Here is a 55,841-nt window from a genome sequence, read left to right on the forward strand (position 1 = left end):
GTCGGCGTCCACGTCCACGCCCTCCCGCTCGGCGATCACCCGGGCGATCCGCTCCTCCAGCTGCGTGGCCCGGTGCAGATGGGCGGCGAGCAGCGCGGGCGTCGACTCGATCACCTGGTAGAAGCGCAGGTGCACATCGAGCGGGACGAGCTGCTCGATGGCCTCGCCGATCCCGTCCCAGCTGTCCGTCAGCGCCCCGCGCAGCGCGTCCAGCGGCGCCTCGCCGGCCGGGCGGGCGCGCACCGCCTCCACGAACCGCGACTCGGCGAGCCGGGCCACGAAGAAGGCCGCGTCCTGCTTGCCGGCGAAGTAACGGAAGAAGGTGCGCTGCGAGACGTCGACGGCCGCGACGATGTCGTCGACGGTCGTCTCCTCGTAGCCCCGCTCGGTGAACAGGTCCAGGGCGGCCCGCAGCAGGGCGTCCCGGGTGCGCTGCTTCTTCCGTTCGCGCAGCGTTCTCAAATGGGCTCTCCTTCGGCACTCCCCCCAGCTCAGGCTATACGGAGGTGCCCTGTCAGTTACCGACTTGTGAATTGGTTCGTCAATTGTCAGTGGCTGTCACTAAGCTCGAAAGCATGACTAGTCAGACCATCGAGACGACGGGACCGGGGGACCGGGGACCGACGGACGCCGGGCCGGCCAAGGGGCTGCGCGGCCATCCCTGGGCCACGCTCATAACCGTCGCCGTCGGGGTCATGATGGTGGCCCTCGACGGCACCATCGTGGCCATCGCCAACCCGGCCATCGGCAAGGACCTCGGCGCGAGCTGGTCCGAGCTGCAATGGATCACCAACGCGTACTTCCTCGCCCTCGCGGTCACCCTGATCACCGCGGGCAAGCTCGGTGACCGCTTCGGCCACCGGCAGACCTTCCTCATCGGCGTGGCGGGCTTCGCCGTGTCCTCCGGCGCCATCGGGCTCTCCGGCAGCATCGGGGCGGTCGTCGTCTTCCGGGTCTTCCAGGGCCTGTTCGGCGCGCTGCTGATGCCGGCCGCGCTGGGCCTGCTGCGCGCCACCTTCCCGGCCGAGAAGCTCAACATGGCGATCGGCATCTGGGGCATGGTCATCGGCGCCTCCACGGCCGGCGGCCCGATCCTCGGCGGCGTGCTGGTCGAGCACGTCAACTGGCAGTCGGTGTTCTTCATCAACGTGCCGGTCGGGGTCGTGGCCCTGGTGCTCGGCGTGCTGATCCTGCTGGACCACCGCGCGGAGAACGCGCCGCGCTCCTTCGACATCGTCGGCATCGTGCTGCTGTCGGCCTCGATGTTCTGCCTGGTCTGGGCGCTCATCAAGGCGCCCGAGTGGGGCTGGGGCGACGGCAAGACCTGGCTGTTCATCGTGGTGTCGGTGGTGGGCTTCGCCCTCTTCGCCCTCTGGGAGACGAAGGTCAAGGAGCCGCTGATCCCGCTGGCGATGTTCCGCTCGGTGCCGCTGTCGGCGGGTGTCGTGCTGATGGTCCTGATGGCCATCGCCTTCATGGGCGGCCTGTTCTTCGTCACCTTCTACCTCCAGAACGTGCACGGGATGAGCCCGGTCGACGCCGGCCTGCACCTGCTGCCGCTCACCGCGATGATGATCGTCGGTTCCCCGGCGGCCGGCGCGATGATCACCAGGTTCGGGCCGCGCCTGCCGCTGGCCGGCGGCATGGCCCTCACCGCGATCGCGATGTACGGCATGTCGACGCTGGAGACGGACACCGGCAGCCTGGCCATGTCCATCTGGTTCGCCCTGCTGGGGCTCGGCCTCGCCCCCGTCATGGTCGGCGCCACCGAAGTCATCGTCGGCAACGCGCCGTTGGAGCTGTCCGGTGTGGCCGGCGGCCTCCAGCAGGCGGCCATGCAGATCGGCGGCAGCCTCGGTACGGCCGTGCTGGGCGCGGTGATGGCCTCCAAGGTCGACAACGACCTCGCGGGCAACTGGGCCGACGCGGGACTGCCGCAGGCGAGCCCGGCCCAGCTCGACGCCGCCGCGGAGGCGGTGCAGCAGGGCATCGCGCCGGTGCCGCCGGGCACCCCGGCGCCGGTCGCCGAGAAGATCGCGGACGTCGCCCACGACACGTTCATCTCCGGGATGAGCCTGGCCTCGCTCACCGCGGCCGGGGTGGCCGTGGTGGCCGTGTTCGTCGCGTTCCTGACCAAGAAGGGCGAGAACGCGGAGGCGGGCGCGGGCGTCGGCCACATCTGACGCCGGGTCAGACCGCCCCGTCGCACGGGCAGGGGGGATTGACCGGCTCCTCGGGGGTACCCGGCCGTCGAACCCGAAAGAACCCGACAACAAGAAGGCGGGTTCAGGGAGTTGATGATGGCGAGCTACGGCAAGGGAACGCGCGGGTACCCCCGCTCACGTGGCCGGACGTGGTCACGGACCGGGCCGGATCGCGCGACGCTCGGGATCATCGGCGTCGTCTGCGCGGTCGCCGGTTTTTTCACGCTGGGGATCGTCCTCGGTCCCGCGGCGATCGTCTGCGGATGGCTGTCCATGGGCCGGACCTGGGCGGGCGACCGCCCCCTCCCGGCCGTCGTGGCCGTGGCCCTGGGCGCGATCGACACCCTCGTCGCCCTGCTGGCCCTCATCGGCCACGGCACGATGTAGCACCACCTGGCACGATCCGAGAAACGGGCACCCCGGCCGCGAAGACGACCGGGGGCCGTTTTTCGTGCGGGCGCTCGCGCGGGCGTCGGAGTGACCGGGCGCGCGGGTCCGCTCGGGCGTCGGGGCGGCGGAACGCGCCCACGCCGACGGCGGTCCGGCGGGACGCCCGGGCCCGCACGCGCCTGGGTCGGCGGGACGCACGGCCCGCGCCGGCGTCCGGGCGGAGGGGAGCACGGGTTCGCGCCGGCGCAGGCGGGGCCGGCGGGACGCGGGGCCGGTGGGACGCACGGTCCGCGCCGGCGTCGGGGTGGCGAGGAACCACGGTCCTGCCCGGGCGTAGGCCGGCGGGACGCGCACCCCCGCGCAAGCGCCGGGGTGGCGAGGCCCCAGGCCCCGCCACCCTTACGTCACCGGCGTCACCGGCGTCACCGGCGTCACCGGCGTCACCGGCGTCACCGGCGTCACCCGCGCGGCAGCGCTACGCGTCGCCGCCCGCCGTGCCCGGGTCCGCCGCCGTCACGTCCAGGAGCCGGTAGCGGTCCACCGCCTGCTTCAGCGCCGACCGGTCGACCTTGCCCTCCCGGGCCAGCTCGCTCAGCACCGCCACCACCACCGACTCCGCGTCGATGTGGAAGAAGCGCCGGGCTGCCCCCCGGGTGTCCGCGAAGCCGAACCCGTCCGCGCCCAGCGACTGCCAGGTCCCCGGCACCCACCGCGCGATCTGGTCCGGCACCGACCGCATCCAGTCGGACACCGCCACGAACGGCCCCTGCGCTCCCGACAGCTTCCGCGTCACGTACGGCACCCGCTGCTCCTCCTCCGGGTGCAGCAGATTGTGCTCCTCGCACTCCACCGCCTCGCGCCGCAGCTCGTTCCAGGAGGTCGCCGACCAGACGTCCGCCCGGACGTCCCACTCCTCGGCGAGGATGCGCTGCGCCTCGACCGCCCACGGCAGCGCGACCCCGGAGGCCAGGATCTGCGCCGGGACCGAGCCGCCCGTGCCCTCGCTGAACCGGTAGACCCCCTTGAGGATGCCCTCGACGTCCACGTCCGCCGGCTCGGCGGGGTGCCGGATCGGCTCGTTGTAGACGGTCAGGTAATAGAAGACGTCCTCGCTGTCCGGGCCGTACATCCGGCGCAGCCCGTCCTTCACGATGTACGCGATCTCGTACCCGAAGGCCGGGTCGTACGCCACGCACGCCGGGTTGGTCGAGGCGAGCAGCTGCGAATGGCCGTCCGCGTGCTGGAGCCCCTCACCGGTCAGGGTCGTACGGCCGGCGGTCGCGCCCAGCACGAAACCGCGCGCGAGCTGGTCGCCCATCTGCCAGAACTGGTCGCCGGTGCGCTGGAAACCGAACATCGAGTAGAAGACGTAGACCGGGATCAGCGGTTCGCCGTGCGTCGCGTACGCCGAGCCGGCCGCGATCAGCGAGGCCGTGCAGCCGGCCTCGGAGATGCCGTCGTGCAGCATCTGCCCGGTCGGCGCCTCCTTGTAGGCGAGCAGCAGGTCCCGGTCGACCGACTCGTACTGCTGGCCGAGCGGGTTGTAGATCTTCGCGCTCGGGAAGAACGAGTCCATGCCGAACGTGCGGTACTCGTCCGGGGCGATCAGCACGAACCGCTTGCCGATCTCCTTGTCCCGCATGAGGTCCTTCAGCAGCCGCACGAAGGCCATGGTCGTCGCGATGGACTGGTTCCCCGACCCCTTCTTCACGGTCGCGTACGTCGAGTCCACCGGCAGCGGCAGCGGCTTCGCCCGCACCACCCGGGTCGGCACGTACCCGCCGAGCGCCTTGCGGCGGTCGTGCATGTACTGCATCTCCTCGGTGTCCCGGCCGGGGTGGTAGTACGGCGGCGGGCCGGACTCCAGCTCCTGGTCGGAGATCGGCAGGTGCAGCCGGTCGCGGAACCGCTTCAGGTCGTCGACCGTCAGCTTCTTCATCTGGTGCGTGGCGTTGCGGCCCTCGAAGTTCGGGCCGAGCGTCCAGCCCTTGACCGTCTTGGCGAGGATGACCGTCGGCTGGCCCTTGTGCTCCAGCGCCGCCTTGTACGCCGCGTAGATCTTCCGGTGGTCGTGGCCGCCGCGCCCCAGGTGCAGGATCTGGTCGTCGCTCATGTTCTCGACCATCGCCCGCAGCCGGTGGTCGTCACCGAAGAAGTGGTCGCGGATGTACGCGCCGGACTCGGTGGCGTACGTCTGGAACTGGCCGTCCGGCGTCGTGTTCATCTTGTTGACCAGCACGCCGTCGCGGTCCTGGGCGAGCAGCGGGTCCCAGGTGCGGTCCCAGACCAGCTTGATCACGTTCCACCCGGCGCCCCGGAAGACCGACTCCAGCTCCTGGATGATCTTCCCGTTGCCGCGCACCGGACCGTCGAGCCGCTGGAGGTTGCAGTTGACGACGAAGGTCAGGTTGTCCAGGCCCTCCCGCGCGGCGATCGAGAGCTGGCCCAGCGACTCCGGTTCGTCCATCTCGCCGTCGCCGAGGAACGCCCAGACGTGGCTGCGCGAGGTGTCCGCGATGCCGCGCGCGTGCATGTACCGGTTCATCCGGGCCTGGTAGATGGCGCCGATCGGGCCGAGGCCCATCGAGACCGTCGGGAACTCCCAGAAGTCCGGCATCGACCTCGGGTGGGGGTACGAGGAGAGCGCGTGCGGCGCCTTCGACTTCTCCTGGCGGAAGCCGTCCAGGTGCCGCTCGGTCAGCCGGTCCAGCAGGTAGGCGCGGGCGTAGATGCCCGGCGAGGCGTGCCCCTGGAAGAAGACCTGGTCGCCGCCGTCGCCCTCGTCCTTGCCGCGGAAGAAGTGGTTGAACCCGACGTCGTACAGGGAGGCCGAGGAGGCGAACGTGGCGATGTGGCCGCCGACGCCGATGCCGGGCCGCTGGGCCCGGGAGACCATCACCGCGGCGTTCCAGCGCGTCGCGTTGAGGATCTTGCGCTCGATCTCCTCGTTGCCGGGGAAGAACGGCTCGCTCTTGGTCGGGATCGTGTTGACGTAGTCCGTGCTGCGCATCTCGGGCACGGCCACGCGCTTCTCACGGGCCCGCTCGATCAGCCGCAGCATCAGGTAGCGGGCTCGCTCCCGGCCGCGCTGGTCGACGGCGGCGTCCAGGGAGTCGAGCCACTCCTGGGTCTCCTCGGGGTCGAAGTCGGGGACCTGACTCGGAAGGCCGCCAATGATGATCGGGTTGCGATCGGATGCGGAAGCCACGCTGTTCCTTCGCTGTCGCAGGGCGTATTCGGAGAGTGCCGGAACCGTCTCCCATCGTGTACCTACCAGCGGCTTACGTCACCTCTACCGCGAGGTAACCGCTTCCTCCGCCGACGCTGGGGGCGCGTTCTTCCGGATCTCGTACCCCTGTATGGTTCCCAATTACGCAAACGGGGCAGAAAGGTGTGGTGTACGTCACCTTCGATCCCGGGTGGCGGGCGCGAAGTTGCGGTGACACGGTCGGGATCGTCACCGTTTCGGCGGTCCCCGTGGCCGGGTACTTGCGCGATCGGTCCCGCCCGTGTGGACTACGGCCAATGCTTCGCGCACGCGCGTGGCTGAGTTATTCCCAAAACATGATCAGGAGGCAACCCGTGAGCGCGACCGCGGACCACGCGGAGGAGCGGACGAACCCTGCCGCCAGGCTGGGGTTCCAGCCCGGACAGGTGGTCCAGGAGATCGGCTACGACGACGACGTCGACCAGGAGCTCCGCGAGGCCATTGAAGGTGTCATCGAGGGCGACCTGATGGACGAGGACTACGACGACGTGGCCGATGCCGTCGTGCTGTGGTTCCGCGACGATGACGGCGACCTGACGGATGCGCTGGTGGATGCCACCACGTACATCGAGGAAGGCGGGGCGATCCTGCTCCTCACGCCGAAGACCGGCCGCGACGGTTACGTCGAGCCCAGTGACATCTCGGAAGCCGCTACGACGGCCGGGCTGACGGCGGCCAAGAGCGTCAGCGTCGGCAAGGACTGGAGCGGCAGCCGGCTGGCCACGCCCAAGGCGGCGAAGGCCAAGCGGTAGCCCCGTAGGCAGGGCGACGACCCCGCGACACCGGACGGACCGGCCACGACCGGCCCGTCCGGTGTGCCGTACCCGTCCCTGCGTAGGGTGTGCCCAAAGACGCTGAGCGACCCTCCGAAGGGACGGACCACACGATGGCGATCCAGGTCGGCGACAAGGCCCCCGACTTCGAGCTGAAGGACAACCACGGCGCGACCGTGCGGCTGTCCGACTTCCGGGGCGGCAGGAACGTGGTGCTGCTCTTCTACCCCTTCGCCTTCACCGGCGTGTGCACCGGCGAGCTGTGCGAGATCCGCGACAACCTGCCGAAGTTCGCCGACCGCGACACCCAGGTGCTCGCCGTCTCCAACGACTCCATCCACACCCTGCGCGTCTTCGCCGAGCAGGAGGGCCTGGAGTACCCGCTGCTCTCCGACTTCTGGCCGCACGGCGAGGTCTCGCGCGCCTACGGCGTCTTCGACGAGGACAAGGGCTGCGCGGTCCGCGGCACCTTCGTCATCGACCGCGAGGGCGTCGTCCGCTGGACGGTCGTCAACGGCCTGCCCGACGCCCGGGACCTCGGCGAGTACGTGAAGGCGCTCGACACCCTGTGACGGGACGGCCCCAGGGACTGCGGGGAGCGGGAACCCGTCACTAGGATCGGATCGTTGATCCGACATCCGACGCACTTCGGGGCTTCCCGCCCCCGGACACCAATGGAGGACTCGTGGGAGTCAGCCTCAGCAAGGGCGGCAACGTATCGCTGACCAAGGAGGCCCCCGGCCTGACCGCGGTCATCGTCGGTCTGGGGTGGGACGTGCGGACCACGACCGGTACCGACTTCGACCTCGACGCCAGCGCCCTGCTGCTGAACAGCTCCGGCAAGGTCGGCAACGACCAGCACTTCATCTTCTTCAACAACCTCAAGACCCCGGACGGCTCCGTCGAGCACACCGGCGACAACCTCACCGGTGAGGGCGAGGGCGACGACGAGCAGATCAAGGTCGACCTCGCCACCGTCCCCGCCGACGTCGAGAAGATCGTCTTCCCGGTCTCGATCTACGACGCGGAGAACCGCCAGCAGTCCTTCGGCCAGGTGCGCAACGCGTTCATCCGCGTCGTCAACCAGGCCGGCGGCGCCGAGATCGCCCGCTACGACCTGAGCGAGGACGCCTCCACCGAGACCGCCATGGTCTTCGGCGAGCTGTACCGGCACGGCGCCGAGTGGAAGTTCCGCGCCATCGGCCAGGGGTACGCGTCGGGCCTGCGCGGCATCGCGCAGGACTTCGGTGTGAACGTCTGAGACGGCAGGCCCGATCGTCCGGCGCCGCACGGTCCGCGTGCGGCGCCGGACGCGCATCACCCGCAGGCAGGGCAGAACCACCACCCGGGGAGGGACCAGCACATGGGCGTCACGCTCGCCAAGGGAGGCAACGTCTCCCTGTCCAAGGCCGCGCCGAACCTCACGCAGGTGATGATCGGACTCGGCTGGGACGCGCGTTCCACCACCGGCGCACCCTTCGACCTCGACGCCAGCGCGCTGCTGTGCGGCGGCGGCCGGGTGCTCGGTGACGAGTACTTCGTCTTCTACAACCAGCTCAGCAGTCCCGAGGGCTCCGTCGAGCACACCGGCGACAACCTCACCGGCGAGGGCGACGGCGACGACGAGTCGCTGCTCGTCGACCTCACCAAGGTCCCCGCGCGCTGCGACAAGATCGTCTTCCCGGTCTCGATCCACCTGGCCGACGAGCGCGGCCAGACCTTCGGCCAGGTGAGCAACGCCTTCATCCGGGTCGTCAACCAGGCCGACGGCCAGGAACTCGCCCGTTACGACCTGAGCGAGGACGCCTCCACCGAAACCGCGATGATCTTCGGCGAGGTCTACCGGCACCAGGGCGAGTGGAAGTTCCGTGCGGTGGGACAGGGGTACGCGTCGGGCCTGCGCGGCATCGCTCTAGACTTCGGAGTCAACGTTTCGTAAAGCCGGGTACGGCGCGGGGGAGCCCCGTACAAAGAGGATTGGGTAGCCAGTGCTTCTGAAAACCTTCGGCTGGTCGTTCGCGGTCACCGCGCTCGGCCTGGTCGCGGCGGTCTTCTACGGGGGGTGGACCGCTTTCGGTGTCGTGGCGATCCTCACCGTCCTGGAAATCTCGCTGTCCTTCGACAACGCGGTGGTCAACGCCGGAATCCTGAAGAAGATGAATGCCTTCTGGCAGAAGATCTTCCTCACCGTCGGCATCCTGATCGCCGTCTTCGGCATGCGGCTGGTCTTCCCGGTCGTCATCGTCGCCATCAGCGCCCAGCTCGGCCCGATCGAGGCCGTCGACCTCGCGCTCACCGACAAGGACCGCTACCAGCAGCTCGTCACCGACGCCCACCCGTCGATCGCGGCCTTCGGCGGCATGTTCCTGCTGATGATCTTCCTGGACTTCATCTTCGAGGACCGGGACATCAAGTGGCTCACCTGGATCGAGCGCCCGCTGGCCAAGCTCGGCAAGGTCGACATGCTGTCGGTCTGCATCGCCCTCATCGTGCTGCTCATCGCCTCCATGACCGTCGCCACCCACGCCCACCAGCACGGCGGCGCCCACGTCGACAAGGCCGAGACCGTCCTGCTCGCCGGCATCGCGGGCCTGATCACCTATCTCGTCGTCGGCGGACTCTCCAGCTACTTCGAGAACAAACTCGAAGAGGAGGAGGAACGCGAGCACGAGGAGGAGGAGAAGGCCGCCCGCGCGGGCAAGTCGCCGGTGAAGCTGGCCGGCCAGGCCGCGTTCTTCATGTTCCTCTACCTGGAGGTCCTGGACGCCTCCTTCTCCTTCGACGGCGTGATCGGCGCGTTCGCCATCACCAACGACATCGTCCTGATGGCCCTCGGCCTCGGCATCGGCGCCATGTACGTCCGGTCCCTGACCGTCTACCTGGTCCGCCAGGGCACCCTCGACGACTACGTCTACCTGGAGCACGGCGCCCACTACGCCATCGGCGCCCTCGCCGCGCTTCTGCTCATCACCATCCAGTACGAGATCAACGAGATCATCACCGGCCTCATCGGCGTGATCCTGATCGGCGCGTCCTTCTGGTCCTCCGTCCGCCGCAACAAGCGGATCGCCCAGGCCGGGGGGCCGGGCGCGGGCGAGAAGGCGGAGGTCTCCTCCGGCGTGTGAGGAGACCCCGACGGCGGGCCGTGTCCGCCCCCGGCGCACCGGCGCCGGGGGTGTGAACCAGGTCCGGGCGAGGAACGCTCTGAGCGGGGCGCCCACCGAGGACGACTCCTCGGTGCCGCCCCGCGGGCGTGGGCCGGGCGGCGTGGGACGAAAGACAGGTGTGGGGGCGGGAATGGGCTTCTTCGACGGGCTGTGGCGCGGGCGCGAGACCGACTTCGACTCGGGCAACGCGGCGACCAACGCCATCGAACTGACCAAACGGCACAGCCGGGTCTCCCTGACCAAACAGGGCGCGGCCACCGGCAATCTCCGCATCAACCTGGCCTGGCGGATGCGGACCTCCGACTTCGGCGGCCCCCAGCGCGAGAGCCTGCTGCGGCACCCCCTCAAGGCGCTGAAACCGCCCGAGGTGATGGGCCACAGCCAGAGCATGGTCAACGTCGACCTCGACCTGGGCTGCCTCTACGAACTCCAGGACGGCAGCAGAGGCGTCGTCCAGCCCCTCGGCGGCTTCTTCGGGGACGTCAACGCGGCGCCGTACGTCAAGCTCAGCGGCGACGACCGGTTCGGCTCGGGGTCCGGGGAGACGATCTACGTCAACCTCGACCACCGGGAGAACATCAAACGGCTGCTGGTGTTCGCGTACATCTACGACCAGACGCCCGCCTTCGACCGTACGCACGCCATCGTCACCCTCTACCCGAGCAACGGTCCCCGGATCGAGATATCCCTCGACGAACGCCACCCGCAGGCCCGGTCCTGTGCCGTCGTGATGATCGAGAACGTCAAGGGCGAGATCTTCGTCCGCCGCGAGGTCAAGTTCGTCTACGGCTTCCAGGGCGAACTGGACCGGCTGTACGGCTGGGGCCTGCAATGGGGCCGGGGCTACAAGGCGAAGACCTGACGCCGGCCGCCGCGACCGCTACCGCCCGATGAACTGCGGGCCCTGCGGCGGCAGCCGGAAGTCCGGGTCCGGCACCACGGCGGGCGGCGGCGGATACCCGTACCCGACCGCGGTCGCCGGGGCGGGGGCCTGCGGATAGCCGTAGGCCGCCTGGGCGGGGACGGCGGGCTGCGGATAGCCGTACGCCGGCTGGGTCGCGGCGGTGGGCTGGGCCTGGGCCGGCTGGGGATAGCCGTACGCGGGCTGGGTGGGCACGCCGGGCGGCTGCTCGGGGGGCAGCGGCTGGGCGGGCGCGGTCGGCGCCGAGGGTGAGTGCACCGGGGCGGGCGGAGCGGCCGGGGGGAACGGCGGCGACGGGGCCGGTGCCGTGACGGTCGGCGCCGTGGCGCCCGGGGCCGGCGTGACCGGCGGCGTACCGGCCTCCTGGCCGCCGTCGTCCGCCTCGTCGTCCGTGTCGTCCACCGAGATGCCGAAGTCGGCCGCCAGGCCCTCCAGGCCGTTGGAGTAACCCTCGCCCAGCGCCCGGAACTTCCAGCTCTCCCCGCGCCGGTACAGCTCCCCGCAGATCAGCGCGGTCTCCTCACCCGTCTCCGGGGTGACGTCGAAGGAGGCCAGCGGCTCGGCGCCGTCGCCGCCCGCCGCGTCGTACAGCAGGACGCGCAGGTCCCGCACCCGGTCGAAGGCGACCCCGTCGGCCGAGGCGACCAGCAGGACGCGGCCGACGCGGGACTCGACACCGGACAGGTCGGCCTGGACCGTGTCGGCCAGCCCGTCGGCGTCCCGCTTCTTGCCGAGCCGCCAGACCGTCCCCGACGGGTGCCGGGGCTGGTTGTAGAAGACGAAGTCCTCGTCGGAACGCACACGGTCGTCGGGCCCCAGCAGCAGCGCGGAGACGTCGACGTCCGGAATGCCCTGCCCGGGCGTCCAGCGCAGCACGGCCCGCACCGTGGTGGCCTCCAGCGGGATGTTCGACCCTTTCAGCATCGCGTGCGTCATGCCGTCATCCTGCCTGCTCGGTCCTGGTCACGACAATGCGGGGGAGGGTACGGGGGAGGGTACCCGGAGGGGGCGCGGCACCCGGCCGCGCGCCGCCGACATGACCGGGTTACCTGGAATTCATGCCCGGCGGGAACTACGGACATGGGTTCCTACGTACTATTACCGGCCACCTTCCGATGTTTCACAGGTCGCCCAGACACCACGGGGGAGTTCTTATGCGTCATTTCGGGCACATCGCCCCTGAGGTGCGGAAGCGTCTGTTCCACCGGGAGCCGGAGCCGTTCACCGCCGACGCCCCGGCCCGGCTGCTCGCCGCCGCCCTCGGCGCCACGCTGTACAGCCCCGCCACCCGGCCCCGGCTCGCCGACGACATCCTCAAGCAGGCCGCGGGCGGCGTGGTCTCGATGGTCCTCTGCCTGGAGGACTCCATCGACGACGCCGACGTACCGGCCGGCGAGGAGAACCTGGTCCGCCAGCTCACCGACCTCGCGGAACGCCCCGAGACCCGCGGCGGAAACGTTCCGCTGCTGTTCGTCCGGGTCCGCGCCCCCGAGCAGATACCGGACCTGGTGCGCCGCCTCGGCCCCGCCGCGCGGACCCTGTCCGGATTCGTCCTGCCGAAGTTCACCGAGGAACGCGGCATGCCCTTCCTGGAGGCGCTCTCCGACGCGGAGGCCGCCACCGGCCGCCGCCTGTTCGCCATGCCGGTCCTGGAATCCCCTGAGCTGCTCTACCGCGAGTCGCGGGTGCACACCCTGGAGGGCATCTACCGCGCGGTCGACAAGTACCGCGACCGCGTCCTCGCCCTGCGCCTCGGCGTGACCGACTTCTGCTCCTCCTACGGCCTGCGCCGCGGCCCCGACATGACCGCCTACGACGTCCAGGTCGTCGCCTCCGTCATCGCCGACGTGGTGAACATGCTGGGGCGGGCCGACGGCACCGGCTTCACGGTCACCGGGCCGGTGTGGGAGTACTTCCGGGTCCAGGAGCGGATGTTCAAACCGCAGCTGCGGCAGAGCCCCTTCCTCCAGGTGCAGGCCGCCGACCTGCGCGCCCGGCTGATCGACAACGCCATGGACGGGCTGCTGCGGGAGATCTCCCTGGACCAGGCCAACGGCCTGCTGGGCAAGACCTGCATCCACCCCTCCCACGTCCTGCCCGTGCACGCGCTCTCCGTGGTGAGCCACGAGGAGTACAGCGACGCCCAGGACATCCTGCGGCCCGAGCGCGGCGGCGGGGGCGTGCTGCGGTCGGCGTACACGAACAAGATGAACGAGGTGAAGCCGCACCGGGCGTGGGCCGAGCGCACCCTGCTGCGGGCCGAGGCCTTCGGTGTGGCGGGCGAGGACATCGGCTTCGTCGAACTGCTCGCGGCCTGCCTGACGGACTGAACACGCGAGAGCGCGAGAGACACGGACACGAGCGGGACATGGACAACGGGAGGCGTACGCGCATGAACGACCGGGCCGGGATCTGGACCGGCACCTGGGTCGCCGAGCGGCTCGGTGTCGGCCTCGTCGGCGACGACGACCTGACCGGCCTGCTGGGCCTCGCCCTGCGCCGCAACCCCAAGCGGGCGCACCTGCTCGTCTCCCACGTGCTCGGCAAGCACGTCCCGCAGTCCCCGTCCGTGATCTACGGCCACGGCCTGGCCCTCGGCCGCCGGGTGCGCGAGCTGCTCGGCGCCGAGGAGGCCGCCGCCGCGGTCGTCCTCGGGTACGCGGAGACCGCCACCGGCCTCGGCCACTCGGTCGCCGACGGCCTCGGACCCCTTGCCTACCTGCACTCCACGCGCCGCCCGGTCGCGGGCGTCGCCCCGGCGGGCGGCTTCGAGGAGTCCCACTCGCACGCCACGTCCCACCTGCTGCTCCCCGAGGACCCCGGGCTGCTCGCCGGGGACGGGCCGCTGGTCCTGGTCGACGACGAGTTCTCCACCGGCAACACGGTCCTCAACACCGTCCGCGCCCTGCACGAGCGCTATCCGCGCCGCCGGTACGTGGTGGTCGCCCTGGTCGACATGCGCTCCCCGGCGGACGCGGGCCGCCTGGAGGAGTTCGCCCGCGCGATCGGCGCGCGGGTCGACCTGGTCGCGGCCGCGTCGGGGACGGTACGGCTGCCCGACGGCGTCCTGGAGAAGGGGCGGGAACTGGTGGCGCGGTACGAGTCCGGGGGTGCCGGCGGAAGTGATCGGTCGCACCCGGCGGACCCCCGCACCCGGCCGGCGCGACCCCCCGTCACCCGGGTGGACCTCCGCTGGCCCCGGGGACTGCCGGACGGCGCCCGGCACGGGTTCACCCCGGCCCACCGCGCCCGCCTGGAGGCCGCCCTGCCGGGCATGGCCGCCCGCCTCGCGGAGGCCCTCCCCGCCGACGCGCGCCGCGTCCTCGTCCTCGGCTGCGAGGAACTGATGTACGCCCCGCTCCGCCTCGCCCGCGAACTGGAGCAGATCGTCCCCGCCGAGGTCCGCTCCTCCACCACCACCCGCTCACCCGTCCTCGCCGTCGACGACCCCGGCTACGCGATACGCAGCCGCCTCGTCTTCCCCGCCCACGACGACCCGGCCGACGGCCCCGGCGAGCGCTACGCCTACAACGTGGCCGGCGCCGGCTTCGACGCCGTCGTCGCCGTCGTCGACTCGCCCGCCGACACCCCGGCGCTGCACGCCCCCGACGGCCTGCTGGCCCGGCTCGCCGAGCACGTCCCGCACGTCCTCCTCGCCGTCGTCCCCTCCTACGTCCCCGGCGCCCGTTCCGAAAGGCCCGTCATGCTGCCCGAGCCGCTGCGCGGCCCCGCCTTCTCCTCCTACGCCCCCGACGAGGTCGGCTGGCTGCTCCAGGACCTCTCCGACGTGACCCTGGAGGCGCCCACCGAGGAGCGCGAGGAGGCGATCCAGCAGGGCGGCGCGCACTACGCGGAGTCGCTGCCGGTGGAGTACCAGCCCAGCGAGCAGTACCAGGAGCTGTTCCACGCGGCGCTCGACGCCTCCGCGGCCCGCCTCGCGCAGGCCGTCGGCGCCGTCACCGAGGTCGTGCTCCGGGAGCGCTCGCCCCGGCCGGTGCTGGTCTCCCTCGCCCGCGCGGGCACCCCCGTCGGCATCCTGATGCGCCGCTGGGCCAGGTTCCGCCACGGCCTCGACCTCCCGCACTACGCCGTGTCGATCGTCCGGGGCCGCGGCATCGACGCCAACGCGCTGCGCTGGCTGGCCGCCCACCACGACCCCGCCGACGTCGTCTTCGTCGACGGCTGGACCGGCAAGGGCGCCATCAGCCGCGAACTCGCCGCCGCCATAGCCGGCTTCGAGGCGTCCGACGGCGTCACCGGCTTCGACCCGGAGATCGCCGTCCTCGCCGACCCCGGCTCCTGCGTGCGCACCTACGGCACCCGCGACGACTTCCTCATCCCCTCCGCCTGCCTCAACTCCACCGTCTCCGGCCTGATCTCCCGTACCGTCCTCCGTGCCGACCTGGTCGGCCCGCACGACTTCCACGGCGCGAAGTTCTACCGCGAACTCGCCGGCGCCGACCTCTCCCCGGCCTTCCTCGACGCCGTCGCCGCCCGCTTCCCCGAGGTCACGGACGCCGTCGACCTCCAGGCCAAGGAACTCCTCGCCGCCGACCGCACCCCCACCTGGGCGGGCTGGGCGGCCGTCGAGCGGATCAGCGAGGAGTACGGCATCCACGACGTCAACCTGGTCAAGCCCGGCGTCGGCGAGACCACCCGCGTCATGCTGCGCCGGGTGCCGTGGAAGGTGCTGGCCCGCGCCGGTGCCGGCGCCGACCTGGACCACGTACGCCTGCTGGCCGAGCAGCGCGGCGTGCCCGTGGAGGAGGTCGAGGGCCTGCCGTACACCTGCGTCGGCCTGATCCACCCCCGCTACACGCGCGGCGCGACCGGCGCGGACGGCCGGGCGGTGACCGTCTGATGCCCACCCCGCCCCCGGCGCCGGTACTGGTCGCCAGCGACCTCGACCGCACGCTCATCTACTCCGCGGCCGCGCTGCACCTGACCGGCCCGGACGAGGACGCCCCCCGGCTGCTCTGCGTGGAGGTCTACGAGGGCAAGCCCCTGTCGTACATGACGGAGACCGCCGCCGGGCTGCTCGCCGAACTCGCCGCGACCACCCTCTTCGTCCCCACCACGACCCGCACCCGCGCCCAGTACCGGCGGATCAGCCTGCCCGGCCCCCCGCCGCGGTACGCGATCTGCGCCAACGGCGGCCACCTGCTGGTCGACGGCGAGACCGACACCGACTGGCACACCCGGGTGACGGCCCGGCTGGCCGACGAGTGCGCGCCGCTCGCCGAGGTCCGAGAACACCTGCTGCGCACCGCCGACCCGGTCTGGGTGCGCAAGCACCGCACCGCGGAGGACCTCTTCGCCTACCTCGTCCTCGACCGCGACCTGCTCCCCGGCCAGTGGGTGAAGGAACTCGCCGGGTGGGCCGGGGATCGCGGCTGGACCGTCTCCCTCCAGGGCCGCAAGCTCTACGCCGTCCCCGCGCCGCTCACCAAGAGCGCCGCCGTCCGCGAGGTCGCCCGCCGCACCGGCGCCGCTCCGACCCTCGCCGCCGGCGACTCGCTCCTCGACACCGACCTGCTGCTCGCCGCCGACCGGGGCTGGCGCCCGGGGCACGGCGAACTGGCCGACGCGGGGTGGTCGGGCCCGGCGGTCGAGGCGCTGCCCGAGCGGGGCGTGCTGGCCGGGGAACGGATCACGCGGGAGTTCCTGCGGGCGGCTAGCTGACCGGCTCCCGTTCCTCGCCGTCCCGCCTGCGCCGGCCGCCGCCCGGCCGCAGCAGCCGTACGGCGACGAAGCACAGCACCGCCAGCGCGGCGGCGGCCAGGACGACCTTGCTGTACGCGGAGACGATGTCCGTGACCCGCGACCAGTTGTCGCCCAGGGCGTAGCCCGCGAGGACGAACAGGGTGTTCCACAGGGCGCTGCCGAGGGTGGTCAGCAACAGGAACACCGGCAGCCGCATCCGCTCCACGCCGGCCGGTACGGAGATCAGGCTGCGGAAGACCGGGATCATCCGGCCGAAGAAGACCGCCTTGGTGCCGTGCCGCTCGAACCACGCCTCGGTCTTCTCGATGTCGGAGACCTTCAGCAGCGGCAGCCGGGCCGCCAGCGCCACCGTGCGGTCCCGGCCGAGCAGCGCGCCCACCCCGTACAGGGCGAGCGCGCCCACCACCGAACCGGCCGTGGTCCACAGCAGCACCGCGATCAGGCCCATCCGCCCGGACGCCGCCGCGAACCCCGCGAACGGCAGGATCACCTCGCTGGGCAGGGGCGGGAAGAGGTTCTCCAGCGCGATGGCGATCCCGGCGCCGGGCGCGCCGAGCGCGTCCATGAGGTCGTTGATCCACTGCGGTCCGGTCGTCATGCGACGACGCTAGGGAACCGTCCCTGAAGGCAACCTGAAGGCCCTGGCCCGCGCGGGGTCAGCCGCAGCATCCCCCGCCGCAGCAGCCGCCCCCGCCGCCGGAGGACGGGGCCGGGGCGGGCGACGACGCGGCGGAGCCGCCGACCGCGACCGTCGACAGCAGCTTCACGGTGTCCTCGTGGCCCGCCGGGCAGGTGGCGGGGGCGGCGGACTCGGCCATGGGACGGCTCAGTTCGAACGTGTCGCCGCAGGAGCGGCAGCGGTACTCGTAGCGAGGCATGGGCCCAGATTAGACCGGCTCGGCGCGCGGCGGGCAGGGCGCCTAGAGGGCTTGTCGTTCGGATCAGGTCGCGGGGAATCGGCTGTGCCTTCCCCGCGCCGGTGCGCGTGCCAGGCCCCGCGTCTGCGGCGTGATCCGAACGACAGGCCCTAATGGCCGGCGCCGCGCTCCTCCCGTATCCGGGTCACCACGCCGGCCACCGCGCGGCGGACCGCGTCGGTCTCGGTGAGGAAGTGCCAGTAGTCGGGGTGGCGGCCCGCCAGGCCGTCGACGGCGCGGTCCAGGCGGGCCACGGCGTCGTCCAGCGGGCGGGCGTCGCGGGGGTCGGGGGTGGTGCGGCCGGCCATCGCCAGGCGCTGGGCGTCGCGGATCGCGAACCGGGTCCGCTCGATCTCGGCCCGCGGGTCCTTCTGCACGGCGTTCAGCCGGCGGAGGCGGTCGCCGGCGGCGGAGACGGCCTCGTCGGTCTCGTTGAGCAGCGCCCGTGCCGTCGAGAGCAGGGCGGTGGCGTCCGGCCAGCGCTGCGCGTCGCGGGCGGCCCGCGCCTCGGCCAGCTTCGCCTCGGCCCGCCGGACGGTCTCGCGGGCCTGCTCGGGGACGTGCTGGAGGTCCTGCCAGCAGGCGGCGGTGAAGCGGCGCCGCAGCTCGCTGAGGACGGGCTCGACCTGCTCGGCGCGGGTGGTGAGGGCCTGGGCGCGGGTGCGCAGGGAGACCAGGCGCTTGTCGGTCTCGGCCGCCCGCTCGGGCAGCCGCTCGGCCTCCGCGCGGACCGCCTCGGCCTCCCGGGTGACCCGCTCGGCGCGCTCCAGGGTGCCGGGGACGCCGTGCCGGCCGGCGCCCTGGTTGAGCTTGGTCAGCTCCGGGGCGAGGGCGGCCAGCCGGGCCGCGAGGTCGTCGGCGGCGAGCCCCGAGGCGCGTACGGCGTCCAGGGCGTCGGAGGCGGCCTGGAGGGACTGCCGGGCGCGCTCGACGGCGGGGGCGAGCCGGGCGAGCTGGGTCTCCGCCTTGCCGAGCAGCGGGCCGAGGCCCTCGGCGAAACGGTCCAGCTCCTGCTTGACCCGGCCCAGTTCCTCCGTGGCGGCGGTCAGTTCGGCGCGGGCGCGGGCGGCGGCCGACGCCTCCAGGTCGTCGCGGTCGAGGTCGTGGGCGTCGACGGCGCCGATGTAGCGCAGGCTGGCCTCGTCGACGCGCCGGCCCAGGCCCTCGAAGCCGTCGACCGCGCGCCGGGCGGCGGGGGAGTCGTCGACGGCCGTGATCGTCTCTATGGAGATCCGCAGGTCCCGCTGGGCGGTGTCCAGTTCGTAGAACGCGGCGGCGGCGTCGTCCTTGGCGGCCTGGGCCTGGGCGCGCTGGCCCTCGGCCCGGCCGCCGAACCAGCGCCGGGTGCCGCCGCCGGCGAACGCGGCGAGCAGCAGCGGCGCGGCGGCCAGCGGCAGGCCCAGCAGGGTCAGGGGGTCCCGCAGCGCGCGGGGGAGGGCCCGGTGGCGCGGACGCGGCGCGCACGGCACCATCGGCGGCGTCTTCGGCTGCGATGGTGTCGCCGTCACATCCTTCTCCCGTGTCGTCCGCCCTGCCCGGATTCATTCTCCCACCCGTTGAGGACGAACACACGGGCCGGTCAGTTCGCCGTACGGACCGTTACTTCGCCGTCGGCGGTACGGGCGTTCACCACATGGGCGCTGGAGTCGTCCCGGGGCACGGAGACGCGCACCGAGCCGTCCCCGGTCCGGGCCGTCACCTTGTACGCGGCCCGGGGCAGCCCGACGGCGACCGAGCCGTCGTCGCTGCGGGAGTCGACCAGGTCGGGCACGGCGCCGAGCGTCAGGCGCACCGAGCCGTCCCCGGTCCGGGCCGTCACCCGGCGCGAGGCGACCTCCGCGCGGACCGGGCCGTCGTCGCTGCGCAGCTCCAGCGGGCCGGTGGTGTCGGTGACGCGGACGGACCCGTCGGCGGTGCGGACGCCGAGCGCGTCCCGGAACCCGCGCGCCCGGACGCCGCGGTCGTCGCTCTCGACCCGCGCGGCCACCCCGTGCGGCACCTCGACGCGGTGCCCGGCCGCGCAGTCGGCGACGAGGCCGGTGCACTTCACCCGCAGCACCAGGCGGTCGCCGTCCATCGCCCACGTCACCTCCGGCTCCCTGCCGACGGTCACCGGGCCCGGGAACCAGCGGGTGACCTCGATCCGGCCGGACGCGGCGCCGTCCACGGCGACGACCTCCAGGGCGGAGTCGTCGGAGTGGACGGTGAGGGTGCGGCCCGGCAGGGCGAAGGGCCGGGTCTCGGGCTCCTTGTCGTCCTCCGGCGAGGAACAGGGCGTGAGGCCCGGCGCCGCGCGCCCCGCGGGAGGCGGGGGCACCGTGCGCCGGGACTCCTCGACCGTAGGGTCCGGAGGCGGCCCTGCTCGATCCGGGACGCTCCCTGACCGGGGGTGGGGTCAACCCCCGGGGTGCCCCGGGAGCGGCCCGGGCCACGGGTTTGCGGGGCGGTGCCCACGGCCATGTAGGCTGTCGACTCGTCGCGGGTGCGTAGCTCAGGGGTAGAGCGCCTGCCTTACAAGCAGGATGTCGGCGGTTCGAAACCGTCCGCGCCCACCGCGACCGGCGTACGCCGGTGCCAGGGGCCCTCGGAGATCATCCGGGGGCCCCTTCTCATGCCCCCGTGTCCCCGGCGCCGCCCTCGCGGGCGTGCTTCAGGCAGGAGCGGGCGGCGACCCGGTCGGGGCCGGTGAACTGGGACCAGTAGCGGTGTGTGGTGACGAACACCGCCAGTTCGCGCTCGCGCTGCCGGAGCTTCTCCACCTCGGCCTGTTCGTCCTCCGACCAGCCGGGGGAGGCCGGGCGCTCGACCTTGCGCCAGCCTGCGTCGTCGCTGAAGCCGTCCACCGGTTCCACGGACCAGGGCAGCCGCTTCAACAGGGCCGTGAGGTCGGCCCGGACCTGATGGAGTTCCTCCTGACCGGCGAGGAGGTCACTCGGAAAGTCATAGGTCGTAGCCACGCTCCAATGATACTCCTGTTCGATTTTGAGGCGCGCGTTCTCCCCGGGGGTTCACACGGACGAGCGGGGGCCCGGCGGGGAGGGACGGGAGGACACTGAGGACATGTGCCGAAGTATCAAGACGCTACGACCGCCCGCGCTGGCCGAGCAGGCCACTGGGGAGGAGATCCGGGCCGCGGCCCTGCAGTACGTGCGCAAGGTCTCCGGCTTCCGGGCACCGGCCGCGCACAATCAGGAGGTGTTCGACCGGGCCGTGGCGGCGATCGCCGAGGCCACCGCCGAACTGCTGGACGGACTGGAGGTGCGGGGCGCGGGCGCGGCCACGGGGGAGCGCCGTACGGGCTGACCGGGGCCGGCGCGCGCGCCGGCGGCTCAGGGGGCCGGCGGGGTCTCCGTCGCCGCGCGCGGGCGGCGCATCAGCAGGGCCGCCCCGGCGCCCGCCCCGAACAGGGCGACGAGGGAGACCCCCGTCGCCAGCCAGGTCGCGCCCAGCCACTGGCCGCCGAAGTAGCCCAGGGCGACGCTGTACGCGGCCCAGGAGAGGCCGGCCAGCGCGGACCAGGGCAGGAACTCCCGCGCCTTGCGGTGCGCGGCGCCCGCGCCGAGGGAGACGACGGACCGCCCGGCCGGGGCGAACCGGGCCAGCACCACCAGCGCGCCGCCGCCGCGGGCCAGGGCGGCACCGAGGCGTTCCTGCGCCTTGGAGAGCTTGCGGGAGCGGGCGATCGCACGGTCCAGACGCGGGCCGCCCCGCCAGGCGAGGCGGTAGGCGACCAGGTCACCGAGGACGGACGCGGTGGTGGCGCAGAGGATCAGCACCAGGATGTCGGGGACGTCGTGCGGGACCTGGCCGGTGGCGGCGCCCGAACCGGCCGCCGCCGCGGTGGCCGCCGCGATCACCAGGACGCCGCTCGGCAGCACGGGCAGGAAGACGTCCAGGAGGACGGAGAGGGCCACGAAGGCGTAGATCCAAGGGCTGCTGACCAGCGACCCCATGCTTCCGAACACCGTGACTCCCCATGGCTTCCCCCGTGGGCCTGACCAGCCGCGCCGCACGGGCGGCAGGGGAGGCCGATGACAGCCATACAGCGTACGCCCGGGGTCGGACACGGGGTTCACAGGGGGCTCGCGCGTCCGTCACGGCGGGTTCACCCGGCTGCCGCCTCCCGGGGGGCGGCCGGCGCCGGGGTCCCGTAGCAACGATGTGAAGCACCACGAATCCCCCGACACCTGACGAACGGAACACATCATGGTGGCAGGAATATGCGCGGGCGCCGTCGCGGCGGCCGTGCTCGCCGGAGGAGCCGGTGGCGGTGTCGCTGACGCCGGTGGCGTCCAGGAGACCGCGGTGCGCGCGGAGGCGCGGTTCGCGCTTCCCGGCGCGGACGCCGCGCACCCGGCGCTGACGTACGACCGGGACCTGGTCCCGCCCGGCTCGTGGATCGAGGTGCGCCAGCGCACCGGCGGCGCGGGCGCGACCACCGTCCGGCTGCGGGTCCGCGGCCTGGCGCCGGGGCACGCGTACGGCGCCCATGTGCACCGGAAGCCCTGCGGCGCCGACCCGGCCGCCGCGGGCGGGCACTACCAGCACCGGCCCTCCGCCGACCCCGCCGACGCCGTGCCGGAGAACGAGGTGTGGCTCGACTTCACCCCGGACGCGGGCGGCGAGGGCCGGGCGGTCGCCCGGCACGACTGGGGGTTCCGGGCCGGCGAGGCGTCCTCCGTGGTGATCCACGACCGGCCCGGCAACTCCGGGTCCCGCGTCGCCTGCTTCACCGTGCCGTTCCGCCCGGCGGGCTGACGCGAGGGTGCCCTCCGCGCGCGGCGGAGGGCACCCTCGGGGCGGGCCGGGTCAGACCGACACCGGCGTGCGGGCGCCGGCCGCGCGCTCCCGCTCCTCGTCGTCGTCGCGCCGGGTCAGCAGCCGGTCCAGGCCGAAGGCGCCGGAGCCGGTGAAGACCAGCAGCAGGAAGGCCCAGCAGAACATCGCGGGCGCCTCGCCGCCGTTCTCCATCGGCCACAGGGCGCCGGGCTGGTGGACCGTGAAGTAGGCGTAGGCCATGGAGCCCGAGGCGATGAATGCGACGACGCGCGTGCCGAGGCCGAACAGGACCAGGGTGCCGCCGACGAGCTGGATCACGGCGGCGTACCAGTTGGGCCAGGCGCCGGCCTCGACGGTGCCGCCGTCGGTACCGACGGCACCCCCGAGGACTCCGAAGAGGGAAGCGGCGCCGTGGCAGGCGAAGAGCAGGCCGACGACCATGCGGAACAGGCCGAGGGCGAAGGGCTGGGCGCTGTCGAGGCGTCCGGTCATGTGGGGGGTCACTCCTTCGACAGGGGGCCGGCCGTGAGGGGCCGGTCACTCCGGGGGACGGAAGCGAGTCCCACGTTAGGCATGCCTAACTAGTGCTTGCAATCTCAACTTCCCGTCCCGCCCACATTGACAGCATCACGACAGCTCCGCCTCCGTGACGGTCCGCAGGGACGGCCGGCCGCCCCCGTCCGCCGCACCCGCCTTCTCCAGCCGCAGCCGGGCCGTCCGGCCCCGCAGGGTCAGCGTCATCAGCTGGTTGCCGAACCACGGGCCGCCGTCCCGGCGCCAGCGCACCGACGGCCGCGCCAGCCGCCCGTGCCGCGCGAACGCCCGGCCCAGCGCGCGGGCCGGCGCGCTCCAGCCGAAACGGAAGCCGAGCCGGATGGAGAGCGGCACGGAGTTGTGCACGGGCGAGCAGGTGAGCTGCACCACGTGGGCGTCCGGGGCGCCCCCCGGCCAGGACGGTTCGGCGACGTACGCGTGGTGGACGTCCCCCGACAGCACGCACACCGTCGCGGGTGCCCCCGGCCCCGTACCGGCCTCGGCGATCAGGTCCGCCAGCGCCTCGAAGGAGGACGGGAACGCGGCCCAGTGCTCCAGGTCGGCCGCCCGCCGCACCTTCTCCCCGAGCCGCGCCCAGCGGGCGCCCCGCTCGCCCCGGCACAGGGCGGCGTTCCAGCCCTCCACGTCGTGGATGAGGTGGGGCAGCAGCCAGGGCAGCGAGGTGCCGATCAGCAGGTGGTCGTAGGAGCCGCGGTCCTCCAGGGTCTGGGTGCGCAGCCAGGCGGCCTCCCCCGGGTCGAGCATGGAGCGCCGCTCCTCCTGGAGGACCCGGGCGGCGCGGCTGTCCACCATCAGCAGCCGGACCCGGCCGAAGTCGCGCCGGTAGCTCCAGCGGACGGAGTCCGGGCGGACGTCGGCCTCGGCGGCGAAGGCGCGCAGCGTGTCCGTGCCGTCGGCCGCGTCGCGCACGGCGGCGTACACCGGGTCGGCGGCCAGCTCCGCCGGGGCGAGGTTGCCGAGGTGCTGGTGGACCCAGTAGGACATCAGGCCGCTCAGCAGCCGCTCGCGCCACCAGCCGGTGGCCCGCATGTCGGCGAGCCAGGCGGCGGAGGTGTTCCAGTCGTCGATGACGTCGTGGTCGTCGAAGATCATGCAGCTCGGCACGGTGGAGAGCAGCCAGCGCACCTCCGGGTCGAGCCAGGACTCGTAGTACAGGTGGGTGTACTCCTCGTAGTCCGCGACCTCCGCGCCGGGCGGCTCGGCCAGGTCGCGGCGTCCGGCCAGCCAGCGGCGGGTCGCGTCGGAGACCTCGTCGGCGTAGACCTGGTCGCCCAGGAGCAGCAGCACGTCGGGCCGCTCGCCGTCGGGGTCGGCGGCGATCCGGGCGGCGAGCGTGTCCAGCGCGTCCGGGCCCACCGGGTCCTGCTCGCCGGCGGCCGGGGCGGCCCAGCGGCAGGAGCCGAAGGCGACCCGCACCTCGCCGTCAGCTCCGTCCGGCGCGCGGATCACGGACGGCGGGAACGGCGAGTCCGGCAGCGGCCACACCCGGGTGCCGTCGAGGAGCACCTCGTACGGCGTCGCGGTGCCCGGGGTGAGGCCGGTCACCTCGATCAGGGCGTAGTGGTGTCCGCACACCTGGAAGGTGCGGGCGGTGCCGCCGGCCCCGTCGGCGCAGCGCACCTCGGCGGCGCACGGACGGCCCGTCTCGACCCACACGGTCGCGGACGAGCCGTCGGCGTACCTCAGCAGCGGTCCCAGGCGCAGATCGCCCATGGTCAAACCCCTCTCCGTGGCCCCGTACGGGCCGTACGGTACGGAACGACGGAGCCGGGCGGCGAGGTTCCGGGTCAGCAGCCCGCGAGGCCGCTGGTCAGGGCCGACTTCTCGGCGGAGTCGACGGAGAGGCCGTAGTAGTACTTCACCTGCACCCAGGCCCGCAGGTAGGTGCAGTGGTACGCGGTCCGGGAGGGCATCCAGGTGGCCGGGTCCTGGTCGCCCTTGGCCTGGTTGACGTTGTCGGTGACGGCGATGAGCTGCGGGCGGGTCAGGTCGTTGGCGAACGACTGGCGCCGGGCGGTGGTCCAGCCGCTCGCGCCGGAGTCCCAGGCCTCGGCGAGCGGGACCAGGTGGTCGATGTCGAGGTCGGAGGCGGCGGTCCAGGTGGCGCCGTCGTACACGGAGTACCAGCTGCCGCTGGTGGCGGCGCAGGCTGAGTCGGTGACGACGCCCGAGCCGTCGCGCTTGAGGACGGTCTCGCGGGTGTTGCAGGCGCCGGACTGGGTGATCCAGTGCGGGAAGAGGTCGCGGTCGTAGCCGGTGCGGTTCTCGGTGGCCACGGTGAGCGAGGCGAGGTAGGTGCGGGCGGTGGCGGCGCTGACCGGGGTGGGGAGGGCGGCGGACGCGGCCGGGCCGTTGAACAGCGCGACGGAGGCCATGACTCCGGTGAGCGCCGCGAGTATGCTCAGCCGTCGACGCGCGTAGAACTTCGGCATGCGGACTCCCTGGGGTGGTGGGGGTGTCGGGTGCGAGCGAGGGAATGCTCGCGGCGCCGCGTTGCGGTGGGGTGAGCGCCCGGTAAGAAGCTAATGACGTGTGCATGACACGACAAGACGCGGGACGGGACTTTCGCGTCGCGTACCATGGACGGCGCAGAAGGGGAGTAGCTCTTCGCCGGACCGTCGACATACTGCTCAGCTCGTCTGAGCCGGCGCCCGGAGGCGGTTCCCGCAAGGGTCCCGCCAGCGAGACCTTCGGCAAGCAGTGCACGCCCGTGTGCTGCCGTGCCGAGGTGTCCGAGGAGGACCAGCACTCTCGGCGGGGCGGCCCCGACCGATAGAGGAACCCTTGATCAGCATCACCGTGACGGCGCTCGTGTTCGGCGTCGTCTTCCTCGCCGAACTGCCGGACAAGACCGCGCTCGCCGGTCTCGTCCTCGGCACCCGCTACCGCGCCTCCTACGTCTTCGCGGGCGTCGCCGCCGCCTTCCTGGTGCACGTCGTGCTCGCCGTCGCGGCCGGCAGCGTGCTGACCCTGCTGCCGCAGCAGATCGTGCACGCGATCACCGGCGTGCTCTTCCTCGGCGGCGCGGCCGTGCTGCTGCTCAAGAAGGACGAGGAGGAGGAAGAGGTCCGCAAGCCGGAGAACCAGTCCTTCTGGAAGGTCTCCGGGGCCGGCTTCATGCTCATCCTGGTCGCCGAGTTCGGCGACCTCACGCAGATCATGACGGCCAACCTGGCCGCCCGCTACGACGACCCGCTCTCCGTCGGCCTCGGTGCGGTGCTCGCCCTGTGGGCGGTGGCCGGGCTCGGCATCGTCGGCGGGAAGGCCCTGATGAAGCGGGTCCCGCTGAAGCTGATCACGCAGATCGCGGCGCTGCTGATGCTGGGCCTCGGCGTGTGGAGCCTGTGGGAGGCGGTGGCCGGCTGACCCGGCCCGGCGCGCCGAACGGCGGATGAACGATGCCCGGGGCCGCTGGCGCGATCCCCGGCGCGTTTTGTACCGTGGGGGAACAAAGTGGCTCCCGCCCGTTTTCCCTGACCGGCGGGCGGGGCCGCCTTGTACCCCTCCCCCTGCCCTGGAGTCCGCTGTCCGCGGGCGGCGCCGGCTCGTGTCCCTCCCCACGCCCTGGAGTCCCCGATGACGGCCACCACCCGGCTCACCGCCCGTGCCCTGCTGCTGGACATGGACGGCACCCTCGTCAATTCCGACGCCTCGGTCGAGCGCGTCTGGCGGCGCTGGGCCGACCGCAACGGCCTCGACGGCGACGAGGTCATGAAGATCGCGCACGGCCGCCAGGGCTACGCCACGATGGCGGCCCTGCTGCCCGGCCGGCCCATGGAGCGCAACCTCGCCGACAACGCGCGGCTGCTCGCCGAGGAGACCGCCGACACCGAGGGCGTCGTCGCGATCCCCGGGGCCGCCGCGTTCCTCGCCGCCCTGCGCGGCCTGCCGCACGCCCTGGTGACCTCCGCCGACGTGGCCCTGTCCACCGCCCGGATGGGCGCGGCCGGACTGGCCCTGCCCGAGGTGCGGATCACCGCCGAGTCGGTCGGCGCCAGCAAGCCCGACCCGGAGGGCTTCCTCAAGGGCGCCGCCGAACTGGGTGTCGCCCCCGCCGACTGCGTCGCCTTCGAGGACTCCGGCGCCGGGATCGCCGCCGCGCGCGCCGCCGGGATGCGGGTGGTGGGCGTCGGCCCCCGGGCCACGCCGCACGGGCCGGACGCGGCGGTCCGGGACCTGACCGAGGTCCGCGTGGAGGCGGCGGCGGACGGGACGGTCCTGCTGCACATCGGCTGACGGGACGCTACGGCTCCCGCGTCTCCCGCTCCAGTTGCGCCCGGGTCAGCGGACCGTAGGTGCCCGGCTCCTCGGAGTGGATGCCCCGCGCCCACTGGAAGGTGCGGACGGCGTCCTCGACGCGGCGGCCGTAGTCGCCGTCGATGTCGTCCATGTACAGGTGGAGCTGGCGCAGCCGCTGCTGCAGTTCGGTGACCTCGGGGCCGCGGTCGCCCCGGCGCAGCACCGGCACGTCGCCGTCCTCCGGGTCCTCCTGCGCCGGCTGCGTCGGGGACGCGGTGGCCTCGGGGGCCGGCGTGGCCGCCGACGCGGACGGTCCGGTGGTGGCGGACGCGGAGGCCGAGGCGCTGGACGCCGACGCGGACGGCGACGGGCTCGCCTCGGCCGGCCCGGAGGCGGACGGGGACGGCGACGCGGACGCGGACGGCGCGGGGGCCTGGGCGGAGGCCGTGTTGGCGGTGGCCGTGGCGGTCGACGGGTCCGGCACCCCGGGGCGTATCCCGTCCGCGGCCGTGCCGGTGCGCGCGGGCGACTCGTAGGAGAACAGCCCGGCCGCGTACCCGGCGGTGCCCAGCACCACGACGGCCGCCGCCGCGGCGCCGATCACGGCGGCCCGCCGGCGGCGCGGGGCCGGCTCGTCGGGGGCGGGCGTCGGGGGCCGGGGCGGTCCGGCCGGGGCCGGCTCGAACATGCGCAGATCGGTGGCGTTCGGTGTGGACGCCGGGGGTGCCAGCGGAGTGGGCACGACGGAGGTCGCGGCGGTGCCGGGGGCGGCCCGCAGCACCATGGTGGTCTCGGGGGAGGGCGGGGCGGCGGCCGAGGTGTCCGGCGCGTCCGGACCGTCCGGGGCCGGGTCCTTCGCGTCCCGTACGGCGTCCCGCTGCGGGCCGGCATCGCTGTGCGGGCCGGCATCGCTGTGCGGGCCGGCGTCGGCGTCTGCGTCTGCGTCTGCGGCGGGGCGGGCGTCTGCGGCGGGCCGGGCGTCGGTGCCGGCCTCGGTCCCCGCGCCGGCCTCCGTGCCGGTCTCCGCCTCCTCCAGCGCGACGTACGGCCGTATCCGCAGGGGGTCGAAGTCCTCCGCGGCGGCGGCCTGGGCGGTACGGGCCTCCTGGAGCGCGTCGGCCGCCTTCGGGCCGCACGCGCAGGACGGGGTGTGGTCCGCCTCGCGGGGCGCGCCGCACTCCGGGCACGCCGGACCGGCGTCCTCCCGCGGTTTCTCCAGCTCGTCCACCCGTTCGTCCCCTCCCCTCAGGCCGCTCGCGTCCCCTCGCGAACTCCAGAGATTATGCAGATCGTCTTCACAGCCGTGCGCCCGCGCCCCCGGAGTACCGGTGTTCCAGGTGAATGAACAGGTCGTATCGGGTCACACCGAACAGGAGGGAAGGCGACGGACGGTGTGACCCGACCCCCGGGAGGTTCCATGAGCGCGGACACGTCGCAGGAGCAGGTCCCGGGCCGTGTCCTCGTCTCCATCGGGGCGCTGCTCCTGGGCATGCTGCTGGCCGCCCTCGACCAGACGATCGTCTCGACCGCGCTGCCCACCATCGTCAGCGACCTCGGCGGCATGGAGCACCTGTCGTGGGTCGTGACGGCGTATCTGCTGGCCGCGACCGCCGCGACCCCGCTGTGGGGCAAGCTCGGCGACCAGTACGGGCGCAAACGGCTGTTCCAGACGGCGATCGTCATCTTCCTGGCCGGATCGGCCCTGTGCGGGATCGCGCGGGGCATGGGCGAACTGATCGCCTTCCGGGCCGTGCAGGGGCTCGGCGGCGGCGGGCTGATGGTGCTGTCGATGGCGATCGTCGGCGACCTGGTGTCCCCCCGGGAGCGGGGCCGCTACCAGGGGCTGTTCGGTGCCGTGTTCGGCGCGACCAGCGTGCTGGGGCCGCTGCTCGGCGGCGTCTTCACCGAGCACCTGAGCTGGCGCTGGGTCTTCTACATCAACCTCCCCGTGGGCCTGGTCGCCCTCGCCGTGATCGCCGCGGTCCTGCACATCCCGCGCCGCACCGAACGGCACGTCATCGACTACCTCGGCACCTTCCTCATCGCCGCCGTCGCCACCTGCCTGGTACTGGTCGCCTCCCTCGGCGGCACCACCTGGGCGTGGGCGTCCCCGCAGATCATCGGACTGGCGGTGCTCGGCGCGCTGCTCGCCGCCGTCTTCGTGGCCGTCGAGCGCCGGGCCGCCGAGCCCGTCCTGCCGCCGCGCCTGTTCCGCGTCCGCACCTTCGTGCTGTCGGCCGTGATCAGCCTGGTCGTCGGCTTCGCGCTGTTCGGCGCGATGACGTACCTGCCGACCTTCCTCCAGGTCGTGCAGGGCGTCAGCCCGACCATGTCCGGCGTGCACATGCTGCCGATGGTGATCGGTCTGCTGCTGGCGTCCACCGTCTCCGGGCAGATCGTCAGCCGCACCGGCCGCTGGAAGGTCTTCCCCGTCGCCGGTACCGGCGTCACCGCCCTCGGCCTGCTCCTGCTGCACCAGCTCGACGAGAACAGCCCCACCGCCGAGATGAGCGCCTTCTTCTTCGTCTTCGGACTGGGCCTCGGCCTGGTGATGCAGGTCCTCGTCCTCATCGTGCAGAACGCCGTCCCGTACGCGGACCTGGGCGTCGCCACCTCCGGCGCCACCTTCTTCCGCTCGATCGGCGCGGCCTTCGGCGTGGCCGTCTTCGGCACGGTCTTCGCGAGCCGCCTCGGGGAGCGCCTCACCGACGCCTTCCGCGGCGCGTCCCTGCCGCCCGGCGTCACCGCCGACGCCCTCAAGTCCGACCCGCGCGGCATCGGCGCCCTGCCCCCGGCGCTGCGCCCGGACGCCGTGCACGCCTACGCCGCCTCCATCACCGACGTCTTCCTCTACGCCGCGCCCGTCGCCCTCCTCGGCTTCGTACTGGCCTGGTTCCTGAAGGAGGACCGGCTGCGCGGCTCGGTCACCGCGCCCGACGGCGCCCAGACCTTCGCCAGCAACCCCGTCGAGCGGTCCTCGCACGACGAGGCGTGCCGCGCCCTGTCCGTCCTCGGCACCCGCGCGGGCCGCCGCGCCGCCTACCGGAGGATCACCGCGCGCGCCGGGTACGACCTGCTGCCCGCGACGAGCTGGCTGCTGCTGCGGATCAGGCGGTACGGCTGTGTGGAGCCGGGCCTGCTCGCGGAGGACAGCGCCGTCCCGCTGACCGTCGTCCTGGAGGCCGCCCGCGAGGCCGAGGTGCGCCGGCTCGCCGTCCGGCAGGGGCTCGGGCTGGTCCTGACCGGCCAGGGGCACGAGGTCGCCGACCGGCTGGCGCGGGCCCGCGAGGACTCGCTGGCCGAACTCCTCGGCGACTGGTGGGGCCCGGACCGGCCGCGGGACCTGACCCGCCTGGTGGCGGAGCTGAACGGCGAGCTGTGCGGCGCGCGCCGGGAGCGCCCGCACGAGGGGCGCCGGGCCGGCGACCTCACGCGCACCGGGTGAGCAGCTCCTTGCCGAACCAGTGCTCGGCGTACGGGTCGTCGTTGTACGCCGGGATCTCCCGGTAGCCGAGCCGGGCATACAGGGCGCGGGCCTCGACCAGGTCGCCGCGGGTGTCCAGCACGATCCGGGCCGCGCCCAGCTCCCGCGCCGCCGCCTCCGCCGCGCCGACGAGCAGCGCGGCCCCGCCCCGCCCGCGCAGCGCCGGGGCCACGTACACCCGGGTCAGCTCGGCCCGCGCGGCGTCCAGCAGCCGTACGCCCGCCGTGCCGGCCGGCTCCCCGGCCCACCGGGCGACCAGCAGCCGGCCGGCGGGCGGGGCGAGTTCGGCGCCGGTCACGCGGGCGGTCTCCCGCGCCAGCTCCGCCGGGTCGGTGCGCCGGCCCTCGTGCCGCAGGTACCAGCGGTCGCTGACCTCGGTGTAGTACGCCCGCCAGAGCGCGGTCGCGGCGGGGGAGCCGGGGGACTCCGGGGTGATGGTCCAGCGCGTCATGGACGGCATGGTCGGCGGGGCGCGTGCCGCGCGCAACGGCTTTTGCCGGCGGGGCGGGTGCGGCGTACGGGGTGACACCGGGCCGGGCCGGGCGCCCCGCGCACCGTTTGACAGGGCCTCAGCGGGTACACGGTCCGCGAACCGGCCCGTACGGAAAGCCGGTTGGCCCGACAACCCGGAAGGCATTCATGTCCACAGGCGTGATCATCGCTCTGATCGTGATCGTGGCGGCCGTGCTGGTCGTCGCGGCCGTCCTGACCCTGCGCGGCCGGGGGGCGGGCCGCGGCGGAAATCTGAAGCGTCGCTTCGGGCCGGAGTACGAGCGCACGGTGGCCCGGCACGACGGCGACACCAAGGCGGCCGAGCGGGAGCTGGCCGCGCGCGTGGAGCGGCACGGTTCGCTGCGCACCCGGCCCCTGGAGCCCGCCGAGCGGGAGCGGTTCGAGGCCCGCTGGACGGCCGCGCAGGAGCGGTTCGTCGACTCCCCGCGCGAGGCGGTCGCCGAGGCCGACCGGCTGCTGTCGGAGCTGGCCGGCGCCCGGGGCTACCCGGACGGCGGGCAGTACGAGGAGCAGGTCGCGGCGCTGTCCGTGCACCACGCCCACCACGTCGACGGCTACCGGCGCGTGCACCGCGCGGCGGCCGACGCCACCCACGCGGACGACGCCGCCGGCACCGAGCGGATGCGCGAGGCCATGGTCGAGGCCCGCGCCCTCTTCGAGAAGCTGGTCCGCCACGACCACGGCGACCACCGCGCCGACCGCGCCGGCCACACGTCGGCCGCCCGTGAGAACCACCAGCCCTGGGCACTGAACCGCCGTCACGCGAAGGAGAGTTGAACCACATGTCCGACATGACCCGGCCGACCGGTGGAACCCCCGCCGCGCGAGGCCAGCACGAGACCGAGTCCCCCGACCGGCGGGCCGCGGGCACCGGCCCGGCGCTCGACCCCGACGCCCCGCTGGGCGCCCGGTCCGACCACGGCGCCGGCGTCCGCGCCGAGGCCACCCCGCACCTGCGCACCGAGGGCAGGGACGGCACCACCGGTGCCCTGGGCACCACCGGCGCCCCTGAGACGCCGAGGGCGTCGAGGACGCCGGGCACTGCGGCGCCGCACGCGTCCGGCGCCGGCACCCCGCTGCTGCCGCACGGGGAGTACGGCAAGCTGGAGGAGCGGCTGCACCACGCGGTGGCCGGTTTCGTGGACGGTCCGCGTGCCGCCGTCGAGGAGGCCGACCGCGTCCTGGAGGAGATCACCTCCCGCCTGACCGACGCGGTGACGCACCGCCGCCGCACGCTGCGGGAGTCCTGGCGGACCGCCGACGGCGGCCGCGACGACCGCGAGGCCACGGCCGCCGACACCGAGCAGCTCCGGCTGGCCCTGCGCGACTACCGGGAGCTGTCGGAGACCCTCATGCGCCTGTGACCCGGCGCTCCCCGTCCGCCCGGCCCACCCGCCACCGCCGCCCCACGACCGCTCCGACGTCGTAGGGCCGCAAGCCCGGCGGGGGCCGGGCGGCGGCGTGTCCGGCTCCGGCGTCCGGCGGCCCCCACCGCCGATGCTCCCGGTACGGCGGACAGCCCGCCGCCGGCGCCCTGGCCCGAAGGCCGGTCGCCCGGACGCCAGGAGGAACGCGCGTGCCGGAACTCACCATGGCCGCCGTCGCCGCGGCGGACGCGGGTGCCACGGCCGGGATGCGGACGGCGGACGCGCCCAGCGAACCCGGGACGGTGCTGCGGGCGGGCCGGGACGCGCCGTGGGCCGGCTGGTGACGCCGGCGGACTGGCTGTCCGTCTCCCGCGTCCACCTGGAGTTCCGCCGCGGTCCCGACGGCGCCTGGACCCTGACGTGGCTGCGCGGCTCCCGGCCCGGCCCGTCCGCCGAGGTCCGCCTCACGACCGCCGGCCGCACCCGGCCCGTCGCCCACGGCGGCACGGCGCCCCTCCCCGGGGGTGGCAGCGGCGAGATCGTCGTCCAGGACCGCGCGGAGCCGCGCGGCGTGGACGTGGGCTTCTCCCACGACGTCCGAGACGTCAGCGTTCGACCGACGGCGCCGACCCCGGCAGCGGGCGTCCCGCCGACTCCGTCATGAACCAGACCGCCACGCCGCCCACGACGGCCGCGGCCATCATGTAGTACGCCGGCATCATCAGGTCGCCCGTCGCGCCGATCAGGGCCGTCACCACCAGCGGGGTCGTGCCGCCGAACAGGGACACGGACACGTTGAAGCCGATGGAGAGGGAGCCGTAGCGCACCCGGGTCGGGAAGAGGGCCGGGAGGGCGGACGGCATCGCGGCGGTGAAGCAGACCAGCAGGAGGCCCAGCGCGGCCATGCCCAGGCCGACCGCGAGCAGGCTGCCCTGGCGGATGAGGAGCAGCGCCGGGACGGACAGCAGCAGGAAGCCCGCGCAGCCCGCCGCGATCACCGGGCGCCGCCCGACCCGGTCGGTCAGGGCGCCCGCGAACGGCTGGACGACCATCATCAGGGCCATCACCGCGAGCACGACCAGCAGCCCGTGCGTCTCGTCGTACTCCAGCTCGCTCGTCAGGTAGCTCGGCATGTACGACAGCAGCATGTAATCGGTGACGTTGAAGACCAGGACCAGGCCGACGCAGAGCAGCAGCGCCTGCCACTGGCCGGTGATCATGTCGCGCAGCGGCACCTTCACCCGCGCCGACTCCGACTTCTCCACCTCCGCCGCGAACGCCGGCGTCTCCTCCAGGCGCATCCGCAGGTACAGGCCGACGATGCCCATCGGGCCCGCGATCAGGAACGGGACGCGCCAGCCCCAGGAGGTCAGGTCACCGTCGGAGAGCAGCGCCGTCATCAGGGTGACCAGCCCGGCGCCGCCGATGTACCCGGCCAGCGTGCCGAACTCCAGCCAGCTCCCGAGGAACCCGCGCCGCTTGTCGGGGGCGTACTCCGCGATGAAGGTGGAGGCGCCCGCGTACTCGCCGCCGGTGGAGAAGCCCTGCACCAGCCGGGCCGCCAGCAGCAGGACCGGCGCCCACACGCCGATCGTCGCGTACGACGGGATCAGGCCGATCGCGAAGGTGCCCGCCGCCATCAGGATCATCGTCAGCGCGAGGACCTTCTGCCGCCCGACGCGGTCGCCCAGCGGGCCGAAGACCATGCCGCCCAGCGGCCGGACCAGGAACGCCGCCGCGAACGCGCCGAACGTCGACAGCAACTGGGCCGTCGGGTTGCCGGACGGGAAGAAGACCTTGCCCAGCGTCACCGCGATGTAGCTGTAGACACCGAAGTCGAACCACTCCATCGCGTTGCCCAGCGCCGCCGCCTTCACGGCACGCCGGACGAGCGCGGGATCGGTGACGGTGGCGCCGGGCGGGCGCGCCTGGGCGAGGGAGGGCAAAGGGGCGACGGTGGCGGCCGACAAGACTTCGCTCGCCTACCTTTCGACGGGGACGGGGACGCGGCCCGCGCGGCGGCGCTGACGCCGGGCCGAAAACCGACCATAGGGGGAGAACCTCCGGTCACCTGCCGTGCCGAATTCATTGCAGAGTGCACCAAAACCGCGTCCACGCAGGGACGTCTTCCGGCCACGGACGGTTCCTGGACGGGCCCCGCTGTGATCCTTCTCGCTCCCCGGGGCGGCGGGCGAACCGCGGTCCCACTATCGTCATCCGGACAAAACGAGAGCGGCCGTCAGGTGAAGGCGGGGTTGCCTGCGTCTCTCTCCGGGGGTGGTGCGAACCTCATAAGGTTCGCAAAGGAGATCCACGCACACGGGACGCGTGGGACGGACGGGGCGGGAGGCCGACGAGGCGTGGCGAATGCGGAACACGGCGGGAGACCGGCGGAGGCGGCCTTCGGGGCGACCGCCCTCGGGGCCACCAGGGCACGCCTGCACCTGGCCAGGGCGGGACTGTGGCTGGTCGCCGCCGTCCTCGCCGTACGACAGCTCGCGGTGGTGCTCGGCACCCCGCGCGGCGAGCGGCTGACCGACCTGGAGACCTGGGTGGGGCCCGACGGGGTCCTGCACGTGGAGGGTTCCCTGTACGACTCGACCAGGTTCACCGGCACGCCGTTCGCCGGGCTGGTCCTCAAACCGCTGACCCGGGCCGCCGAGCAGGCCCTCGGCTGGGGCTGGACCTTCGGCACCCTGCTGCTGGTCGTCGCCCTCGGCGTGGTCGCGGCCCGCGCGCTGCCCCATCCGGTCGGCCGCCGCACCGCGCTGCTCGCCGCGCCGGTCGCGGTCAGCCTGCTGATGCTCTCCCTGCCGGTGCGCAACACCCTCTGGCTCGGCCAGACCAGCATCGTCCCGGTCCTGCTGGTCCTGCTCGGCTGCCTCGCCGTGCGCGGCGAACGCGCCGGCGGTCTGCTCATCGGTGTCGCCGCCGCCTTCCAGCCGACGGTGCTGCTGTTCGTGCCGCTGCTGTGGTTCACCGGCCGCCGCCGCGCCGCCGCGACCACCGCCGTCACCTTCGCCGTCTGCACCGCGCTCGCCTGGGCGGCGATGGCCCACGACTCGTACACGTACTGGGTGCACCACATGGCCGGGGTCGGGCTCGGCGGCGCCGCCGACGACCTCGCCAACCAGTCCCTGCACGGCGCCCTGCTGCGGTTCGGCCTGACCGGGCCGCTGGAGATCGCCCTCTTCGTCGTCCTCGGTGCCGCCGTCGCCGTCCTCGGCCTGCGCCGGGCCGTGCGCTACGCCCGTGACGGCCAGCTCCTGCTCGCCGTCGCCGTCACCGGCTGCGCGGCCGTCGCGATCTCGCCCACCACCTGGCAGCACCAGCTCCTGTGGGTGCTGCTCGCGGTCGTCGGCCGGGTCGGCAAGCGGGCCTCCGACCGGTACGTGTGGCCGGTCGCCGTCGTCCTGGTGATGACCCTCCCGGCGAAGATGATGCTGCCGAACATGGCGGCCCTGTACCCGCTCCGCGACAACCTGGTCCTGCTCGCGGCCGTCGCCGCCGCGACCGCCGTGCCGTTCCTCTCCCGCACCTCCCCGTACTTCCGGGACCCGGTCCCCGCCGAGTACGCGGCACCCGTCCCCACCCGCTTCAAGCACATCCCCCTGCTGCCGTTCCTGCGCCGGGTGCTCACGCGGCCGAACCTGCTCCTGGAACTGCTGCTGATCCGGGTGACCTACGCCGCCTACTCCAAGGTCCGCCTCGCGGCGACCGGCGGCACCATCTCCGGCGGCCGGGCCCGCGCGGAGGAGCACGGCCACCAGATCCACGACCTCGAACGCTTCCTGCACATCGACATCGAGTACGCGGTCAACCACGCCGTGGTGAAGATCGGCTGGCTGCGGGACTTCTTCGACTTCTACTACACGTCGTTCCACTTCGTGGTCCCGCTGACCGTCCTCGGCGTCCTGTACTGGCGCCGCCCGGTCGACTACCGCTGGGCCCGCGCCTCGCTCGGCTTCACCACGCTGCTCGCCCTGGTCGGCTTCTGGCTGTACCCGCTGGCCCCGCCGCGCCTGATGCCGTCGCTCGGCATCATCGACACGGTCCACGGCGTGCAGGACTTCTCCCGGCCGGACTACGGCACGCTGACCTCGCTGACCAACCAGTACGCGGCGATGCCGTCACTGCACTTCGGCTGGTCGCTGTGGTGCGGGCTGGCCATCGCGATCATCGCGCCCAAGGCGTGGATGAAGGCGCTGGGCCTGCTGCACCCGCTGTTCACGGTCTCCGCGATCGTCGCGACCGGCAACCACTGGGTGCTGGACGCGGTGGGCGGCGCGGCGGTCGTCGCCGGCGGCTTCGGCCTGGCGTACCTCTTCCAGGGCCCCCGCGCCCGCACGGCCCAGGCGGTCGCCCTCAGCGACGACCGCCGCCCGTTGCAGCCCACCCCAGGAACGCGGTGAACGCGGCGGGGGAGAGATGCAGGGGGCTCTTCTCGGGGGCCTTGGAGTCCCGGACGGCAACGGCGGAGGTCGCGTCGGCGACCTCTACGCACTCGCCGCCCTGGTCGCTGCTGTACGAGGACTTGCGCCAGGCGAGCGGGCCGAGCGGCGTGCACTCCACGCAATCGCCGCCCTGGTCGCCGCTGTACGACGACTTGCGCCAGGCGAGCGGGCCGAGCGGGGCGCATTCCACGCACTCGCCGCCCTGGTCGCCGCTGTAACTGGACTTACGCCACTGGAACCTCGACGGCATCGCGTTGCTCTCCATAGCGTTCCTCCATCACCCGGCGGATCAGTTCCGCCGAGTCCTTCAGGGAGAGCGCGGCGGCCCGGAGATGATCGTAACGGAGTGAACCGTCCTTGACGGTGTCCGGGTTGGCGGTTGGATGCCCGCTGCCATATCCCTCCGTGTAGAGGATCGTCGGGTCATCCGCGAAGCGAAAGAGGGTGAATGCGCCTTGCAGACCCGCGTGCGCGCCGGCTGAGAACGGCAGGACCTGCACATTGATCCGGGGATCGTGCTCGAAGGCCAACAGGTGGGCCAGTTGGCCGCGCATCGTCTCCGGACCGCCGATCTCCAGGTGCAGCGCGGCCTCGCTGACCACCGACCAGAAGACCGGCGGCGTCTCCTTCTCGAAGAGGCGCTGGCGGGTGAGCCGGACGGCGGTGCGGTCGTCGAGGTCGGTCGGGTCGAAGGCACCCAGCACGGCCCGTACGTACGCGTCGGTCTGGAGCAGACCGTGGACCATGTGCGTCTGGAACGCGCAGATCTCCACCGCCCGCGCCTCCAGCTCGGCCACCTGCTGGAACCACGACGGAAGCTGGCTGCGCAGCACCAGCACGACCAGGCGGGACAGCAATCCGCCCGTGCCCAGCGCCGCGTCCACCCGTTCGCTGAAGTCCACCGTCGGGAGTTTCCGGGCTGTCTCGATCTGGCCGATCAGTGAGCCGGTGTAGTTGACGATCGCCCCGAGCTGCTTCTGGGTCAGACCGGCGGCCTCCCGGTAACGGCGCAGCTCATAGCCGTAGTAGTCGAGCGGTGACGCGCCCGGGTCGAGGACGTTGATGTGGGTCACGCAGAGCCCCCTTCGCGCGACTCGGCCCACGTGGGGACCGGTTGTATTCGTTCCGTAGCTCACGGTAGCCGTCGCGCGGCACCCTCGTGCCGTGAACGATGACTTTCCCCCTGGCCTCCTGGGGCACCGCTCGGAGCAGTACACGTTGCGCCTCACCGTCGGCGCGCACGCCGCCCGGCACGTCCGGCGGATCGTCCGCTCGTACCTGGACGAGTGGGAACTGGCCGGGCTGAGCGACGCCGTGGAACTGGGCGTGACCGAGCTGCTGGCCAATGTCGTACGCCATGTCCCGGACCGGCGCTGCACACTGCTGTTGCTGCGGCGCCCCGGCGGCGTGCGGGTCGAGGTCGCGGACGGCTGCCCCCGGTGGCCGGTACGGGCCGAGCGGGTCGGGGACGACGCGGAGGGCGGCCGGGGCCTGGTGCTGCTGGAGGCGGTGGCCGACAAGTGGGGGGTGGCGCCGGGGCCGGGCGACGGCAAGACGGTGTGGTTCGAGTGCGGGGCCGGTTGACGGGGCCGTTACGCCAGGCCGCCGCGCCCGCCATGGGTGGCGGACGCGGCGGCACCGCTCACTTCAACGCCTCGTGGTCCGCGTACATGCGGGCCAGGGCCCGGCGGTCGTCACGGACTTCCAGGAAGGAGAGGAGGAGCGTGAACAGCAGGTCCACGGCCGCCTGGTCCTGTTCGCGGGTCAGCGGCTGCCCCAGGCCCCGCAGGGCGACGCCCGGCAGGGCCTCCAGGAACACCTGGGCGTACCAGGTGATGTTGGTACGCTCGCCCCTCCGCACGGCCAGCCACTCGTCGAAGCCGCGGAACAGCCCTCCCGAGCGGCCCTGGTCGAAACCGATCAGGAACGTGGCCGTGGAGTGGTACGTCCCGTTCAGGCCGTACAGGCCGGGCCTCGCCCGCACCTGTTCGACGAACTCCCTGTCGTTCATGCGCCCTCGCTCAGTGTCCTTCAGAAGCCGAAGTCGATGACGTCGTTGTACTGCCAGCGATCCTTGTACTCCGCGATCGTCTCACCCCCCTTGCCGGTCCACGCGTCATAGACCCGGCCGTTCAGCACGACCACGGTGTGCGAGCCCCAGAACGTGTCCTGACCCCGGTACTGGGGCAGGGAGTTGAAGCCACCCATGGGGGTGATGGTGACGATGTCGCCGCCGCCCAGGCTGTCCCGGATCTGCTTGGCGCACACCTCGCACCCCGAGCTTCCGGGGATGGACGACGGATTGCGCGGCAGTCCCGGGACGCTGTGCACCCCACAGGCGTCGTCCGCCGACGCCGACATCGTCGTCAGTGACGCCTTGCTCAGGATCCGGCAGCCCTTGCGCAGCAGCTTCAGGCCGTCGTACGTCTTCTCCAGGGCCTTGAGCTTGGCGCCGACCAGGGCGTCCACGGCGAGGCTGCCGCAGTGTTCGAGGTCCCGGTCGCGCATGCAGGCTTCCAGCTCGGTGAGGCCGGTCAGCTCGGCGGTGATCTTGGCGATCCGCTCGACGCCGGCGCCGATCTCCTTGCCGTTCTCCAGGATCTGGCAGTCGATCGGGTTGTGCTGGCACCAGCGGATGTAGTCCTGCGGGTCGCAGGGGACGAACGCCTGCTGGCAGCGGTAGATCTCGGCGGCCCGCCGCCCCGCCTCGTTGCGCTCCTTCTCCGCGACGGCGGCCTTCCGCTTGGCCTCGGCCTCCTCGCGGTACTTGCGCACCGTCGTCTCGAACGCCTCGGTGGCCGCCTTGAGCGCCGCCGCGGCCGACGCGCCCGCCGCCAGTTCCGACTGCCGGGCCTGGTCGGCGTAGTACCACGCGGTGGACGCCGACGCCTGCGCCAGCTCCGAGGAGAGCGTGGCGTCCGACGCCGAGCGGGCCGCGTCCTCGGCGGCGATGTTCGCCCGGTTCGCGGCGGACCGCGCGGTCGCCGCGGACTCGGCCGCCGCCGCGGCGGACGCCTCGGCGCTCCTGGCGTACCCGGCCGCCTTGTCCGCCTGGGTCTGCGCCTCGGCCGCCGAGGCCGCCGCCTTGTCCGCCCACTGCTGCGCCTCGGCGGCGGCCTTGCGGGCGAGGGCCGCCGTCTTCTGCGCGGTCGCCGCGTTCGCCTGGGCGGTCGCCGCGATCTTCGCCGCGTCCGCGATCAGCTTCTGCACCTGGGCGACGTGCGTGGCGGTCAGCTCGTCCTTGCGCTGCGCCGTGTACTGGCCGGCCACGATGAAGCTGTGCAGGGTCTCCGGCGCGCCCTCCAGGGCGATCCGCGCCGCCGACCGGACCTCCGGGGTGCCGGAGTCGACCAGCTGGGCGGCCCGCACCCGCTCGTCCTCGGTCCGTGCCTCGTTCTGCGTCCTGGTGATGAACGCGCTGTACTTCTTGGGATCGTTCGTGGCGAGGGCGGCCCGGCCGGCCTCCGCGAGCACCGGACCCGCAGTGTCGATGATCTTCGCGATCTCGACCCGCATCGGCTCCGCGGCGACCGCGTACTGCCCGTCGGCCACGAACGCGGCGACGGTGGCCGCGTCCCCGTCGAGGGCGGTCTCCGCCGCCGCCCGCATGGCCGGGTCGGCGCTCTCCTCGGCGAGGCGCTCCACGTAGGAGCGCTGGTCCTGCCGTTCGGCTTCGGCCCAGCCGTTGACGAGGTAGTCGAGGACCACGTCGTCGTCGCCGGCCAGGGCCGCCTCGGCCGCCGCGCGGCCCCACGCGGTGCCCTGCGACATCTCCCGCACGGCCAGGTCGCGGCCCCGCGCGGCGAGCGCGGCGCGGTCGGCGCCCGGCTCGGCGAGCGCCGCGACCAGCGCGTCCCGCTCGGCGTCCCGGTCCTCGTCCGCCCGGGTCAGTTCCTCCTGCCCGGCCTCCCGGGCCTCGGCCGCGGCCTTCTGGTCGCGGGCCAGCTCGACACCGGCGTTGGTCCGGCCGAGGAGCTCCTCGGCCTCCACCTCGCGGGCCAGCGTGTAGACCTTCTGGGCCTTGACCACCGCGTCCGTAGCGGCGTTCGCGGCATCGGTCGCCGCGTTGGCGTGGGCCGTGGACTTCGCGGCGGCCGTGGCGGCCTCCCCGGCGTGCTCGGCCGCCTCCTTGGCCGCGGTGGCCGCGTTGCGGGCGTGCGTGGCCGCCGACTTGGCGGCGTCCCGCGCCTCCCGGGCCGCGCTCGCCGCCTTGCGGGCCAGCGATTCGGCCGCGGCGGCGGCACGGTTGGCCTCGGCCGCGTGCCGCCTGGTGGCCGCGGCGGCGGCGCGTGCCTGGGCGGCGGCGGCACTGGACTGGCCCGCGTAGTTGCCGGCCTCGATGGCCGAGGCCGCGGCCAGGTCGGCATTGGCGCCGGCGCTCGACGCCGAGGCCGCCGCGGCACCCGCCGCGTCCGCCGCGACCGCCGCCTGGTCGGCCGCGTCGGCGGCCTTCTCGGCCCCGTCGGCGGCGGCGTTGGCGTTCTCCGCGGCCTGCCGGGCGGCGTCCGCGTTCGAGGCGTCCACCGCCGCGTTCGCCGCGGCGTTGCGGGCCCGGGAGGCCGCCTGCGCGGCACCGGCCGCGGCGGAGGCCGCCTGGGCCGCCGCGTTCGCCGCGATCCGCGCGGAGTTGTTCGCCGCGCGGGCGGCGTCGATGGCCCGCTGCGCGGCCGTGGCCGCCTGGGCCGCCGCCGTCGCGGCCCGCTTGGCGGCGCCGGCCGCCCGCTGGGTGTCGTCCTTGGCGGCCTCGGCCTCGGCGGCGGCCCGCTGCGCGGCCTCCTTGGCCAGCTTCGACGCCTCCACGGCCTTCGCGGACTCCGCCTGGGCCGCCTTGGTCTCGGCGGCGGCCTGCCGCCCGGCCTCCTTCGCCCGCGCCGCCAGTTCGGCGACGGTGGCGTGTTCCTCGTCCTTGTTCCGCGCCACGAACTGGCCGACTTCGAGGAACTCGCGTATCTCGTCGGCGCCGCCGCCGAGCGCGATCCGCCCGGCGGCCCGCACATTGGGGCCGCCCACGCTGATGATCTGGGTGAGCCGGACCCGGTCGTCCTGCTCCTGGGCGGTGTACTGGCCCTCTTCGAGGAACTTCGCGACCGCGTCCGGCCCGGCGTCCAGCGCGGCGCGGCCGGCGTCCCGCACGACCGGGTCGCCCGCGTCGACGATCTGGGCCACCCGCACCCGGTTGTCCTGCTGGGCGGGGGCCTCCCAGCCCCAGCTCAGGAAGATCTCCAGGTCCTCCTGGGTGCCGGACAGCGCGGTACGGGCCGCGGCCACCAGCTCCGAACCGCCGACGCTCGCGATCTGGGCCGCGCTCACCCGTTCGTCCTGGAGCAGCAGCTCCTCGGCGACGGCCAGGAACTCCTGTACATCGGCGTCGCTTCCGGTCAGCGCCGCCTCGGCCGCCGCCTTGACGCCGGGGCCGCCGGCGTTCCAGTAGTCCAGGACCCGGCCCCGGTCCGTCACGGCGGCTTCGGCGAGGGCGGAGACGGCCTGGGCGCCCGTACTCGCGCTCCGCGCCTCCCGGGCCACGGCGGGAGCGGCGCCCACGACCCCGCTGACCATGGTCAGCGAAAGCAATGCGGGAATCAGGGCCCGGGACCAGAGGGGCCCACTCGTGGAACATCTTCGATTCACGTGTTTTCAGCTTTCTGTCTTTGTCGGCAGAAAAATAGATCACCTTCGCCCGGGTGATCCGCGAACACCATAACCATCGTGATCGGAGGAGCCGCAGGGGTCCAGCGATTTCCCGACGGCTGACGAACCGGGGAGATAGCCGCAAATAAAGCGCCGGATAGGTGCACCGCCGATCAATCGGCGCTTACGTGAAGTCCAAGGACAAATCGGGAGACTTGGCGTCATCGAGCGAAGTGATCCATTGACGGAGGGTGAGGCTGTGGCTAAGTTGTGGATCTCTTTGCATGATTCGGTGACCAACGGGGGGCGGCTTTCGTCAGTGAATTGCCGCACCTGAAAGGAGGGTGCGGTGTTTTCCCGCGCTCGCGTTCTCGCAATATCCGGCTTCATCGCTCTTTCCGCGACGGCCGTCGGAATTCCGATGGCCGTCGCCGATGACTCCTCGGAGGCCGCAGCGGCGGCCGACATCCCGCCCTACGCGGTGGAGGATTTCCAGTACCCCGGTGCCGCGGCCATCCTGGAGAAGGAGGGCATCGAGCTGAAGAAGGGCGACGGGCACATCGTGCTGGCCGCCTGTGACGGCTCGGCCGACCAGATCCGGGTCCTGACGGTCGCGGAGTCCGCCGCCAACCGCAAGGGCGAGTACTGCTTCAACGCCACGGCCAAGACCGGCTACCTGACGCTGGAGTTGCCGCGGGTCTTCGCCCTGGAGACCGGTGACCACCCGATCAGCGCCGACCTGACGGCGGAGGGCACGACGACCACGACCACCGTGAAGGTCGCCGCGGGCGGCTTCGAGCCCGTCGGTGAGGGCACCGTGGGCGGCGCCCGCTCCGTGCTCGTCGAGATCCGCGTCACCGGCTGATCCGGCCGAACCCAGCACCGAGAACGGAAGAACGTGACCCTTTCGCTTATGCCTGTCCGTAGATCCGCGGGCGCGGTTCTGGTGGCCGCCACCGCCACCGCGGCGGCGCTCGTCGCCGTACCCGCCCACGCCGTCGCGGGCGCCACCGTCCCGTCCGGTTCCTACGCCTTCACCGCCAAGGTGTCCCTCGGCGCGGGGGAGAACGCCCGCGCGTGCAGCGGCGCCCTCGTGGCGCCGGACTGGATCCTCACCGCGGCGAGCTGTTTCGCCGCCGCCCCCGCCACGTCTCCCGCGGTCGCCGCGGGCAAGCCCCCGGTGAAGACCACCGCCACGGTCGCCGGGAAGGCCAGCCCCGTGGTGCAGCTCGTGCCGCGCGCCGGCCGCGACCTGGTACTGGCCCGGCTGTCCCGGCCGGTCACCACGGTCACGCCGGTCGCCGTCGCCACCACCGCCCCGGCCGTCGACGACCAGCTGGTGGCGACCGGCTGGGGCCGCACCGCCACCGAGTGGGTGCCCACGGCCGCGCACACCGCCGGTTTCGTCGTCAACGCGGTGGGCGCCGACGACCTCACCGTCACCGGCGCGGACGGCGCCCTGTGCAAGGGCGACACCGGCGGTCCGCTTTTGCGCGCCGCGGGCGGCACCACCCAGCTGGTCGGCGTCAACAGCCGTTCCTGGCAGGGTGGTTGCCTGGGCGAGACGGAGACCAGGAAGGGCGCGGTCGCCGCCCGCGCGGACGACCTGTCCGGCTGGGTCGCCGAGACCGTGGCCAAGGTGCCGGTGACCGACTTCAACTGCGACGGCGTCGAGGACATCGCCGTGGCCGACCCGGCGGCGTCCGTCGGCGGCGACGCGGGCGCGGGCCTGGTGCGGGTCGTCTACGGCGGCGGCAAGGGCACCGCCGAGATCACCCAGGACCTGGACTGGGTGTCCGGCGGCTCCGAGGCGAGCGACCAGTTCGGCCTGGCACTGGCCACGGTCGACTACGACGAGGACGGCTGCACCGACCTCGCCGTCGGCACCCCCGGCGAGGACCTGGACACCGCGACCGACGCGGGCATGGCCGACCTCCTGCACGGCGCCCCCGGCGGCCTCGGCACCGGCACCGTGAAGGACACCCACTACGAGCAGGGCGCCGGCAACGGCTCGCTGGCGGCCTCCGCGAGCGAGACCGGCGACCGCATGGGCGCCTCCCTGGCCGCCTCCGTCACCAAGGCGGGCGAGCCGTTCCTGCTGATCGGCGCCCCCGGCGAGGGCGTCGACACGTCGGCCGGGGCGGGCATGGCCGTCTACGTCCACGGCTCCACCAACGTCGTCGTCCACCAGGACCGGCTCGGCGTGCCGGGCGCGGTGGAGGCCGGTGACGGCTTCGGCGGCGCGGTCGCGGCCGACGCCAACCACCTCGTGATCGCGGCGCCCGGCGAGGCCATCGGGGCCGACGCCGACGCGGGCAACCTGGCCGTGTTCGACCCGAACACCCTGGACGCCGAGAACCGTCCGACCGCGCTGTTCGGCCTCGACCAGGACCTGGACGCGGTCGGCGGCGGCGCGGAGGCCGGTGACCAGTTCGGCTACGCCCTGGCGCTGGTGCCCCACCGTCCCTCGACCGCCGCCTCGGCCACGGAGTCGATCCTGGCCGTCGGCTCGCCGGGTGAGACCCTCGCCGTCGACGGCGTCGACAAGGCCGAGACGGGCATGGTGCAGACGTTCCGGATCACCGCCACCGGCACCTACAGCCAGCTCGACACCTACGAGTCGGGCACCGCCGCCGACGACGTCTCCGGCACCTCCGAGGCCGGCGACCACTTCGGCCAGGCGCTGACGGCCGTGAACACCGCCCCGAAGGCGGTCAGCACCACCGCGACCCTGAAGCTGGCGGTCGGCATCCCCGACGAGGCGGTCGGCACCACCGCGAGCGCGGGCGCCATCCAGACCTTCTCGCTGCTGGGCACCCCCGGCGCGAACGACCGCTGGCTGGAGGCGGGCGACGGCGACGGCATCCCCGGCACCCCGGGCGCCAAGCAGTACCTCGGCTCGCGCATGCACTTCACCGCCACGGCCCTCTACGTCGGCATGCCGTACGGACCCACCCCCTACGGGGCCCTGCACGTCCTGCCGCTGTCCAACGTGACGGCCGGCGGCGCGGTCGGCGCGGTCACCACGTACCAGCCGGGCACCGGCGGCCTCCCGGCCGCGGGCAGCCGCTTCGGTTACGCGGCCCGCTGAACCACCCGCACACGAGGGGCGCCCGGGAGACTCCCGGGCGCCCCTCGCCGTACGGGCCCGTACCGTCGCCGGTCAGCTCCGCCACCAGTCGTCCAGCGGGGAGGCCGGGACGGTGCGCTTGTGGCGGGTGGCGCGGTAGACCGACTCGACCCTCGCGGCGACCTCGGGGGTGACCTCGCCGCCCTCCAGGTAGGTGTCGATCTCGGCGTACTTCAGGCCGAGCGCCTCCTCGTCGGGGAGGGCGGGCCGGTCGTCCTCCAGATCCGCCGTCGGCACCTTCTGCCAGGTGCTGGCGGGGGCGCCCAGCTCCTGGAGGAGGGCCGCGCCCTGCCTCTTGGTGAGGCCGGTGAGCGGGGTGAGGTCGACACCGCCGTCGCCGTACTTGGTGAAGAAGCCGGTGACCGCCTCGGCCGCGTGGTCGGTGCCGACGACGAGGAGGTTGAGCTGCCCGGCGACCGCGTACTGGATCACCATGCGCTCGCGGGCCTTGAGGTTGCCGCGCACGAAGTCCCGCAGCCGGTCGTCGCCGGTCAGGTCGCGCAGACCGGTGGCCGCCTCGTGGGCGACGGCGTCCGCGCCGGGCTTGACGTTGACCGTGACCGACCGGTCGGGCCGGATGAAGTCGAGGGCGACCCGGGCGTCGTCCTCGTCGGCCTGGACGCCGTAGGGCAGGCGTACGGCGACGAAGGTGGCGTCGTGCCCCTCGGCGCGCAGCTCCTCGGCGGCGAGCTGGCACAGCCGGCCGGCCAGGGTGCTGTCCTGGCCACCGCTGATGCCGAGCACGTACCCCTTGGCCGGGGTGGACCGCAGGTAGTCCTTGAGGAAGTCGACGCGGCCGCGGATCTCGTCGGCGGGGACGATGGCCGGCTTGACTCCGAGTTCGGTCACGATCTGCTCGCGTAGGTTCTGCATCAACGCACTGTATCCACCGGGCTCCGGGCGAAACGCGGCGATCACGGCCGTTCGCCGCGATCCGGCCGAGGAGCCCGGCGGAGACGGTACGGCGGGCCCGCCGGCCGGGCCGGCGGGCCCCCCGCTACGCCGGTTCCTGGTTGGACCACGCCGCCCAGTCGCAGAACGAGAGGCCGTCGTCGCCGATCAGGCAGATCCGGAACCAGTACGACCTGCCCTCGACGAGGTTGTGGCTGCCGCCGTCCGAGGCGCGCGCGACGGCCGGGACGCCGTCCGAGCCGTCGTCGCGCAGCGAGTAGAGCCGGTCGCCCCGCGTGGTGGAGTTGACGTACTCGTACACGTACCCGATGGCCGAGTGCCCGTCGTTCGCCTGCTGGTCGCTCACCGTGACGATGTCCCCGAGGGTGCGGAACTCCAGGCGTCCGCCGGGGTTGCCGTCGTCCGTCTCCATCGCGTGGGTGGTCAGGACACCGGCGTCGGCGGGGACGGGGGCGGTGCCGGCCTGGGCCTGCGCGGAGGTGGCGACCGCCAGCCCGAGAACGGCCGTTGACACGGCGAGGGCCTGTCGGATTCGCTTCTTCGCGGTGCTGCTGCTCATGCGAGGACCTCCTTGTCGGGTGGCGGTCTCGCCCGCCACCGGTTCATGGCCCGTACGTTAGGAACTCCCGCGCGCTGGAGAATCAAGTGACTGTGACGCACGACACATGGGCGATCGGGGAGCTGGCGGCGGCCACGGGACTGCCGGTGAAGACGGTCCGCTACTACTCCGACAGCGGGCTGCTGCCGGAGGCCGGACGCAGCGCGGGCGGTCACCGCCGGTACGGCGCGGACGCCCTCGAACGGCTGCGGCTGATCCGGCGGTTGCGCGCCCTGGACCTCCCGGTCGCCACGATCGCCCGGGTGGTGAACGGGGAGCTGCCCCTGGCCGACCTGGTGACGGGGGAACTGGACGCCGTGCAGGCGCGGCTGACCCGGCTGCGGTGGCAGCAGGCCACCCTGCGGGCGCTGGACGACTGCTCCGACACGGAGCGGCTGCGCCGCCTCGCCGTGCTGGCACGGGTGCAGCGACTCCCGGACGCCCACCTCGACCTGGTCCGCACCTGGGAGCGCATGCTGCCCGCGACGCTCCCGGCCGGCCTGGCCGCCGCGGTCGTCGGGCAGGCGGTTCCCGACCCGCCGCGCGACCCCACCGCCGAGACGGCACTCGCCTACGCGGAGCTGCACGCGCTCGCCGCGCACCCGGCCTTCCCGGAGTACTACGCCGCCGCCCACGCACGGGACCGGACGTCGCTGTACGCGGGCCTGCTCGACGCCTGCGAGCTGTCGCGGGCGGCACTGGACGAGGGACTGGCCCCCGGGCCGGGCCCGGCACTGGACGCGTTCGCGCGGGCCTGCGCGCGCGGCCGGGGCGAGCCGGACGGCCCCGGTTTCCGCGGCGCCCTGGCCGACGCCCTGCGCTGGACCGTGCCCCTCTTCGGCCGCTACTGGGGGCACTACGCCACCGTGACGGGCGCCGGCCGGCCCACGGAAGGCACGGCGCACGTCTGGTGCGTGCGGGCACTGCGGGCGACGGCGGTCAGCGGCGGTCCGGTCCGGGTACGGGACCGAAGGCCACCGGCGCCTCGAACGCCGCCCGGCGGGTGGCGCGGCGCAGGGCCTTGAGGACCGGGGCGCCGAGGGCCAGCGTGAGGACGACCGTCAGCACGGCCCGGCCGGTGTCCCAGCCGAGGGACGTGGCCAGGCAGTAGGCGAGGAAGCGGGTCAGGTTGCCCGCCGTACCGGCGTCCGGGTCGGGGGCGATGGCCGAGCCGTCGCGGTCCAGGAAGGGCCAGCCGGCCGCGTTCATCAGGGTGCCGTAGGCGAAGGCGGCCAGGAAGCCGTAGACCGCCAGCACCAGCAGTTCCGCCCGGCCGCGCAGCCGGTCGGGGAACGGCAGCAGACCGGCGCCCATGGTGAACCAGCCCATCGACAGCATCTGGAACGGCAGCCACGGCCCGACCCCGCCGGTGAGCAGCGCGGACGCGAACATCGTCAGCGAGCCCAGCACGAACCCGAACCCCGGCCCCAGCACCCGGCCGCTGAGCACCATGAGGAAGAACATCGGCTCCAGCCCGGCGGTGCCCGCGCCCAGCGGACGCAGCGCCGCCCCGGTCGCCGCCAGCACCCCGAGCATGGCGACCGCCTTCGGACCGAGCCCGGACTCCGCGATCGTCGCCGTCACCACCGCCAGCAGCAGCACCAGGACGCCCGCGAACAGCCAGGGCGCGTCCTGCGCGTGCGCGGTGACCGCCGTGCCGGGCAGCGCCACGAACGGCCAGCCGACCGCCGCCAGCCCCACCGCGCCGACCAGCACCAGCGCGGCCACCGACCGCGGGCCGAGCCGTACGGCGCGCACCCGCCGGGCGCCGCTCACGCGAGGGCCTCCCGTACCTGGGCGGGCGTCAGCCACCGCTGCGGCGCCAGCACCTTGGCGACCTGCGGGGCGAACGACGGGGAGGCGACCGCGACCTCGGTGGTGGGACCGTCCGCGATCACCTCGCCCTCGGCCAGCAGCACGACCCGGTGGGCGAGTTCGGCGGCGAGTTCCACGTCGTGCGTGGCCAGCACGATGGCGTGGCCCTCGGCGGCCAGCGCGCGCAACAGCCCGACCAGGCGGGACTTGGCGCCGTAGTCCAGGCCCCGGGTCGGCTCGTCCAGGAGGAGCAGCGGCGGGCGGGCGGTGAGGACCACCGCGAGGGCCAGGGTGAGGCGCTGGCCCTCGGACAGGTCACGGGGGTGGGCCGTGTCGCCGATGCCGGGCAGCAGCCCGGACAGCAGCGCCCGGCAGGTACCCGAAGCGGCCTCCGCGTCCCGGTCGGCGGCCCGGCACTCGGCGGCGACCGTGTCGGCGTACAGCAGGTCGCGCGGCTCCTGCGGGACCAGGCCGACGCGGCGCACCAGATCGCGCGGGGGCGTGCGGTGCGGCACGGCGCCGCCGGCGCGGACGGAGCCGGTGCTCGGTTCGACCAGCCCGACCAGCGCCTCCAGCAGTGTGGACTTCCCGGCGCCGTTGCGGCCCATCAGGGCGACCGTCTCCCCGGGGGAGACGGTGAGGTCGACGTGGCGCAGGGCGGGGACACGGCCCCGGCGGACGGCGAGGCCGCGCACCTCGGCGGCGTACGCCGGGGCCGCCGCGGGCGCGGACCGGCGGTGCCACCGGGAGCCGGGCGCCGGGCGCGGGGCAGGCACGGCGGCCGGAGGCGCGGGCGCCCCCGGCACCGGGAGCCCGGCCAGCCGCTCCCGCAGGGGGGCGGCCCGGCGCCGGGCGTCGCGGACCGTCAGCGGCAGCGGGGACCAGCCCGCCAGCCGGCCCAGCTCCACCACCGGCGGGAACACCGGGGAGACGGCCATCACCTCGGCCGGGGTGCCGAGCACCGGCGGCGCGCCCGGCGCGGGCAGCAGCACGATCCGGTCGGCGTACTGCACGACCCGTTCCAGGCGGTGCTCGGCCAGCAGGACGGTGGTGCCGAGGTCGTGGACGAGGCGCTGGAGCACCGCCAGGACCTCCTCGGCGGCGGCCGGGTCGAGCGCGGAGGTCGGCTCGTCCAGCACCAGCACCGACGGGTGGGCGGTGAGCACCGAGCCGATCGCGACGCGCTGCCGCTGGCCGCCGGAGAGGGTGGCGATCGGCCGGTCGCGCAAGGGCGCGAGGCCCAGCAGGTCGAGGGTCTCCTCCACCCGGCGGCGCATCACGGCCGGGGACAGGCCGAGGGACTCCATGCCGTAGGCGAGTTCGTCCTCCACGGTGTCCGTGACGAAGTGGGAGAGCGGGTCCTGGCCGACCGTGCCGACCACGTCGGCCAGTTCGCGCGGCTTGTGGGTGCGGGTGTCCCGCCCCGCGACCGTGACCCGGCCGCTCAGGGTGCCCCCGGTGAAGTGCGGGACCAGGCCGCCGACCGCGCCGAGGACGGTGGACTTGCCGACGCCGGACGGCCCGGCGAGAAGGACCAGCTCACCCTCGGGGACCTCGAAGTCCACACCGCGCACGGTGGGTCCGTCGGCACCGTCGTAGGTCACGGACACGTTCTCGAAGCGGATCACGACGGTTCCTCGGCGGGGTCTGGGGGCGGGGGAGCGGCGACGGCGGGCAGCAGGCCGAGCAGGCAGGCCGCCGCCGGCCACAGCGGCAGGACGGGCGGGGCCAGCGGCACCACCCCGGGGTGCAGCGCCGCCGGGTCCCGTACGGCGGCCAGCGCCACCAGTCCGGCCACCGCCGCGCCCGACCCGGCGACCAGCCACGCCCGTCCGTCCCAGCGGTCGGCCCGGTACCGGGTGCGCACCGCCCGCCGCCCGCCGAGCCGCAGCCCGCCCAGCGCGGCGGCCAGCCCGGCGCCCAGCAGCGGCAGCCCGTAGGTGCCGCCGGCCGCGGTCAGCAGCCCGTACGTCCCGGCGCAGACCCCGAGCAGTCCGCCCAGGGTGAGCGCGGCGGTGGTCCGGCGCACGGCGGCGGGCACCTCGGCGGTCCGGCCGTACCCCCGGGAGTCCATCGCGGCGGCCAGCCCCACCGACCGCTCCAGGGCGCCCTCCAGCACCGGCAGGCCGACGTGCAGCAGACCCCGTACGCCCCGGTCGGGCCGGCCGCGCAGCCGGCGGGCGGCGCGCAGCCGCCGGACGTCCGCGACGAGGTGCGGGGCGAAGGTGAGCGCGACGACGACGGCGACGCCCGCCTCGTACAGGGCGCCCGGCAGCGACTTCAGCAGCCGGGACGGGTTGGCGAGGGCGTTGGCGGCGCCGACGCAGATGAGCAGGGTGGCCAGCTTCAGCCCGTCGTACAGGGCGAAGACCAGCGCCTCGGCGGTGACCCGGCCGCCCAGCCGGATGCCCCGCGCCCAGTCGGGGAGCGGGACTTCGGGGAGGGTGACCAGGACGTGCGTGCCGGGGATCGGGGAGCCGAGGGCGACCGTGAAGAACAGCCGGACGGCCAGCACGGCGAGGGCCAGCTTGACGAAGGCGCCGTAGGACCGGGCCCAGGGGGCGTGCGTGCGGCGGGCCGTCACCACATAGGCGGAGACGGCCAGCAGCAGGGCGAGCAGCAGCGGGTTGGTGGTGCGGGTGGCGGCGGTCCCGAGCCCGATGGCCCACAGCCACCAGGCACCGGGGTGGAGCTGTCCGGCCGCGCCCTCACGCGCCACCGCGGCGCCGCCTCCCCTGCCACACCGCCGCCGCGCCGAGCGCCGCCACGGCGGCCAGCCCGGCGACGAGCCCGACCGAGGGGCCGCCCCGGTCGTCGCGGTCGCCGGCGGCCGGCGCCCGGTCGCCGGAGCCGTCCGCGACCTGCTCACCGCAGCCCGTCTCCGGGTAGCCGGATACGGCGCACAGCAGGGCGTTCGCGTCGTACCGCAGCGGCTTGGCGACGGCCGCGAGCGCCTCCGCCGTGGTCGCGTCCTCGGCGACGCGGGCGCAGGCCGTCCGCCGCGCCGGGGGCGTCTCGCCGGACGGGGCGTCGGCGGCGGTGCCGAAGTCCAGCACGAGCGCCACCCGTTTACGGCCGTCCCGCGCGGGCGTCCTCCCGCAGATGTCCGTGAACTCCGCGGTGCCGCGCGGCCGGGCCGCGTCCCCGGAGTCCTCGCTCACGGAGAACCGGAACCCCTGGACGTCGCCGTCGCCGGGACGCGCGGTGGACGGCCCCTGCGTGGCGTACGCCCACCGGTCGCCGTCCCGGTCCCAGAACGACCAGTACCGGTACCCGGCGGCCTGCGCCTGCCCCGCGCCGGCGGCCAGCAGCAGCGCGGCCAGCGCCAGGAGGGCGACCCGGCGGATCACGGCTGCCGCTTCCGGTTGCTGAGCAGGAAGCCGATGCCGACGCCGACGACCGCGAAGACGCCGACGTACCACCAGGTGCCGAAGGGGCTGTCGTCCTCCTTCTCCTCCTTCTCCTCCTTCTTCTCCTTGTCCTCGTCCTTCCTCTGGTCCGAGGCGGTGGCCCGCGGGGCCGGCCCGGTCGCGTTCAGGGCCGCCACCAGGTCGGTGCCGCCGAAGTCGGCCGGGTCGGCGCCCGCCGCGTGCGCGGCCAGGATCAGCTGGGCCCAGGCGGCGGGACCGCTCCGCTTCGCCCAGCCCGCGGCGTTCTTCTCCAGCCAGGCCAGCGGCTTCGCCGCCCGCTCCGCGCCGCCCTGCGCGGCCAGCGCCACCACGGCGTCGGCGGTGTTGCCGTGGTCCGGCTGGTCCTCGGCACCGGCGAGCGCGGACTTCAGGTACCCGTCCTCCGCGACGGCGCCGGCGAGGTAGGCGGCCCCGTTGGCCGCGGCCCGCCGCGGGTCGCCGTCCGCGCCGGCGCACGCGGCGGCGCCGTCCGCCGCCTCGCCGGGCCCGGTGACCAGGCCCTTGCCGAGCGCGCCGAGCACCCCGGCGGCGGTGGCGTCCGCGTTGGCGGTGAGCTTCTCGTCCTGGTCCGGCTGGAAGGCGAAGGCGCCGCCCCGCGCGCAGGGCAGGGCGAAGGAGAGGAGGGCGTCGTAGGGCGTCCTGCCGCCCTTGACGGCCTTCACGGGGTCCGTCCCCGCGGCGGCCAGCGCGCCGATGACGACGGAGGTGGAGTTGGCGTCGCTGGCGCCGCCGGGGGAGTAGCCCCAGCCGCCGTCCTCGTTCTGTACGGACCTCAGCCAGGCCAGGGCCGACCGCACGGCGGCGTCGTGGCCGCCCAGCGCGGTGAGGGCCTGGACGGCGGCGGCCGTGCTGTTGGTGTCGACGGGGGTCTTCGCGTCGCAGTCCCGGGCGGTGGAGGCGCGGTAGGGCGCGAACGCGCCGTCGTCGCACTGCTGCCCGGTGAGCCACTCCACGGCCGCCGGGGCCGGGTCGACACCCGTCGTGTCCTGCGCGAGCAGCGCGAGGGACTGGCGCCAGACGCCGTCGTACGTCGGGTCGGTGCTGCCGTACAGGCCCTGGGGGAGGGACGGTGACGGGTCGGCGGCGACCGCGGGCACGGCGGCGGCGCCGACCACGGCTGCGGCGGCGAGCGCCACGGCGCTGCGGCGGAGGGCGTTCATGAGCGGCGGGTGCCTTTCCCTGTGCGGGGCCGGGCGGCACGGGACACCCCGGGCGGCTCGGCCCCGTATGCCTCGACGGTGCCCGTGCGCCGGCCGGTGCCGGGCACGTGAGCCGGTCACGGTCCCGTCCGGGCGGTCCGGCTGCACCCCTGGTACGCGGCGGGGTTGTACGGTTGCGGGTCAGCGCCGGAATTGCACCGGCTTTCCCCGTACGGGCGTGATACGACCCGGCCACTTTACCCGTATGTATGACCGACGTCAGGAACGGGCGCCGGGGTGCGGCCAGGGCGGCCGGCGGGCGCGGCCGGCAGGTCGATGAGGCGGCACGCGGTCTCGATGTCGACCCGGACCTGGGCGATGCCGGCCCGCCCCGACAGCCAGGTGATCAGCGCCGAGTGCCAGGTGTGCTCGATGACCCGCACCGCCGCGAGCTGCCCCGGCGCCGGGTCGTCGACGCCCATCGCGTCCAGGATGATCGCCGTGGTCGTCCGCGAGACCCGGTCCACCTCCGCCGCGGCACCCCGGTCGGCGAAGATCAGCGCCCGGACCATCGCGTCGGCCAGGAACGGCTCGCGCCGCAGCGCGCCGAAGGCCCGCATCAGCGTCCGCGTCACCCGCTCCCCGGCCGTGGCGCCGCCCGGCGGGCGCCGGCCCAGGGTGCCGTGCAGCTCCGCCAGCTGGTCCTGCATCGTCGCCACCAGCAGGTGCACCTTGGACGGGAAGTAGCGGTACAGGGTGCCGAGCGCGACCTGCGAGACCTCGGCGACCTCCCGCATCTGCACGGCGTCGAAGCCGCCCCGCCCGGCCAGTTCGGCGCTGGCCCGCAGAATGCGGCGGCGGCGCTCCTCCTGACGCTCGGTCAGCGCGGGCGCGGCGGGACGGACCCGGGCGGCCGGGGCGGCCCCGCAGGTCCCGGCCGGGCTGGTCCCGGTCGTGCCGGTCCCGGTCATGCGGCTCACCCCGTCCACCCCCGCCCACCTCGGCCGCCGTGGCGTGAATCACCTGATCCACCGGTCACAGCGTCCTTACTTGCCGGTAGATTCGAAGCCTCTGAACGATCAAGACTGAAACTTGTTCTAGATTAGCGTCCGGCGTAGTCTCGCGGGACCAGGCAGGCAGAAGGGGACCGGAGTGACCGCTGAGGCCCGTCGGACGGAACCCCGCCAGGATCGGCCCGCCGGCGCCGGCACGGACGAACGCCCCCTGCGCATCGCACTCCTCACCTACAAGGGCAACCCGTTCTGCGGCGGCCAGGGCGTCTACGTCCGCCACCTCTCCCGCGAACTGGCCCGCCTCGGCCACCGCGTCGAGGTCATCGGCGCCCAGCCGTACCCCGTGCTCGACCCGGGCCTGCCGGACCTCCGCCTCACCGAGCTGCCCAGCCTCGACCTCTACCGCCAGCCCGACCCCTTCCGCACCCCGAAGCGCGACGAGTACCGGGACTGGGTGGACGCCCTGGAGGTCGCCACCATGTGGACCGGCGGTTTCCCCGAACCGCTGACGTTCTCGCTGCGCGCCCGCCGCCATCTGCGCGCCCGCCGCGGCGACTTCGACGTCGTCCACGACAACCAGACCCTCGGCTACGGCCTGCTGGGCGACCTCGGCGCCCCGCTCGTCACCACCGTCCACCACCCCATCACGGTGGACCGGCGGCTGGAGCTGGACGCCGCCGAGACCTGGCAGCGGCGGTACTCCGTGCGCCGCTGGTACGCCTTCACCCGCATGCAGAAGCGCGTCGCCCGCCGCCTGCCCTCCGTGCTCACCGTCTCCGGCACCTCCCGGCAGGAGATCGTCGACCACCTCGGCGTCCGCCCCGACCGCGTGCACGTCGTGCACATCGGCGCCGACACCGACCTGTTCTCGCCCGATCCCTCGGTCCCCAAGGTGCCCGGCCGGATCGTCACCACCTCCAGCGCGGACGTCCCGCTCAAGGGCCTGGTCTTCCTCATCGAGGCGCTCGCCAAGACCCGCACCGAGCACCCGGACGCCCACCTCGTCGTCGTCGGCAAGCGCCCCGCCGAGGGCCCCGTCGCCCAGGCCATGGAGCGCTACGGCCTCGCCGGCGCCGTCGAGTTCGTCAAGGGCATCTCCGACGCCGAACTCGTCGACCTGGTCCGCTCGGCCGAGGTCGCCTGCGTGCCCTCGCTCTACGAGGGGTTCTCGCTGCCCGCCGCCGAGGCGATGGCCACCGGCACGCCGCTGCTCGCCACGACCGGCGGGGCCATCCCCGAGGTCGCCGGCCCCGACGGCGAGACCTGCCTCGCGGTACGGCCCGGCGACGCGGGCGCGCTGGCCGCCGGACTCGGCCGGCTGCTGGGCGACCCGGACCTGCGCGCCCGGCTCGGCGCGGCCGGCCGCCGCCGCGTCCTCGACCGCTTCACCTGGGCGCGCGCCGCCCAGGGCACGGTGGCCCGGTACCGCGAGGCCATCGC

General features: G+C 73.9%; 51 protein-coding genes, 1 tRNA gene, 1 pseudogene and 1 riboswitch (2 of these 54 cut by a window edge). Of the genes and pseudogenes, 26 read left to right on the forward strand and 27 right to left on the reverse strand.

The features are described 5' to 3' along the window. Positions 1-462, reverse strand: the 5' portion of a protein-coding gene (locus Sdagh_RS30790) for a TetR family transcriptional regulator (protein WP_189413076.1). The gene continues 165 nt to the left of window position 1, outside the view; only the first 462 of its 627 coding nucleotides appear in the window; it begins with the start codon at positions 460-462; the stop codon falls past the left edge of the window. Positions 463-575: 113 nt separating this feature from the next. On the opposite strand from Sdagh_RS30790, the gene Sdagh_RS30795 reads away from it, so the two are divergent. Both Sdagh_RS30795 and Sdagh_RS30800 read left to right on the forward strand, forming a co-directional pair. After that, positions 576-2,183, forward strand: coding sequence for an MFS transporter (locus Sdagh_RS30795; protein ID WP_190077627.1), 1,608 nt, complete (start codon positions 576-578; stop codon positions 2,181-2,183). Between the two features lie 114 nt (positions 2,184-2,297). Continuing rightward, positions 2,298-2,591, forward strand: coding sequence for a small hydrophobic protein (locus Sdagh_RS30800; protein WP_189413080.1), 294 nt, complete (start codon positions 2,298-2,300; stop codon positions 2,589-2,591). 478 nt (positions 2,592-3,069) lie between these two features. Here Sdagh_RS30800 and aceE read toward each other — a convergent pair whose 3' ends face one another. Further along, on the reverse strand, positions 3,070-5,802 hold the full coding sequence (gene aceE / locus Sdagh_RS30805) for a pyruvate dehydrogenase (acetyl-transferring), homodimeric type (protein ID WP_190007979.1): 2,733 nt from the start codon (positions 5,800-5,802) through the stop codon (positions 3,070-3,072). A gap of 374 nt (positions 5,803-6,176) precedes the next feature. On the opposite strand from aceE, the gene Sdagh_RS30810 reads away from it, so the two are divergent. From Sdagh_RS30810 to Sdagh_RS30835, 6 genes are all read left to right on the forward strand, one after another. Beyond that, positions 6,177-6,614, forward strand: coding sequence for a DUF3052 domain-containing protein (locus Sdagh_RS30810; RefSeq protein ID WP_189413084.1), 438 nt, complete (start codon positions 6,177-6,179; stop codon positions 6,612-6,614). Positions 6,615-6,748: 134 nt separating this feature from the next. Next, positions 6,749-7,207, forward strand: a complete 459-nt coding sequence (locus tag Sdagh_RS30815; protein WP_189413086.1) for a peroxiredoxin — start codon at positions 6,749-6,751, stop codon at positions 7,205-7,207. A 113-nt stretch (positions 7,208-7,320) separates the two neighbouring features. Next, a complete protein-coding gene (locus tag Sdagh_RS30820) occupies positions 7,321-7,896 on the forward strand; it encodes a calcium homeostasis/redox stress adaptation protein (RefSeq protein ID WP_189413088.1) in 576 nt (191 codons plus the stop codon). A gap of 102 nt (positions 7,897-7,998) precedes the next feature. Further along, a complete protein-coding gene (locus Sdagh_RS30825; RefSeq protein WP_190007981.1) occupies positions 7,999-8,574 on the forward strand; it encodes a TerD family protein in 576 nt (191 codons plus the stop codon). Positions 8,575-8,623: 49 nt separating this feature from the next. Continuing rightward, the gene (locus tag Sdagh_RS30830) at positions 8,624-9,760 is read left to right on the forward strand and encodes a DUF475 domain-containing protein (RefSeq protein WP_190007983.1); all 1,137 of its coding nucleotides are present in this window, start codon (positions 8,624-8,626) and stop codon (positions 9,758-9,760) included. A 172-nt stretch (positions 9,761-9,932) separates the two neighbouring features. Then, the gene (locus tag Sdagh_RS30835; RefSeq protein ID WP_189413094.1) at positions 9,933-10,664 is read left to right on the forward strand and encodes a TerD family protein; all 732 of its coding nucleotides are present in this window, start codon (positions 9,933-9,935) and stop codon (positions 10,662-10,664) included. 18 nt (positions 10,665-10,682) lie between these two features. On the opposite strand, the gene Sdagh_RS30840 is transcribed toward Sdagh_RS30835, so the two are convergent. Continuing rightward, positions 10,683-11,660 (reverse strand): TerD family protein, encoded by a 978-nt coding sequence (locus Sdagh_RS30840; protein ID WP_190077628.1) that lies wholly within the window; start codon positions 11,658-11,660, stop codon positions 10,683-10,685. Positions 11,661-11,878: 218 nt separating this feature from the next. On the opposite strand from Sdagh_RS30840, the gene Sdagh_RS30845 reads away from it, so the two are divergent. The 3 genes from Sdagh_RS30845 (at position 11,879) to Sdagh_RS30855 (ending at position 16,406) form a co-directional block, all read left to right on the forward strand. Beyond that, positions 11,879-13,054, forward strand: a complete 1,176-nt coding sequence (locus Sdagh_RS30845) for an HpcH/HpaI aldolase/citrate lyase family protein (RefSeq protein ID WP_190077629.1) — start codon at positions 11,879-11,881, stop codon at positions 13,052-13,054. A gap of 62 nt (positions 13,055-13,116) precedes the next feature. Further along, positions 13,117-15,585, forward strand: coding sequence for a phosphoribosyltransferase (locus tag Sdagh_RS30850; RefSeq protein ID WP_190007988.1), 2,469 nt, complete (start codon positions 13,117-13,119; stop codon positions 15,583-15,585). Next, positions 15,585-16,406, forward strand: a complete 822-nt coding sequence (locus tag Sdagh_RS30855) for an HAD family hydrolase (RefSeq protein ID WP_190077630.1) — start codon at positions 15,585-15,587, stop codon at positions 16,404-16,406. Before Sdagh_RS30850 ends, Sdagh_RS30855 begins: the two co-directional genes overlap by 1 nt. On the opposite strand, the gene Sdagh_RS30860 is transcribed toward Sdagh_RS30855, so the two are convergent. From Sdagh_RS30860 to Sdagh_RS30875, 4 genes are all read right to left on the reverse strand, one after another. Beyond that, entirely contained in the window at positions 16,399-17,046 is a 648-nt protein-coding gene (locus tag Sdagh_RS30860) for a DedA family protein (RefSeq protein ID WP_189413106.1), read from the reverse strand. The two genes, Sdagh_RS30855 and Sdagh_RS30860, sit on opposite strands and share 8 nt — an antisense overlap. Before the next feature lie 58 nt (positions 17,047-17,104). Further along, on the reverse strand, positions 17,105-17,326 hold the full coding sequence (locus tag Sdagh_RS30865) for an FmdB family zinc ribbon protein (RefSeq protein ID WP_189413108.1): 222 nt from the start codon (positions 17,324-17,326) through the stop codon (positions 17,105-17,107). Between the two features lie 149 nt (positions 17,327-17,475). Then, on the reverse strand, positions 17,476-18,873 hold the full coding sequence (locus tag Sdagh_RS30870; RefSeq protein ID WP_190077631.1) for a hypothetical protein: 1,398 nt from the start codon (positions 18,871-18,873) through the stop codon (positions 17,476-17,478). Positions 18,874-18,944: 71 nt separating this feature from the next. Beyond that, on the reverse strand, positions 18,945-19,682 hold the full coding sequence (locus Sdagh_RS30875) for a DUF4097 family beta strand repeat-containing protein (protein ID WP_190077632.1): 738 nt from the start codon (positions 19,680-19,682) through the stop codon (positions 18,945-18,947). A 163-nt stretch (positions 19,683-19,845) separates the two neighbouring features. Between Sdagh_RS30875 and Sdagh_RS30880 the strand changes: the two genes are divergently transcribed. Further along, a tRNA-Val gene (locus Sdagh_RS30880) sits at positions 19,846-19,917 on the forward strand. Positions 19,918-19,974: 57 nt separating this feature from the next. Here Sdagh_RS30880 and Sdagh_RS30885 read toward each other — a convergent pair. Further along, positions 19,975-20,322, reverse strand: a complete 348-nt coding sequence (locus tag Sdagh_RS30885; protein WP_189413114.1) for a DUF8825 domain-containing protein — start codon at positions 20,320-20,322, stop codon at positions 19,975-19,977. 103 nt (positions 20,323-20,425) lie between these two features. Here Sdagh_RS30885 and Sdagh_RS30890 point away from each other — a divergent pair, with 103 nt between their 5' ends. Continuing rightward, positions 20,426-20,668 (forward strand): DUF2277 domain-containing protein, encoded by a 243-nt coding sequence (locus Sdagh_RS30890; protein WP_190077633.1) that lies wholly within the window; start codon positions 20,426-20,428, stop codon positions 20,666-20,668. A gap of 26 nt (positions 20,669-20,694) precedes the next feature. Here the strand turns inward: Sdagh_RS30890 and Sdagh_RS30895 are convergent, their stop codons facing one another. After that, positions 20,695-21,318 (reverse strand): DedA family protein, encoded by a 624-nt coding sequence (locus Sdagh_RS30895; protein WP_189413799.1) that lies wholly within the window; start codon positions 21,316-21,318, stop codon positions 20,695-20,697. A 253-nt stretch (positions 21,319-21,571) separates the two neighbouring features. Between Sdagh_RS30895 and Sdagh_RS30900 the strand changes: the two genes are divergently transcribed. Next, the gene (locus tag Sdagh_RS30900; protein WP_190007994.1) at positions 21,572-22,123 is read left to right on the forward strand and encodes a superoxide dismutase family protein; all 552 of its coding nucleotides are present in this window, start codon (positions 21,572-21,574) and stop codon (positions 22,121-22,123) included. Between the two features lie 51 nt (positions 22,124-22,174). On the opposite strand, the gene Sdagh_RS30905 is transcribed toward Sdagh_RS30900, so the two are convergent. The 3 genes from Sdagh_RS30905 to Sdagh_RS30915 form a co-directional block, all read right to left on the reverse strand. Then, positions 22,175-22,636 carry a DoxX family protein gene (locus tag Sdagh_RS30905; RefSeq protein WP_189413120.1) on the reverse strand — a complete coding sequence of 154 codons (462 nt, stop codon included), beginning with the start codon at positions 22,634-22,636 and terminating at the stop codon, positions 22,175-22,177. Between the two features lie 135 nt (positions 22,637-22,771). Next, positions 22,772-24,412 carry an alkaline phosphatase D family protein gene (locus Sdagh_RS30910; protein WP_190007998.1) on the reverse strand — a complete coding sequence of 547 codons (1,641 nt, stop codon included), beginning with the start codon at positions 24,410-24,412 and terminating at the stop codon, positions 22,772-22,774. A gap of 74 nt (positions 24,413-24,486) precedes the next feature. Then, positions 24,487-25,131, reverse strand: coding sequence for an HNH endonuclease family protein (locus Sdagh_RS30915; protein WP_189413124.1), 645 nt, complete (start codon positions 25,129-25,131; stop codon positions 24,487-24,489). 352 nt (positions 25,132-25,483) lie between these two features. Here Sdagh_RS30915 and Sdagh_RS30920 point away from each other — a divergent pair, with 352 nt between their 5' ends. Continuing rightward, positions 25,484-26,065, forward strand: coding sequence for a TMEM165/GDT1 family protein (locus Sdagh_RS30920; protein ID WP_189413126.1), 582 nt, complete (start codon positions 25,484-25,486; stop codon positions 26,063-26,065). A gap of 210 nt (positions 26,066-26,275) precedes the next feature. After that, positions 26,276-26,935 carry an HAD-IA family hydrolase gene (locus Sdagh_RS30925; protein ID WP_189413128.1) on the forward strand — a complete coding sequence of 220 codons (660 nt, stop codon included), beginning with the start codon at positions 26,276-26,278 and terminating at the stop codon, positions 26,933-26,935. A 7-nt stretch (positions 26,936-26,942) separates the two neighbouring features. Here Sdagh_RS30925 and Sdagh_RS30930 read toward each other — a convergent pair whose 3' ends face one another. Continuing rightward, positions 26,943-28,166 carry a peptidoglycan-binding domain-containing protein gene (locus Sdagh_RS30930; protein ID WP_190077634.1) on the reverse strand — a complete coding sequence of 408 codons (1,224 nt, stop codon included), beginning with the start codon at positions 28,164-28,166 and terminating at the stop codon, positions 26,943-26,945. 189 nt (positions 28,167-28,355) lie between these two features. Here Sdagh_RS30930 and Sdagh_RS30935 point away from each other — a divergent pair, with 189 nt between their 5' ends. Next, a complete protein-coding gene (locus tag Sdagh_RS30935) occupies positions 28,356-30,383 on the forward strand; it encodes an MDR family MFS transporter (RefSeq protein WP_190077635.1) in 2,028 nt (675 codons plus the stop codon). Here the strand turns inward: Sdagh_RS30935 and Sdagh_RS30940 are convergent. Beyond that, positions 30,367-30,882, reverse strand: coding sequence for a GNAT family N-acetyltransferase (locus Sdagh_RS30940; RefSeq protein ID WP_190008005.1), 516 nt, complete (start codon positions 30,880-30,882; stop codon positions 30,367-30,369). The two genes, Sdagh_RS30935 and Sdagh_RS30940, sit on opposite strands and share 17 nt — an antisense overlap. Positions 30,883-31,061: 179 nt before the next feature. Between Sdagh_RS30940 and Sdagh_RS30945 the strand changes: the two genes are divergently transcribed. From Sdagh_RS30945 to Sdagh_RS30955, 3 genes and pseudogenes are all read left to right on the forward strand, one after another. Then, positions 31,062-31,712 carry a hypothetical protein gene (locus Sdagh_RS30945; protein WP_189413136.1) on the forward strand — a complete coding sequence of 217 codons (651 nt, stop codon included), beginning with the start codon at positions 31,062-31,064 and terminating at the stop codon, positions 31,710-31,712. Between the two features lie 5 nt (positions 31,713-31,717). Further along, positions 31,718-32,299 (forward strand): hypothetical protein, encoded by a 582-nt coding sequence (locus Sdagh_RS30950; protein WP_226535980.1) that lies wholly within the window; start codon positions 31,718-31,720, stop codon positions 32,297-32,299. A 212-nt stretch (positions 32,300-32,511) separates the two neighbouring features. Continuing rightward, positions 32,512-32,900 (forward strand): annotated as a pseudogene (locus Sdagh_RS30955) (hypothetical protein); the annotation flags it as partial. A gap of 7 nt (positions 32,901-32,907) precedes the next feature. Here Sdagh_RS30955 and proP read toward each other — a convergent pair. Continuing rightward, a complete protein-coding gene (proP, locus tag Sdagh_RS30960; protein ID WP_190077636.1) occupies positions 32,908-34,272 on the reverse strand; it encodes a glycine betaine/L-proline transporter ProP in 1,365 nt (454 codons plus the stop codon). A gap of 390 nt (positions 34,273-34,662) precedes the next feature. Between proP and Sdagh_RS30965 the strand changes: the two genes are divergently transcribed. Beyond that, positions 34,663-36,714, forward strand: a complete 2,052-nt coding sequence (locus tag Sdagh_RS30965) for a bifunctional glycosyltransferase 87/phosphatase PAP2 family protein (protein WP_189413141.1) — start codon at positions 34,663-34,665, stop codon at positions 36,712-36,714. On the opposite strand, the gene Sdagh_RS30970 is transcribed toward Sdagh_RS30965, so the two are convergent. Then, on the reverse strand, positions 36,668-37,021 hold the full coding sequence (locus Sdagh_RS30970; RefSeq protein WP_226535984.1) for a DUF397 domain-containing protein: 354 nt from the start codon (positions 37,019-37,021) through the stop codon (positions 36,668-36,670). The genes Sdagh_RS30965 and Sdagh_RS30970 overlap by 47 nt on opposite strands. Continuing rightward, a complete protein-coding gene (locus Sdagh_RS30975) occupies positions 36,981-37,829 on the reverse strand; it encodes a helix-turn-helix domain-containing protein (RefSeq protein ID WP_190077637.1) in 849 nt (282 codons plus the stop codon). The genes Sdagh_RS30970 and Sdagh_RS30975 overlap by 41 nt, the downstream gene beginning before the upstream one ends. Positions 37,830-37,920: 91 nt before the next feature. Between Sdagh_RS30975 and Sdagh_RS30980 the strand changes: the two genes are divergently transcribed. Continuing rightward, on the forward strand, positions 37,921-38,340 hold the full coding sequence (locus tag Sdagh_RS30980; RefSeq protein ID WP_189413145.1) for an ATP-binding protein: 420 nt from the start codon (positions 37,921-37,923) through the stop codon (positions 38,338-38,340). A gap of 58 nt (positions 38,341-38,398) precedes the next feature. Here Sdagh_RS30980 and Sdagh_RS30985 read toward each other — a convergent pair whose 3' ends face one another. Both Sdagh_RS30985 and Sdagh_RS30990 read right to left on the reverse strand, forming a co-directional pair. Next, the gene (locus Sdagh_RS30985; RefSeq protein ID WP_189413147.1) at positions 38,399-38,767 is read right to left on the reverse strand and encodes a hypothetical protein; all 369 of its coding nucleotides are present in this window, start codon (positions 38,765-38,767) and stop codon (positions 38,399-38,401) included. Positions 38,768-38,787: 20 nt separating this feature from the next. Next, complete coding sequence (locus Sdagh_RS30990; protein WP_190077638.1) at positions 38,788-42,327, reverse strand: ALF repeat-containing protein; 3,540 nt, start codon at positions 42,325-42,327, stop codon at positions 38,788-38,790. 478 nt (positions 42,328-42,805) lie between these two features. Between Sdagh_RS30990 and Sdagh_RS30995 the strand changes: the two genes are divergently transcribed. Next, positions 42,806-43,249, forward strand: a complete 444-nt coding sequence (locus tag Sdagh_RS30995) for a hypothetical protein (protein WP_226535985.1) — start codon at positions 42,806-42,808, stop codon at positions 43,247-43,249. A gap of 48 nt (positions 43,250-43,297) precedes the next feature. After that, positions 43,298-45,475, forward strand: a complete 2,178-nt coding sequence (locus Sdagh_RS31000; protein WP_190077639.1) for a trypsin-like serine protease — start codon at positions 43,298-43,300, stop codon at positions 45,473-45,475. Between the two features lie 72 nt (positions 45,476-45,547). Here the strand turns inward: Sdagh_RS31000 and nadE are convergent, their stop codons facing one another. Further along, positions 45,548-46,387, reverse strand: coding sequence for an NAD(+) synthase (nadE, locus tag Sdagh_RS31005; protein WP_189413158.1), 840 nt, complete (start codon positions 46,385-46,387; stop codon positions 45,548-45,550). Between the two features lie 124 nt (positions 46,388-46,511). Further along, positions 46,512-46,985 (reverse strand): hypothetical protein, encoded by a 474-nt coding sequence (locus tag Sdagh_RS31010; RefSeq protein WP_189413160.1) that lies wholly within the window; start codon positions 46,983-46,985, stop codon positions 46,512-46,514. Positions 46,986-47,071: 86 nt separating this feature from the next. Between Sdagh_RS31010 and Sdagh_RS31015 the strand changes: the two genes are divergently transcribed. After that, positions 47,072-48,049 (forward strand): MerR family transcriptional regulator, encoded by a 978-nt coding sequence (locus tag Sdagh_RS31015; RefSeq protein ID WP_190077640.1) that lies wholly within the window; start codon positions 47,072-47,074, stop codon positions 48,047-48,049. Here the strand turns inward: Sdagh_RS31015 and Sdagh_RS31020 are convergent. The 6 genes from Sdagh_RS31020 to Sdagh_RS31045 form a co-directional block, all read right to left on the reverse strand. After that, positions 47,964-48,800 (reverse strand): ECF transporter S component, encoded by an 837-nt coding sequence (locus Sdagh_RS31020; RefSeq protein ID WP_190077641.1) that lies wholly within the window; start codon positions 48,798-48,800, stop codon positions 47,964-47,966. The two genes, Sdagh_RS31015 and Sdagh_RS31020, sit on opposite strands and share 86 nt — an antisense overlap. Next, a complete protein-coding gene (locus Sdagh_RS31025) occupies positions 48,797-50,467 on the reverse strand; it encodes an ABC transporter ATP-binding protein (RefSeq protein WP_190008024.1) in 1,671 nt (556 codons plus the stop codon). The genes Sdagh_RS31020 and Sdagh_RS31025 overlap by 4 nt, the downstream gene beginning before the upstream one ends. After that, a complete protein-coding gene (locus Sdagh_RS31030) occupies positions 50,464-51,558 on the reverse strand; it encodes a CbiQ family ECF transporter T component (RefSeq protein ID WP_226535988.1) in 1,095 nt (364 codons plus the stop codon). Before Sdagh_RS31030 ends, Sdagh_RS31025 begins: the two co-directional genes overlap by 4 nt. Continuing rightward, complete coding sequence (locus Sdagh_RS31035) at positions 51,548-52,189, reverse strand: SCO2322 family protein (protein WP_226535990.1); 642 nt, start codon at positions 52,187-52,189, stop codon at positions 51,548-51,550. Before Sdagh_RS31035 ends, Sdagh_RS31030 begins: the two co-directional genes overlap by 11 nt. Continuing rightward, positions 52,186-53,409 carry an SCO2321 family membrane protein gene (locus Sdagh_RS31040; protein ID WP_190077643.1) on the reverse strand — a complete coding sequence of 408 codons (1,224 nt, stop codon included), beginning with the start codon at positions 53,407-53,409 and terminating at the stop codon, positions 52,186-52,188. The genes Sdagh_RS31035 and Sdagh_RS31040 overlap by 4 nt, the downstream gene beginning before the upstream one ends. A 141-nt stretch (positions 53,410-53,550) precedes the next feature. Continuing rightward, positions 53,551-53,660, reverse strand: a riboswitch (cobalamin riboswitch). Then, positions 53,646-54,359, reverse strand: coding sequence for a TetR family transcriptional regulator (locus tag Sdagh_RS31045; RefSeq protein WP_189413173.1), 714 nt, complete (start codon positions 54,357-54,359; stop codon positions 53,646-53,648). (Overlaps the previous riboswitch by 15 nt.) 181 nt (positions 54,360-54,540) lie before the next feature. Here Sdagh_RS31045 and Sdagh_RS31050 point away from each other — a divergent pair, with 181 nt between their 5' ends. Further along, a protein-coding gene (locus Sdagh_RS31050; protein ID WP_189413175.1) for a glycosyltransferase family 4 protein crosses the window boundary here: on the forward strand, positions 54,541-55,841 show its 5' portion. Its footprint extends 106 nt past the window's final position; only the first 1,301 of its 1,407 coding nucleotides appear in the window; its start codon is at positions 54,541-54,543; its stop codon lies beyond the right edge, outside the window.

Source organism: Streptomyces daghestanicus (genome assembly GCF_020521275.1).
Lineage (GTDB): Bacteria > Actinomycetota > Actinomycetes > Streptomycetales > Streptomycetaceae > Streptomyces > Streptomyces griseoviridis.

Excerpts from the sequence above, each read along its gene's own strand:
- Sdagh_RS30865 (WP_189413108.1), bottom strand. The coding sequence starts at position 17,326 with ATGCCTCGCTACGAGTACCGCTGCCGCTCCTGCGGCGACACGTTCGAA.
- Sdagh_RS30860 (WP_189413106.1), bottom strand. The coding sequence starts at position 17,046 with ATGACGACCGGACCGCAGTGGATCAACGACCTCATGGACGCGCTCGGC.
- Sdagh_RS31000 (WP_190077639.1), top strand. The coding sequence starts at position 43,298 with ATGCCTGTCCGTAGATCCGCGGGCGCGGTTCTGGTGGCCGCCACCGCC.
- Sdagh_RS30940 (WP_190008005.1), bottom strand. The coding sequence starts at position 30,882 with ATGCCGTCCATGACGCGCTGGACCATCACCCCGGAGTCCCCCGGCTCC.
- Sdagh_RS30910 (WP_190007998.1), bottom strand. The coding sequence starts at position 24,412 with ATGGGCGATCTGCGCCTGGGACCGCTGCTGAGGTACGCCGACGGCTCG.
- Sdagh_RS30915 (WP_189413124.1), bottom strand. The coding sequence starts at position 25,131 with ATGCCGAAGTTCTACGCGCGTCGACGGCTGAGCATACTCGCGGCGCTC.
- Sdagh_RS30800 (WP_189413080.1), top strand. The coding sequence starts at position 2,298 with ATGATGGCGAGCTACGGCAAGGGAACGCGCGGGTACCCCCGCTCACGT.
- Sdagh_RS30845 (WP_190077629.1), top strand. The coding sequence starts at position 11,879 with ATGCGTCATTTCGGGCACATCGCCCCTGAGGTGCGGAAGCGTCTGTTC.
- Sdagh_RS30985 (WP_189413147.1), bottom strand. The coding sequence starts at position 38,767 with ATGAACGACAGGGAGTTCGTCGAACAGGTGCGGGCGAGGCCCGGCCTG.
- Sdagh_RS30895 (WP_189413799.1), bottom strand. The coding sequence starts at position 21,318 with ATGGGGTCGCTGGTCAGCAGCCCTTGGATCTACGCCTTCGTGGCCCTC.
- Sdagh_RS30935 (WP_190077635.1), top strand. The coding sequence starts at position 28,356 with ATGAGCGCGGACACGTCGCAGGAGCAGGTCCCGGGCCGTGTCCTCGTC.
- Sdagh_RS31040 (WP_190077643.1), bottom strand. The coding sequence starts at position 53,409 with ATGAACGCCCTCCGCCGCAGCGCCGTGGCGCTCGCCGCCGCAGCCGTG.
- Sdagh_RS30905 (WP_189413120.1), bottom strand. The coding sequence starts at position 22,636 with ATGACCGGACGCCTCGACAGCGCCCAGCCCTTCGCCCTCGGCCTGTTC.
- Sdagh_RS30840 (WP_190077628.1), bottom strand. The coding sequence starts at position 11,660 with ATGACGCACGCGATGCTGAAAGGGTCGAACATCCCGCTGGAGGCCACC.
- Sdagh_RS30925 (WP_189413128.1), top strand. The coding sequence starts at position 26,276 with ATGACGGCCACCACCCGGCTCACCGCCCGTGCCCTGCTGCTGGACATG.
- Sdagh_RS30950 (WP_226535980.1), top strand. The coding sequence starts at position 31,718 with ATGTCCGACATGACCCGGCCGACCGGTGGAACCCCCGCCGCGCGAGGC.
- Sdagh_RS31045 (WP_189413173.1), bottom strand. The coding sequence starts at position 54,359 with ATGACCGGGACCGGCACGACCGGGACCAGCCCGGCCGGGACCTGCGGG.
- Sdagh_RS30825 (WP_190007981.1), top strand. The coding sequence starts at position 7,999 with ATGGGCGTCACGCTCGCCAAGGGAGGCAACGTCTCCCTGTCCAAGGCC.
- Sdagh_RS30795 (WP_190077627.1), top strand. The coding sequence starts at position 576 with ATGACTAGTCAGACCATCGAGACGACGGGACCGGGGGACCGGGGACCG.
- Sdagh_RS31010 (WP_189413160.1), bottom strand. The coding sequence starts at position 46,985 with ATGAGCAGCAGCACCGCGAAGAAGCGAATCCGACAGGCCCTCGCCGTG.
- Sdagh_RS30995 (WP_226535985.1), top strand. The coding sequence starts at position 42,806 with ATGGCCGTCGCCGATGACTCCTCGGAGGCCGCAGCGGCGGCCGACATC.
- Sdagh_RS30815 (WP_189413086.1), top strand. The coding sequence starts at position 6,749 with ATGGCGATCCAGGTCGGCGACAAGGCCCCCGACTTCGAGCTGAAGGAC.
- Sdagh_RS30850 (WP_190007988.1), top strand. The coding sequence starts at position 13,117 with ATGAACGACCGGGCCGGGATCTGGACCGGCACCTGGGTCGCCGAGCGG.
- Sdagh_RS30890 (WP_190077633.1), top strand. The coding sequence starts at position 20,426 with ATGTGCCGAAGTATCAAGACGCTACGACCGCCCGCGCTGGCCGAGCAG.
- nadE (WP_189413158.1), bottom strand. The coding sequence starts at position 46,387 with ATGCAGAACCTACGCGAGCAGATCGTGACCGAACTCGGAGTCAAGCCG.
- Sdagh_RS30855 (WP_190077630.1), top strand. The coding sequence starts at position 15,585 with ATGCCCACCCCGCCCCCGGCGCCGGTACTGGTCGCCAGCGACCTCGAC.
- Sdagh_RS30835 (WP_189413094.1), top strand. The coding sequence starts at position 9,933 with ATGGGCTTCTTCGACGGGCTGTGGCGCGGGCGCGAGACCGACTTCGAC.
- Sdagh_RS30945 (WP_189413136.1), top strand. The coding sequence starts at position 31,062 with ATGTCCACAGGCGTGATCATCGCTCTGATCGTGATCGTGGCGGCCGTG.
- Sdagh_RS30900 (WP_190007994.1), top strand. The coding sequence starts at position 21,572 with ATGGTGGCAGGAATATGCGCGGGCGCCGTCGCGGCGGCCGTGCTCGCC.
- Sdagh_RS30970 (WP_226535984.1), bottom strand. The coding sequence starts at position 37,021 with ATGGAGAGCAACGCGATGCCGTCGAGGTTCCAGTGGCGTAAGTCCAGT.